The organism is Pinirhizobacter soli (genome assembly GCF_015905305.1).
Taxonomy (GTDB): domain Bacteria; phylum Pseudomonadota; class Gammaproteobacteria; order Xanthomonadales; family Rhodanobacteraceae; genus Pinirhizobacter; species Pinirhizobacter soli.
Genome location: NZ_JADZLQ010000001.1, coordinates 1332500 through 1387743, shown reverse-complemented (window position 1 = coordinate 1387743; position 55244 = coordinate 1332500). Strand labels below are relative to the sequence as shown.

59 protein-coding genes and 1 tRNA gene (1 of these 60 cut by a window edge) are annotated in these 55244 nt (G+C 63.3%); 35 read left to right on the top strand and 25 right to left on the bottom strand.

Annotated features, from left to right (window positions below; all coding sequences use genetic code 11):
- Positions 1–1284, top strand: partial view of a glucose-6-phosphate dehydrogenase gene (gene zwf, locus NDK18_RS05975; RefSeq protein WP_250627656.1) — the 3' portion only. Its footprint begins 453 nt before the window's first position; 1284 of the gene's 1737 nt are visible here — the last part of the coding sequence; the start codon falls outside the window, past its left edge; it ends in the stop codon at positions 1282–1284.
- A gap of 65 nt (positions 1285–1349) precedes the next feature.
- On the opposite strand, the gene NDK18_RS05970 is transcribed toward zwf, so the two are convergent.
- The 7 genes from NDK18_RS05970 to NDK18_RS05940 form a co-directional block, all read right to left on the bottom strand.
- Positions 1350–2048, bottom strand: coding sequence for a TetR/AcrR family transcriptional regulator (locus NDK18_RS05970; protein WP_250627314.1), 699 nt, complete (start codon positions 2046–2048; stop codon positions 1350–1352).
- A 517-nt stretch (positions 2049–2565) separates the two neighbouring features.
- The gene (locus tag NDK18_RS05965) at positions 2566–3942 is read right to left on the bottom strand and encodes an acetate kinase (RefSeq protein ID WP_250625226.1); all 1377 of its coding nucleotides are present in this window, start codon (positions 3940–3942) and stop codon (positions 2566–2568) included.
- 40 nt (positions 3943–3982) lie between these two features.
- The gene (locus NDK18_RS05960; protein ID WP_250627313.1) at positions 3983–4690 is read right to left on the bottom strand and encodes a hypothetical protein; all 708 of its coding nucleotides are present in this window, start codon (positions 4688–4690) and stop codon (positions 3983–3985) included.
- A gap of 10 nt (positions 4691–4700) precedes the next feature.
- Positions 4701–5378: a C39 family peptidase gene (locus tag NDK18_RS05955; RefSeq protein ID WP_250625228.1), complete on the bottom strand. Its 678-nt coding sequence runs from the start codon at positions 5376–5378 to the stop codon at positions 4701–4703.
- Complete coding sequence (locus tag NDK18_RS05950; protein ID WP_250625229.1) at positions 5375–5707, bottom strand: hypothetical protein; 333 nt, start codon at positions 5705–5707, stop codon at positions 5375–5377. Before NDK18_RS05950 ends, NDK18_RS05955 begins: the two co-directional genes overlap by 4 nt.
- Before the next feature lie 68 nt (positions 5708–5775).
- Positions 5776–6783, bottom strand: coding sequence for a hypothetical protein (locus NDK18_RS05945; protein ID WP_250625230.1), 1008 nt, complete (start codon positions 6781–6783; stop codon positions 5776–5778).
- A gap of 344 nt (positions 6784–7127) precedes the next feature.
- A complete protein-coding gene (locus NDK18_RS05940) occupies positions 7128–7742 on the bottom strand; it encodes a hypothetical protein (RefSeq protein ID WP_250627312.1) in 615 nt (204 codons plus the stop codon).
- Positions 7743–7829: 87 nt separating this feature from the next.
- Between NDK18_RS05940 and NDK18_RS05935 the strand changes: the two genes are divergently transcribed.
- The 4 genes from NDK18_RS05935 (at position 7830) to NDK18_RS05920 (ending at position 11645) form a co-directional block, all read left to right on the top strand.
- The gene (locus NDK18_RS05935) at positions 7830–8303 is read left to right on the top strand and encodes a hypothetical protein (protein WP_250627311.1); all 474 of its coding nucleotides are present in this window, start codon (positions 7830–7832) and stop codon (positions 8301–8303) included.
- Between the two features lie 48 nt (positions 8304–8351).
- The gene (locus NDK18_RS05930; protein WP_250625233.1) at positions 8352–8729 is read left to right on the top strand and encodes a tautomerase family protein; all 378 of its coding nucleotides are present in this window, start codon (positions 8352–8354) and stop codon (positions 8727–8729) included.
- Between the two features lie 101 nt (positions 8730–8830).
- The gene (locus tag NDK18_RS05925) at positions 8831–10453 is read left to right on the top strand and encodes an RNA polymerase sigma factor (protein ID WP_250627310.1); all 1623 of its coding nucleotides are present in this window, start codon (positions 8831–8833) and stop codon (positions 10451–10453) included.
- A gap of 1 nt (position 10454) precedes the next feature.
- Positions 10455–11645, top strand: coding sequence for an acyltransferase family protein (locus tag NDK18_RS05920; protein WP_250627309.1), 1191 nt, complete (start codon positions 10455–10457; stop codon positions 11643–11645).
- Positions 11646–11658: 13 nt separating this feature from the next.
- Here NDK18_RS05920 and NDK18_RS05915 read toward each other — a convergent pair whose 3' ends face one another.
- Complete coding sequence (locus NDK18_RS05915) at positions 11659–12744, bottom strand: PA0069 family radical SAM protein (protein ID WP_250627308.1); 1086 nt, start codon at positions 12742–12744, stop codon at positions 11659–11661.
- A gap of 127 nt (positions 12745–12871) precedes the next feature.
- Here NDK18_RS05915 and NDK18_RS05910 point away from each other — a divergent pair, with 127 nt between their 5' ends.
- Positions 12872–13588: a FadR/GntR family transcriptional regulator gene (locus NDK18_RS05910; protein ID WP_250625236.1), complete on the top strand. Its 717-nt coding sequence runs from the start codon at positions 12872–12874 to the stop codon at positions 13586–13588.
- A gap of 16 nt (positions 13589–13604) precedes the next feature.
- Here NDK18_RS05910 and NDK18_RS05905 read toward each other — a convergent pair whose 3' ends face one another.
- Entirely contained in the window at positions 13605–15842 is a 2238-nt protein-coding gene (locus NDK18_RS05905; RefSeq protein WP_250627307.1) for an alpha-galactosidase, read from the bottom strand.
- 101 nt (positions 15843–15943) lie between these two features.
- On the opposite strand from NDK18_RS05905, the gene NDK18_RS05900 reads away from it, so the two are divergent.
- Complete coding sequence (locus NDK18_RS05900; protein ID WP_250627306.1) at positions 15944–17356, top strand: sugar porter family MFS transporter; 1413 nt, start codon at positions 15944–15946, stop codon at positions 17354–17356.
- A 49-nt stretch (positions 17357–17405) separates the two neighbouring features.
- Here NDK18_RS05900 and NDK18_RS05895 read toward each other — a convergent pair whose 3' ends face one another.
- Together NDK18_RS05895 and NDK18_RS05890 are read right to left on the bottom strand one after the other, a co-directional pair.
- Positions 17406–18185 carry an SDR family oxidoreductase gene (locus NDK18_RS05895; protein WP_250627305.1) on the bottom strand — a complete coding sequence of 260 codons (780 nt, stop codon included), beginning with the start codon at positions 18183–18185 and terminating at the stop codon, positions 17406–17408.
- Positions 18182–19114: an aldose 1-epimerase gene (locus NDK18_RS05890; RefSeq protein ID WP_250627304.1), complete on the bottom strand. Its 933-nt coding sequence runs from the start codon at positions 19112–19114 to the stop codon at positions 18182–18184. The genes NDK18_RS05895 and NDK18_RS05890 overlap by 4 nt, the downstream gene beginning before the upstream one ends.
- Positions 19115–19369: 255 nt before the next feature.
- On the opposite strand from NDK18_RS05890, the gene NDK18_RS05885 reads away from it, so the two are divergent.
- The 8 genes from NDK18_RS05885 (at position 19370) to NDK18_RS05855 (ending at position 27909) form a co-directional block, all read left to right on the top strand.
- Positions 19370–20596: a hypothetical protein gene (locus tag NDK18_RS05885; protein WP_250627303.1), complete on the top strand. Its 1227-nt coding sequence runs from the start codon at positions 19370–19372 to the stop codon at positions 20594–20596.
- A 55-nt stretch (positions 20597–20651) separates the two neighbouring features.
- Complete coding sequence (locus tag NDK18_RS05880) at positions 20652–21737, top strand: RHS repeat domain-containing protein (protein WP_250627302.1); 1086 nt, start codon at positions 20652–20654, stop codon at positions 21735–21737.
- Between the two features lie 90 nt (positions 21738–21827).
- A complete protein-coding gene (locus NDK18_RS05875; RefSeq protein ID WP_250627301.1) occupies positions 21828–24683 on the top strand; it encodes a hypothetical protein in 2856 nt (951 codons plus the stop codon).
- A 51-nt stretch (positions 24684–24734) separates the two neighbouring features.
- Complete coding sequence (locus NDK18_RS05870; RefSeq protein WP_250627300.1) at positions 24735–25661, top strand: RHS repeat domain-containing protein; 927 nt, start codon at positions 24735–24737, stop codon at positions 25659–25661.
- Between the two features lie 250 nt (positions 25662–25911).
- A complete protein-coding gene (locus NDK18_RS05865; protein ID WP_250627299.1) occupies positions 25912–26451 on the top strand; it encodes a hypothetical protein in 540 nt (179 codons plus the stop codon).
- 343 nt (positions 26452–26794) lie between these two features.
- Positions 26795–27097, top strand: a complete 303-nt coding sequence (locus NDK18_RS19470; protein WP_425502733.1) for an NTF2 fold immunity protein — start codon at positions 26795–26797, stop codon at positions 27095–27097.
- 45 nt (positions 27098–27142) lie between these two features.
- Positions 27143–27484, top strand: a complete 342-nt coding sequence (locus tag NDK18_RS05860; RefSeq protein ID WP_250627298.1) for a hypothetical protein — start codon at positions 27143–27145, stop codon at positions 27482–27484.
- Positions 27485–27495: 11 nt separating this feature from the next.
- Positions 27496–27909: a hypothetical protein gene (locus NDK18_RS05855; protein WP_250627297.1), complete on the top strand. Its 414-nt coding sequence runs from the start codon at positions 27496–27498 to the stop codon at positions 27907–27909.
- Between the two features lie 60 nt (positions 27910–27969).
- Here NDK18_RS05855 and NDK18_RS05850 read toward each other — a convergent pair whose 3' ends face one another.
- Positions 27970–29088: an alpha/beta hydrolase gene (locus tag NDK18_RS05850; RefSeq protein ID WP_250627296.1), complete on the bottom strand. Its 1119-nt coding sequence runs from the start codon at positions 29086–29088 to the stop codon at positions 27970–27972.
- Between the two features lie 693 nt (positions 29089–29781).
- On the opposite strand from NDK18_RS05850, the gene NDK18_RS05845 reads away from it, so the two are divergent.
- Together NDK18_RS05845 and NDK18_RS05840 are read left to right on the top strand one after the other, a co-directional pair.
- Complete coding sequence (locus tag NDK18_RS05845; RefSeq protein WP_250627295.1) at positions 29782–31167, top strand: Hsp70 family protein; 1386 nt, start codon at positions 29782–29784, stop codon at positions 31165–31167.
- A 63-nt stretch (positions 31168–31230) separates the two neighbouring features.
- Positions 31231–31680: a GFA family protein gene (locus NDK18_RS05840; protein WP_250627294.1), complete on the top strand. Its 450-nt coding sequence runs from the start codon at positions 31231–31233 to the stop codon at positions 31678–31680.
- On the opposite strand, the gene NDK18_RS05835 is transcribed toward NDK18_RS05840, so the two are convergent.
- From NDK18_RS05835 to NDK18_RS05825, 3 genes are read right to left on the bottom strand one after another with little or no spacing between them, the layout of a single operon-like run.
- A complete protein-coding gene (locus NDK18_RS05835; protein WP_250627293.1) occupies positions 31677–32054 on the bottom strand; it encodes a nuclear transport factor 2 family protein in 378 nt (125 codons plus the stop codon). The two genes, NDK18_RS05840 and NDK18_RS05835, sit on opposite strands and share 4 nt — an antisense overlap.
- Complete coding sequence (locus NDK18_RS05830; RefSeq protein WP_250627292.1) at positions 32051–32488, bottom strand: hypothetical protein; 438 nt, start codon at positions 32486–32488, stop codon at positions 32051–32053. Before NDK18_RS05830 ends, NDK18_RS05835 begins: the two co-directional genes overlap by 4 nt.
- A complete protein-coding gene (locus NDK18_RS05825; RefSeq protein ID WP_250627291.1) occupies positions 32485–33078 on the bottom strand; it encodes an RNA polymerase sigma factor in 594 nt (197 codons plus the stop codon). The genes NDK18_RS05830 and NDK18_RS05825 overlap by 4 nt, the downstream gene beginning before the upstream one ends.
- A gap of 114 nt (positions 33079–33192) precedes the next feature.
- Here NDK18_RS05825 and NDK18_RS05820 point away from each other — a divergent pair, with 114 nt between their 5' ends.
- Positions 33193–33519 (top strand): DUF6249 domain-containing protein, encoded by a 327-nt coding sequence (locus tag NDK18_RS05820; protein ID WP_250627290.1) that lies wholly within the window; start codon positions 33193–33195, stop codon positions 33517–33519.
- Between the two features lie 202 nt (positions 33520–33721).
- On the opposite strand, the gene NDK18_RS05815 is transcribed toward NDK18_RS05820, so the two are convergent.
- From NDK18_RS05815 to ftsY, 5 genes are all read right to left on the bottom strand, one after another.
- Positions 33722–33797: transfer RNA gene (locus NDK18_RS05815), tRNA-Phe, on the bottom strand.
- Between the two features lie 69 nt (positions 33798–33866).
- Positions 33867–34139, bottom strand: a complete 273-nt coding sequence (locus tag NDK18_RS05810; RefSeq protein ID WP_250625252.1) for an oxidative damage protection protein — start codon at positions 34137–34139, stop codon at positions 33867–33869.
- The gene (gene mutY / locus NDK18_RS05805) at positions 34136–35182 is read right to left on the bottom strand and encodes an A/G-specific adenine glycosylase (protein WP_250625253.1); all 1047 of its coding nucleotides are present in this window, start codon (positions 35180–35182) and stop codon (positions 34136–34138) included. The genes NDK18_RS05810 and mutY overlap by 4 nt, the downstream gene beginning before the upstream one ends.
- On the bottom strand, positions 35179–36219 hold the full coding sequence (locus NDK18_RS05800) for an AsmA family protein (protein WP_250625254.1): 1041 nt from the start codon (positions 36217–36219) through the stop codon (positions 35179–35181). The genes mutY and NDK18_RS05800 overlap by 4 nt, the downstream gene beginning before the upstream one ends.
- Positions 36216–37307 (bottom strand): signal recognition particle-docking protein FtsY, encoded by a 1092-nt coding sequence (ftsY, locus tag NDK18_RS05795; protein WP_250627289.1) that lies wholly within the window; start codon positions 37305–37307, stop codon positions 36216–36218. The genes NDK18_RS05800 and ftsY overlap by 4 nt, the downstream gene beginning before the upstream one ends.
- A gap of 76 nt (positions 37308–37383) precedes the next feature.
- On the opposite strand from ftsY, the gene rsmD reads away from it, so the two are divergent.
- The 7 genes from rsmD to NDK18_RS05760 all read left to right on the top strand — a co-directional run bounded on the left by rsmD (position 37384) and on the right by NDK18_RS05760 (position 42664).
- Positions 37384–37962 carry a 16S rRNA (guanine(966)-N(2))-methyltransferase RsmD gene (gene rsmD, locus NDK18_RS05790; RefSeq protein WP_250625256.1) on the top strand — a complete coding sequence of 193 codons (579 nt, stop codon included), beginning with the start codon at positions 37384–37386 and terminating at the stop codon, positions 37960–37962.
- Positions 37963–37986: 24 nt separating this feature from the next.
- Complete coding sequence (gene coaD, locus NDK18_RS05785; protein WP_250625257.1) at positions 37987–38499, top strand: pantetheine-phosphate adenylyltransferase; 513 nt, start codon at positions 37987–37989, stop codon at positions 38497–38499.
- A gap of 24 nt (positions 38500–38523) precedes the next feature.
- Positions 38524–39030: a hypothetical protein gene (locus tag NDK18_RS05780; RefSeq protein WP_250625258.1), complete on the top strand. Its 507-nt coding sequence runs from the start codon at positions 38524–38526 to the stop codon at positions 39028–39030.
- A 36-nt stretch (positions 39031–39066) separates the two neighbouring features.
- Complete coding sequence (locus tag NDK18_RS05775; protein WP_250627288.1) at positions 39067–39321, top strand: YfhL family 4Fe-4S dicluster ferredoxin; 255 nt, start codon at positions 39067–39069, stop codon at positions 39319–39321.
- Between the two features lie 55 nt (positions 39322–39376).
- Positions 39377–41068, top strand: a complete 1692-nt coding sequence (ggt, locus tag NDK18_RS05770; protein WP_250627287.1) for a gamma-glutamyltransferase — start codon at positions 39377–39379, stop codon at positions 41066–41068.
- A 129-nt stretch (positions 41069–41197) separates the two neighbouring features.
- Positions 41198–42247: a TMEM43 family protein gene (locus NDK18_RS05765; RefSeq protein WP_250625261.1), complete on the top strand. Its 1050-nt coding sequence runs from the start codon at positions 41198–41200 to the stop codon at positions 42245–42247.
- 15 nt (positions 42248–42262) lie between these two features.
- Positions 42263–42664 carry an MAPEG family protein gene (locus NDK18_RS05760; RefSeq protein WP_250627286.1) on the top strand — a complete coding sequence of 134 codons (402 nt, stop codon included), beginning with the start codon at positions 42263–42265 and terminating at the stop codon, positions 42662–42664.
- Positions 42665–42679: 15 nt separating this feature from the next.
- On the opposite strand, the gene NDK18_RS05755 is transcribed toward NDK18_RS05760, so the two are convergent.
- From NDK18_RS05755 to NDK18_RS05735, 5 genes are all read right to left on the bottom strand, one after another.
- Complete coding sequence (locus NDK18_RS05755) at positions 42680–43918, bottom strand: EAL and HDOD domain-containing protein (protein WP_250627285.1); 1239 nt, start codon at positions 43916–43918, stop codon at positions 42680–42682.
- A gap of 89 nt (positions 43919–44007) precedes the next feature.
- Entirely contained in the window at positions 44008–44451 is a 444-nt protein-coding gene (locus NDK18_RS05750; protein WP_250627284.1) for a flagella synthesis protein FlgN, read from the bottom strand.
- Positions 44448–44753 (bottom strand): flagellar biosynthesis anti-sigma factor FlgM, encoded by a 306-nt coding sequence (gene flgM, locus NDK18_RS05745; RefSeq protein WP_250625265.1) that lies wholly within the window; start codon positions 44751–44753, stop codon positions 44448–44450. Before flgM ends, NDK18_RS05750 begins: the two co-directional genes overlap by 4 nt.
- 122 nt (positions 44754–44875) lie before the next feature.
- Entirely contained in the window at positions 44876–45568 is a 693-nt protein-coding gene (gene flgA / locus NDK18_RS05740) for a flagellar basal body P-ring formation chaperone FlgA (RefSeq protein WP_250627283.1), read from the bottom strand.
- On the bottom strand, positions 45565–46872 hold the full coding sequence (locus tag NDK18_RS05735; protein ID WP_284691503.1) for a methyl-accepting chemotaxis protein: 1308 nt from the start codon (positions 46870–46872) through the stop codon (positions 45565–45567). The genes flgA and NDK18_RS05735 overlap by 4 nt, the downstream gene beginning before the upstream one ends.
- Positions 46873–47021: 149 nt before the next feature.
- Between NDK18_RS05735 and NDK18_RS05730 the strand changes: the two genes are divergently transcribed.
- From NDK18_RS05730 to flgJ, 10 genes are all read left to right on the top strand, one after another.
- Positions 47022–47966, top strand: coding sequence for a chemotaxis protein (locus tag NDK18_RS05730; protein WP_250625267.1), 945 nt, complete (start codon positions 47022–47024; stop codon positions 47964–47966).
- 144 nt (positions 47967–48110) lie between these two features.
- Complete coding sequence (flgB, locus tag NDK18_RS05725) at positions 48111–48524, top strand: flagellar basal body rod protein FlgB (protein ID WP_250627282.1); 414 nt, start codon at positions 48111–48113, stop codon at positions 48522–48524.
- The gene (gene flgC, locus NDK18_RS05720; protein WP_250625269.1) at positions 48521–48958 is read left to right on the top strand and encodes a flagellar basal body rod protein FlgC; all 438 of its coding nucleotides are present in this window, start codon (positions 48521–48523) and stop codon (positions 48956–48958) included. Before flgB ends, flgC begins: the two co-directional genes overlap by 4 nt.
- Positions 48959–48966: 8 nt before the next feature.
- Complete coding sequence (locus NDK18_RS05715) at positions 48967–49638, top strand: flagellar hook assembly protein FlgD (protein WP_250627281.1); 672 nt, start codon at positions 48967–48969, stop codon at positions 49636–49638.
- Between the two features lie 35 nt (positions 49639–49673).
- Positions 49674–50897, top strand: coding sequence for a flagellar hook protein FlgE (gene flgE, locus NDK18_RS05710; RefSeq protein WP_250625271.1), 1224 nt, complete (start codon positions 49674–49676; stop codon positions 50895–50897).
- 27 nt (positions 50898–50924) lie between these two features.
- Positions 50925–51662 carry a flagellar basal-body rod protein FlgF gene (gene flgF, locus NDK18_RS05705; RefSeq protein WP_250625272.1) on the top strand — a complete coding sequence of 246 codons (738 nt, stop codon included), beginning with the start codon at positions 50925–50927 and terminating at the stop codon, positions 51660–51662.
- Between the two features lie 31 nt (positions 51663–51693).
- On the top strand, positions 51694–52479 hold the full coding sequence (gene flgG / locus NDK18_RS05700; RefSeq protein WP_250625273.1) for a flagellar basal-body rod protein FlgG: 786 nt from the start codon (positions 51694–51696) through the stop codon (positions 52477–52479).
- A 9-nt stretch (positions 52480–52488) separates the two neighbouring features.
- Complete coding sequence (gene flgH, locus NDK18_RS05695) at positions 52489–53178, top strand: flagellar basal body L-ring protein FlgH (protein WP_250625274.1); 690 nt, start codon at positions 52489–52491, stop codon at positions 53176–53178.
- Positions 53179–53190: 12 nt separating this feature from the next.
- Positions 53191–54291, top strand: coding sequence for a flagellar basal body P-ring protein FlgI (locus tag NDK18_RS05690; protein WP_250625275.1), 1101 nt, complete (start codon positions 53191–53193; stop codon positions 54289–54291).
- Positions 54292–54295: 4 nt separating this feature from the next.
- Positions 54296–55237, top strand: a complete 942-nt coding sequence (flgJ, locus tag NDK18_RS05685) for a flagellar assembly peptidoglycan hydrolase FlgJ (RefSeq protein ID WP_250625276.1) — start codon at positions 54296–54298, stop codon at positions 55235–55237.
- Positions 55238–55244 lie beyond the last annotated feature (7 nt).

Below are 55244 nucleotides of genomic sequence, written 5' to 3'. Positions count from 1 at the left end.
GTGGTGATCGAGAAGCCCTTCGGGCACGACCTGCCGTCGGCACAGGCCCTGAACGCGCGGATTCTAAAGTCCCTGAACGAGGAACAGGTCTATCGCATCGATCATTTCCTTGGCAAGGAAACGGTCCAGAACATCCTGGCCTTCCGTTTCGCCAACGGGCTTTTCGAACCCATCTGGCATCGCGACCGCATCGACCATGTGCAGATCACCGTGGCCGAAACCGTGGGCGCGGAAGCCCGGGGTTCCTTCTACGAACAAACAGGTTGCCTGCGAGACATGGTGCCCAACCACCTGTTCCAGTTGGTGGCGATGGTGGCCATGGAACCGCCGTCGTCGTTCGCCGCCGAGGCGGTGCGTACACGCAAGGCCGAGGCCATCGAGGCTATCCGGCCGGTGAGCGTGGAGGACGCTGTCCGCGGCCAGTACGGCCCCGGTGCCGTCAATGGTGACCTGGCCCGTCCCTACCGGGACGAGCCCGACGTAGCGCCGGATTCGCCGACGGAAACCTATGTGGCGATGAAACTCTCCGTCGACACCTGGCGCTGGGCTGGCGTGCCGTTCTACCTGCGAACGGGCAAGCACCTGGCACGCCGCACCACCGAGATCGCGATCCGCTTCAAGTCCGCCCCGTTCGCGCCGTTCCGCGGCACCAACATGGACGCCTTCGGGCCGGACTGGCTGGTGCTGCAGATCCAGCCGAACGAGGGCATCTCGCTGCAATTCGACGTCAAGCGACCGGGGCCGAAGATGGAACTGGCCCCGGTGCGCATGGACTTCAACTATGCCGACTGGTTTCCCCGCCAGGCCAACGTGGGTTACGAAACGCTGCTGTACGACGTCATGACGGGCGACGCCACGCTGTTCCAGCGCGCCGACATGGTGGAAGCCTCCTGGCGCGCGGTGCAGCCGCTCCTGGAGGCCTGGGCCAGCCGCACACCGTCGGAATTCCCCAACTATGCGTCGGGCAGTGCGGGCCCCGCGGCAGCCGACACCCTGCTGGCCTTGAGCGGCGGCCATACCTGGCGCCCGGTGGCGGCGCAGAAGACCCGTGCCCCTAAGCCACCAGTGCTCAAACCCAAGCCGAAGGTCGATAAATCCGCCCAGCGGCGCGCCGCGGCGAAGAAAAAGCCGTCAGGCCCCTCGTCGGCGCCGTTGCCCGCACTCAAGCAGGCCACCACCCGTTCGGCGAAGGCGAAGAAATCGGCGCAGAAGAAAGCCGTCCGGAAGGTTGCCAGCAGCAAGTCGGCGAAGAAAGCGGCCACGCCGCGCGGCCGCGGTAGGTAGTTGCATCTGCAACGGATGTTCCGGCCGCCTGGGTACGTGCCCCGGCGGCCGGAACGGGTGGGTGTTCAACCGGCGCGTAGGCCGCCGATCAGCAGGTCGCCGACGTAGTTGCGATAACGCCGCGCTGCGGTGGCCTGGTCGAGCTTCCCTTGCGTTGCCATGTTCAGCACGGTACCTCCCGTGGCCGCGAATTCGGCCAGGCCCAGCATCGAGGCGAACAGGAAGGGCAGGTTGGTGGCCTTCAGTTCGCCGGCGCGAACGCCCTCGTTGACCACCTGGCGAAGGTCTCCGATGGCCTCGAGCACCAGCTTGCGCAGCAGCTTGTCGCCCGCATGCGAGGGGCTATCGGAGAGTTCCTCGACGAACAATCGCTGGAAGAAGGGATACTCCCCGATCAGATCGAAGATGGCGTTGATTCTTGCCCGTACCCGCGCGTCGGCCGTCGTGCCCCGGCTGGTGGCGGCCTTGGCCAGGCTGCGACTGAATGCCGCAGTGATGCGTTCGGTGGCGGCCTCAAGCAACGAGGATCGATCGTTGAAGTAATAGCGGATCAGCGACGGATCGACGTTGGCGCGGCGCGCCACTTCGGCCCGGGTGATGAGGTTGGGGGGCAGCTCGCGCAGAAGCTGACAGGTGGTTTCGATCAGGCCCTCACGGCCGATGGATTCGGCGTCGGCAGCGGGACGGCCAATGCTGCGGCGGCGTGTCGGTTTGGCCTGGATGGTGGCCTGGCGTCGCGTCGACGCCTTGAAGTTGCTTGCCATGGAACATCTCCTTGTTCATGTTTTCCTGCGACGGGAATCTCGTCGCACGTTTACGAATTCCGTTCCTTCGACCTCCGTTGCTTTCGGATCGCCTGTAAGGATTATGCCGCGAGTCCGGCCTCCGGGATTTCCCAATCATGCAGGGATATTCCCCCTCGTTGTGTAGTCCTTCGCCGATGCCAGTGTCCTCCTAGTCCTTCATCCTTGCTTACTAAAATCGCAGGCAAAAAAAACCCCGCGAGCCAGGGGAGGGGCTGGCGGGGCTTTGTTAGCCGGCGACCTTAGGGGAAAGGTGGGCCGACCCCTGGCAGGGCCCCGTAGGGTTACCTGCCGCTTACCGCCATCACGACGGTCTGAGAACTTTGATCCTCGAAAAGGGAAATGGTTCCCCATCGAGATATTTCAAGTCCGCTTCGTTTGCTCACCATTCATCGGAGAGCCAACGATCACAATCATACGACCTGGATCGTGAATTCACTGCAACGCCAGGCGTTAACAGGTCGTTTGGACGGCCCTATCAATAGGCGAAAGGCACCCTCACCGTGAGGTTGGCGTCGGGGGTGTCGCGGGTCACGCCCACGCCCAGGGTGACGTTGAGGGTGCGCTTGTCGTTGAAACGGTAGGACCCGCCGATCAGCAGCGTGCCGAGCACCGTGCGTACCGAACCGGGCAGGCGCTTGCCATTCTGCGTGGTGGCGGCCACCAGCGCCTGGTCGTAGCCAATGCTCATCGACATTTTCTCGTTCAGGGCCAGGCCCATCCCCAGGCTTACGTCGACGATGTTGCCGGCATGGATATCGCCCAGCTCCTGCTTGCCGGCGGCGAGCACCGTGCGGCTGACATTGTTGCGGGTGAAGTTATAGAGATAGCTGATATTGCCGAACAGCACGATCGGGTCGGAGGGGAACAGCCAGGTCACACCCGGTTGCACCGACCAGAAGCCCGAGCCTCGCGGCAGTTCCAGTGGCAGGCCGGTACCGGTGGCATTCTCCACACAGCGGGTGACACAGTCGGTGACCACCTCGAAGGGATCCTTGCCCGTGCGCGACTTCACCCGCAGCCAGCCGACGTAGTAGGCCTTGTCCGCCCCGCCATCATTGAGCTGGTAGCGGGCGGTGGCCTCGATATCGCCGATGCCCTTGCCGTTGGCGCCGAAGGCATTGTCCTGCGCGGTGCCGGTGAAGATCTCGCGGCTGATGGTGTCGGTATGCGAATCGACGTACGGCACCCGCAATTCCAGTTCCAGCCGGTTGGTAAGGCCGTAGCGCACGGCTAGCCCCGCTGTCTGCGTGGTGGTCTTGACCTGGCGTACGTCGATCAGGCCGATCAGGATCGCCGGGATGATGGTGTAGCCCACCAGCGCCACGCGGTCGGCCGACGAATAGCCGAACTGATAGGACGGCTCCAGGATGAACCGGCCCTTGGGCGTGAGCACGCCGGGCTGGTCGAAGATGGGTGCCACTTCAGGCGGACGTTCCTGGGTTTCCGGCGCACGCCCAACCTGGCGCGTGTTTTGTACCACTGGAGCCCCGGCCGATGCCGCGGCCTGCTCGTCGGCCGCCGAGACCTGGCGGTTGCGCGGGGCGGTGACGGTGACGGTGGTCGTGGGTAAACCGACCGCTGCCCGCAGGGCTTGCAAGTCGGCCTCTTGCTTGGCCAATTGCCTGCGCATGTCGTCCAGCTGCTCGGCTTGCGCTGCGATGCGCTGGCGCGTGGCTTCGATCTCTTCGCCCTGCGCCACGACCTTCTGGCGCACGACTTCACTCACCGGCGCTGCCGGCGAGCTGGGGGCGGCGTTACCGGCGGGTGCTTGCTGCGCGCCCGCCCCGCCGCCGGCCACGGCAAGCCCCAGGCTTGCCGCGAACACGGTTTTCCTTGTCCTGGAAAGCGCCATCTCCCCCTCCCGGTGGTGGTCGTTTCATCGTTCGCTGCCTTCAGCGCGACCGGATCAGCGCGTCTTGCAGCCCTGCCTGGAAATTGATGCTGTGGAACGTGCTCAGCGAGTTGACGGTGGTGGTCAGCGTGGTCGAGCCCTGGATGGTCTGGTTGTCGAGCGAGTTCTGGATCACGGTGGCGCTGTTGCCGATGGCCTGGGTGGCCGCGGCGACGGCTGGCGCGGCTATCGCGGCGGTCGCCACGCTGTCGGGCGTGGTCGCCTTGGCCGGCGCCTGGCCCTTGGATGGAGCGGTCGTGGACGACAGCGTGCTTTCCGGTGCCTCACCACTGCTCGGCGATGCACTGACGGTGGAGGAAGCCTGCCCCTGCGTGGTCGTGGTGGTGCTGCCGGACGGCGGAGCCACGATGGGTGCCGTTAGCGCGTTGCCCGGGCCGTTCTGCACGAACTGGGCGCGAGTGGCGGCTTCAAGCGCCTGGGCCTGGTCTTTCGTCATCTTGGCGATGTCCGGGATCTGCACATTGGCGATCGTGGTGGTGACGCCGTTGATGGTCACCGTGCGATCGAAACCAAACGAGGCCATCAGGCCGTTGCCGATGTCGAAGCCTCCGCGCGCCTGGGCCAGCCTTGCATCGCTCACCGGGGTCCAGCGATCGATGCCGCCCCAGCGGTCGGCGGCGCGGACTTGCGTGGGAACCGCTGCAATGGCGAGCGGGATGGCGAGAGCGAGGCAAAGGCGTGTGTTCATGATCGGATACTCAGATGTCACCCGGCCCGCGCTTGGGCAGGGTGATGGTGTCCAGGCCGCGGCGGTCGATGCCGCTGGCCAGCGGCGCCATGGGCGATGTACGCCAGTCGACGGGATTGTTGAAGACGGCGAGGTCCCGGCGGTTGTGGATGACGAAGAGCAACCGGCTCTTCCACATATCCTCGAAGCGTGCGCGCGACATGGAATGCGTACCCGTTGCCGGATCGCCCACCAGCACGCGGCCGTCGGACACGCCCTTGATCACCACGAAGTGGTGGTAGCCGCGGTTGTCGATCAGCGCGATGGCCGGAAGGCCTTCGGAAACGAGCTTGTCCAGCGGTACCTCGAAGCCGTCGGCCTCGAAGCCGAGTTGCCTGAGGAACAGCTTGATGTCCAGCAGCGAGAACCCTTCGCGGTTGATCTTCGCGCGGTCACCGTTGTTGTACATCTCGGCGAAAGCGGTTTTTTCGTCCACCGGGTAGCCGTACTGGTAGGTCAGCAAGGTGGCCACCGCGGCAGAGCCGCAGGAGAAGTCGTACTGCTGGCGGATGGTCTGGCGGAAGCGGGCTTCCTTCAGGCTGGTCACGGCCAGCCGGTAGGTAATGCCTTGGGCACCGGGCACATCGATAGCCTGGGCGGATCCCGCCAGGGCCAGCGCGACGAGACACCAGGCCGCGTGTTTCTTCATGGTTGGAATTGCACGTTGACGATGGTGGCGTTCTGGATCAGCACGTTGTTGCCGCTGTTCTGGATCACCATCGGGATGCCGGCGGTGCTTTCGAAGGCGCTGCCGGAAATCGAGTTGCTGCCGGTGATGGCTCGGTCGACGCTGTTGTCGCCCACGGTGCCCGATAGTTGCTGCCGGCTGATGATGTCGGCGCCGCCACTGGCGGCGGCAAGCTTGCTGTCGTCCACGCTCTTTCCCAGGTCGACGTTGGCCGTCGGCGGTGGACTGCCCGCGTGGCACAGCCCGCACATCGCAAGTGCGGCGATGGCAAGGGTGGATTTGACTGGCATGGAGTTCTCCTTAACGCAGACGGGAAACCACGGGGCGTCCGGGGGCGCCCCGTGGCAAGCTTCTTGGCTTACTGCCCGCCAACGTTGAGGTTGGCTTGCACGTTCACGCTCTGCTGGATCAGCGACGCCATGCCGCTGTTCTGCGCGATCACGGTGACACCAGCTGCTGCCGATGCCGCACCGGTCATGGTGTTGGAGGCGTTGAAGGTACCTGCCGACACCGAGTTCGTGCCGCCAGCGCCGCCGTTGCCAGCCGCACCGCCTGAGCCCGCACCACCGGTGTTCGAGCCGCCGGCACCGCCGGCACCGCCCGCACCGCCGCTGGCCAGCGAATCGCCGGACGTACCGCCCGTGCTGGTCGCTGAGCCGCTGGTGCCCGTGCCGTCACCGGATGTACCACCGGTGGCCGACCAGGTGCCCGTTCCGCCCGTGGGCGAACCGGAGTTATCGCCAGCACCGCGTTCACGCGTCCTGATGTGTGTTGCGTTCGAGCCGTTGCTCTCGCTGCCACCGGCAAGGCTGGCACCGCCCGCATCGCCACTGTCCGCACCCGAACCACCGGCATGACTACCGTTGGCACGTGCCCGACCACCGTTGCCGCCGTCACCACCGCGTGCGCCGGCCGCTATGCCGCCCAGCCCCGCGCCGCCGTCACCACCTTTGCCACCGTTCGCGTTGCCCCAGTTGCTGGCGACATTGCCGATGTCATGGATGCGGATGTCGGTGACTTCGCCACTCAAGCTGCTGGTGGCGATCGCGTTTGACGTATTGAATGCGTCCGAAGCATTCGAGGTGGCGGTACCACCGTTGTTGGCCGAGGCTGCGCCAAGGCCGCTGGCCGATGCGTGGCCGTCGTTGTTGCGGTTATCGCCCGTCGACGAATTGGAGTCGTCGCGCAGATGCGTGCTGGAGTTGTTGTTGTGGTTGCTCGAGCTGTCGTTGCCCGAGTCCTGTATCGCCAACGAATGGCGCTGCGCACTGGCACCGGCGCCGCCCGTCAGGGTGTCGTCGGCCAGGGCCGGCAGGGTGAAGCCGATGCCAACGACGATAGCCGTGGCGAGGAGAGTCTTGCGCATGATGAAACCTCCGGAGAATGTAGCGGATGCGAACCCCCTGTTCTCGACGGTCACCGAACGCAAGGCAACCGCTGACGGAAGCAAAAGGAGCAACAACCGTGCCCGTGCCCGGAGATCGCCCGGATGATTTAAAAAATAATTTATAAGTCAATGACATACGTGATGGCGTCAGGCGTCATGAAGGCCACCGATGCGACGTTCGGATCATCGAACCGACTCATCGCTGTTACAGATCTTGAGAATGCGGCTCAAGCATCCACGAGAATTTCACGCACTGGAAACCCATCGGCAAGCCAGGCGCGGCACTTTGTGTGAAAACGCCAGCGATGGGTGTATCAGTTGCGTTACAGCAGCAGGCCGTCGCGACCAAGCACGCGTTGCGCGCACCAGTCCACCAACACCAGGCCCCACGCCTGCGGCAACAGGTTGAGTGCGCTGAACAAGGCTGCATCGTCAGCCGAGTCGCCAGGTAGCAGTCCCAGCACCGGCACATGATGCGCCGTGACGTAGCCATATAGCGTGGCCTGTGGATGCACGGGGAAACTGAAGCCGCCTCTTAGCCGTCCGGCTACGCCTTGCCTGGCGAACAGGGTGGGCGCGACACCGGCGGGTAGTTTCAGCGTCCTTTCCAGCAAACGCAGTGGTTCAGGGCCCGCCAGCACCACGCCTCGCTGCAACCGCCTCGGATGCGGCGTGGACCATCCACCTTCCACCGCGTTCACGCCCGCCGCGACGCGCACGGCAGCCAGCTGCCGGCGGATCTCGGGCAGCCGGGTGGCGGGAAGCAGTTCGAACTGGGCCCACTCGTGCTCGTGCATCAGCACGTCGTTGTCGGAGGGCGGATGCGAGACGGCTTCGAGGGGAAGTTCGTCGGCTGCGATGGTCGGCACGCGGAAGGCTGCGTTGGCGTCGCCGCCGATGCCACGCCGTGCGACGAAGGATGCCAGGAATCGTTTCATCGCCAAGCGGTTACCTCCTGCCAGCGTTTGCGCGGCAGGTCGAATGCTAGCCCAATCGGCAGGGCTTCGGTGGTAATCTTCCAGGTCATGAAAACGATGCTGCTGGCTGCTGCAACGGCGTTGGCCCTGGCTGTCCTGCCGGTGTCGGCCGTGCGCGGAAACGAGGCTTCCATGCATCCCGATGCAGCTACCGTATCCAGGCTCATCGACGACACCACGAAGGATTCCAAAGCCCAGGCGCATGCCGTCGAGGCCCTGGTCGGCATGGGCAAGGCCGCCGTGCCGGCCCTCGTGCCGCACCTGGGTGACGGCCGGCCGCTGGCCGAACGATCGATCATCCTGCCCAACCGGCCAGGACACATCCACGATCGCCAGTTCCAGCCCTGGACGGTCCACGACGCGGTAGTCGTGCTGCTGCGCGAGATCGCTCCCCAGGGGCCTGCCATCGGCAGCCACAACCTGCACACGGTGGATCCGGGCCAGCGCGCCCAGGTGAAGCGCAAGTGGGCGAACTGGTGCGTCGGGCAGTTCCCGGCGCAGGCCGACACCTGCCGCTCGTAAGCTTCGCGCCCGATTAAAATATCCCCACCCCACACTGGAGTTCCTTCCATGCCCCTCGCCCGTATCGAACTTGCCCGTGGCAAGTCCCCCGAACACGTCAAGGCCATCGGCCAGGCCGTCTACGACGCCATGCTTGCCATCGGCGTACCGCAGAACGACCGCTTCCAGGTGATCACCGAACATGACCCGGCCCACCTGGTGTTCGATCGTACTTACCTGGGTATCGAGCGCACGGACGACTTCATCCTTGTGCAGATCACCATGAACGAAGGACGCACGCTGGAATTGAAGAAAAAGCTATACCAGGGCATTGCCGACGGCATCCACGCGTCGACCGGCGTGCGCAAGCAGGATGTCATGATCAATCTGGTGGAAGTGAAGAAGGAAAACTGGTCGTTCGGCAACGGCGAAGCGCAGTACGCCTGACCATCGGCAAAAGGGGAGGGGGCGGGGACATCCTGGGTACGGGAATTTAGTGGCGGTTGTCACCTTTTCCGCCCGGCAGCCACTTATGTCTTGCCATGACCATGATCCTGCCATCCCCAATCGCCACCGACGACGCCAACCTGGTGGCCCAGAGCGTCGCCGGTAGCCACGCGGCCTTTGCCCGTATCGTCTCCCGGTATCAGTCGCTGGTGTGTTCCATCGGCTACAGCGCCACCGGGAATATCAGCCAGAGCGAAGACCTCGCCCAGGAGACCTTCCTGGCGGCGTGGCGGAGCCTGCGCGAACTGCGCGAACCCGAACGTCTTCGCGCGTGGCTGTGCGGCATTGCGCGGAACCTGGCACACGGCAGCCTGCGGCAGGCCGGCCGTGAACCGGCGCATGCAGCCTCGGCACTGGACGATGCCGCCCAGGCCATCGACACCGGTCCCTTGCCGGTGGACAGTGCGATCAGCGACGAAGAACAGACCTTGCTCTGGCGCGCCATCGGCGAAATTCCGCCGATCTATCGCGAGCCCCTGGTGCTGTATTACCGGGAGCACCAATCCGTCGAAGCCGTGGCTGATGCGCTGGACATCAGCCTTGACGCCGCCAGGCAGCGCTTGTCGCGCGGCCGCAAATTGCTGCATGAACATATCGCCGGCTTCGTTGAAGGTGCGCTGGCCCGCAGCGTGCCAAGGGCGGACTTCACCCGCGCGGTGATCGCCGCACTGCCGATCGGCCCGGCGGCCATGGCGACCGCGACGTCCACCGCCACGGCAAAGGCTGGCGCCATGGTCAAGTCCATGAGCCTGGTGTCGACGTTGCAGTGGTTCGCGGGGCCGGCCATCGGTGCCGTGGGCGCTTACTTTGGCGTGAGGGCAAGCCTGGATGCCGCCGTGACGCCACGCGAGCGATCAAGGGTGTGGAGTCAGCTGCGCGTGATCGTGGCGGGCCTGCTGGTATTTATCCCATTGCTGCTGGCCTTTACGTTTGCCGGCGGCTTCTGGCTGCAGCACCCGGTGCTGTTCGCGCTGGCTGGCATAGGCCTGCCGTTGCTGTTCGCAGTGTGGCTTTGCCTGGTCGTGTTGCGCTTTACCCGGGAATTGCGCGTGCTTCGCGCCGCCGAACAACGTGCGCATCCGCAAAGCTTCCTGCCCGAAGCCGGCAAGCCTGCTGCCTTCGCTGAATATCGCAGCGCCTGGACGTTGCTCGGGCTGCCGCTGGTGCATATCCAGTTCGGCACGCCGCCCGTCGATGGTGGTTGGGCCCGCGGCTGGATCGCCGCGGGCGACCGCGCCTTCGGTGTGTTGTTCGCATTCGGTGCGGTGTCGGTAGGCGGCATCAGTGTGGGCGCCGTATCAGTGGGATTGGTGTCGGTGGGCTCGGTAGCCGTGGGCGCGGTTGCGGCTGGCACGCTCGGCGTCGGTGTGCTTGGATTTGGCGCGATGGCCATCGGCAAGTTCGCCATGGGCGCTTACGCCGTGGGCTGGACTGCCGCAGCCGGGGCCATCGCCGTGGCCCACGACTACGCCTGGGGCGAACACGCAGTCGCCTGGCATGCCAACGATCTGCAGGCCGGCGCTTTCATGCTTCGACATCACGCGCAGGAGGCCTTCACCGGCCTGCTTGCGTTGACGGCAGCCCTCGTCGTGCTGCCTTCGCTGGCCTATGCAGCCTTGCTGCGGCGTCGCCGGCGCATTTCAAAACCACCTACGGGGAACTGACATGTCCGTTACTGGCAACACCGCGCCGCGTTTCACGGCGCTAGGGTACCTGCGCGCCTTCATCACACTACTGGTGGTGGCCCACCATGCAGTATTGGCCTATCACCCCTACGCACCGCCGCCCACGGCGATGGATGCTCCGAGTTGGTTGTGGACGGCCTTTCCCGTGGTCGACGCGCATCGCTTCGCTGGCGTGGATCTTTTCGTGGGCTTCAACGATGCCTTCTTCATGGCGTTGATGTTCCTGTTGTCGGGCTTGTTTGCCTGGCCTTCGCTGCGACGGAAGGCAGCGGTGCCTTACGTGCGAGGCCGCTTGTTGCGCCTGGGTGCGCCTTTCCTCTGGGCGGCCGCGCTGGTTGCACCGCTGGCGTACTACCCGACTTACCTGCAAGGCGGTGGGGAAGGTGTAGCGGGATTTGTCCATGCATGGCTAAGCCTGGGAGCATGGCCGGCGGGGCCGGCATGGTTCCTTTGGGTACTGCTTGTTTTTGATGCGATTGCAGCGCTGGTGTATCGCCTTGCGCCCAATGCTCCGGACGTGATCGGCCAATGGTTGTCATCGCGTGCGCCGCTGGCCTGCTTTGGTGTGTTCGCGCTGGTAGCCTCGATCGCCTACGTGGCCCTGGCCTTGGCGGTCGATCCGTTCCAGTGGGCGCACGCTGGCCCGTTCTTCGTACAGACCTCGCGCGTGTTGTTGTATGCCTGCTACTTCGCCGTGGGCGTAGTGCTGGGCGCCTCCGGCGTGGCGAATGGATTGCTCGCAGAAGGCGGCCGATTGGCGCGGCGCTGGATCGGGTGGACGGTGGCGACGCCGGTGGCATACCTGGTGCTGGTGGTGGCGTTCGTGATGGTGGTGTCCAACCCGCATCCTTCACGGGCGCTGGTGGTGTTCACCGATGTGGCCTTCGTGGTGTCAGGCCTGGTTTCGTCGTTCGCGGCATTGGCGATCTTCCTGCGCTTCGCCACGCGTCCGGTCCGGATGTTCGACTCGCTCAGCCGCGATGCGTTCGGCATTTACCTACTGCACTATCCATTCGTTACATGGCTGCAGTTCGCCTTGCTCGGGTTGGCGTGGCCGGGTGCGGTGAAGGGCATGCTGGTATTTGTAGGCGCGGTGATGCTTAGTTGGGGAACCGTGGCTGTGTACCGGCGTGTGCGAACTGCGCATGTTCGGATAGCGGCCTACAGCTAGTTCAGCCCGTGGGTCAGAACAATTCTCCCTGCGGAGAATGAATCCTCGGTGGCACGAACTTCGACGTATCCAACACCGTGTCCCACGCGCGGTGCAGGCCCGCCTTCCGCGAAGCAACCTGCACCCGCTTGCGAATGATGTCCGCGAATACCCCTTGCCCGCGCATGCGCGTCGCAAAGTTGGAGTCGTAGTCCTTTCCGCCATTCATCTGCTGGATGAGACTGATGATATGTGAGGCGCGGTCTGGGTAATGCTGCTCGAGCCACTCCCGGAACAGCTGCTTCAACTCATGCGGTAGACGCACGCACGTGTATCCGGCTGACCTCGCGCCAGCAACGCCTGCCTGCTCGATGATTGCCTCCAGATCGCGTTCGTTGAGGGCCGGGATGATCGGCGCGACGAGCACGCCGACCGGGACGCCTGCGCTTGCCAGCGTCTGCACCGCCTTCATGCGCCGGTGTGGCGCGCTCGCGCGTGGTTCCAGTTTCGACGCCAGCTTGTTGTCCAGCGAGTTGATCGAGATGAACACCTGCACCAGGTTGCGTTCGGCCATCGGTACGAGAATGTCCAGATCGCGTTCTACAAGGGAGTTCTTCGTCACGATCGTGCACGGATGGTTGCATTCATTGAGCAAGGCCAGGGCGGCGCGCGTGAGGCGCCACTTCTTCTCGATGGGCTGATACGGGTCCGTGTTGCTGCCAATGTTGATCGGCTTGCAAATGTAGTTACGTTTGGCTAGCTCCCCGCGGAGAATTTCTTCCAGGTTGGTCTTGGCGGAGAGCTTGGTTTCGAAGTCCAGGCCAGGCGACAGGTTCAGATAGGCGTGGGAGGGGCGGGCATAGCAATAGATGCAGCCGTGCTCGCAACCGCGGTAGGGATTGATCGCCTGGTCGAAGCCGACGTCCGGGGAGTCGTTGCGGCTGATGACGCTACGGGCGCGTTCCTCGCGTACCTCGGTGATAGGCCGCGGGACCTCTTCGACGTCGCGCAGCCAGCCATCGTCCTCGGCCTGGTGCCGCGTATGCTCGAAGCGCCCTTCCGGATTGGAGGCAGCGCCGCGCCCCTTATGGACATGTATGGTGGGCAAGGGGTCGGACATGGCTTTATCGTAGACGGCGCATGTCTCAGCGCATGCGACATGCAGGCGTGCGCGGTAAAACAGCGGATGACGTCCCGGTGCCAACCTGCTATACGTAATTTGTAGTACAAATAGGGAAGAATAGCGAATGGTGAAACCCATAGTCGTGCGCAGCCTGCACAATCAGGTGATCCAGGAGTTGGGGCAACAGATCGTCAGCGGCGAACTCGAGGCGGGCCAGAGCCTGCCACGGGAGGAACTGCTGGCCGAAAGCATGAGCGTAAGCCGGACGGCACTGCGCGAGGCGATGAAGGTGCTTTCGGCGAAGGGCCTGATCGAGTCGCGCCAGAAAACGGGCACCCGGGTGCGCGCGGCGATTCACTGGAACCAGCTCGATGCCGATGTGCTGGCCTGGCGCTGCGCGGCGATGCCGACGGATACCTTCGTCGAGGAGCTGGTGGAGATGCGCGAGATCGTCGAGCCGGCCGCCGCGGCCGCGGCAGCACGCCGGCATACGCCCGAACAGCTGACCGTGATCAAGAACGCCTACGAAGCCATGGCTGCCGCCGAAGACCTCGATGCCTGGGCGACCGCCGACCTGGCCTTCCACGAAGCCTTGCTACGGGCCACCAACAACGGGTTGCTGACGTCGCTGTTCTCGGTGATCGAGACCGCGCTGGGCACCTATTTCGTGATGTCGGCGCGGAACTCCGCCAATTTCAAGCTGGCACTACCGCAACACTTCAAGGTGTACGACGCGGTCCGCCGACGCCAGCCGGAGGTCGCGCGCCAGGGGATGCTGAAGCTGGTGGCCGACTCGCGCAGCAATGTCCATCACCGGCCCGGGAAATCCGGGACCTCGTGACGGTGAAAGCGGCCGGTCAGCGGCCGCCGTTCACGCGATCGAACACCACGGCGGCGGCATCGAAGTCGCTATGCAGGCCCAGATCGATACCGTGGCTCATCCAGTACGCACCGCTGGCGACAGCGGGTGTGCCGGGCGCGACGGTGCCATGGATCGCCCGGTAGCGATAGCGCGACGAGGCGTCGAGGCCCTGCAGGTGGATCGTGGGATAGGCCTGCGCCTCCTGGCCCTGGCGCAGAAAGGCGAACAACACGGCTTGGCTGCCGTCGGCCGCCACCGATTCGGTCGCCGAGTACGGCGCCCGCTCCTGCGGTGACAGCAGGCGATATAGAAGCCCTTGCTGCACCGTGGCACGGATGCCCTTGTACGCCTCGACATAGCTACGCGCCGTAGCGTCCTCGGCGGGCGTCCATTCCAGGATGTTGGCGCCAATGCCCAGACCGCCCTGCATGGAGGAGAGGAAGCGGAAGTCCAGGGAGCTATTGCGTTTGTTGACCCAGTTCGGCGAACCGGTCACCCACGCCATCATCACCGCCGGCGTATAGGCGTAGGAGAAGCCGTCCTGGATCGAGAGGCGGTCGGAAGGGTCGGTATTGTCCGAAGGCCAGACCTCGTCGGTCAGGCCCATGATGCCCAGGTCCACCCGGCCGCCGCCGCCCGAGCACGACTCTATTTCCACACCCGGATGGCGTTCGCGCAGCCGGCGCATGATGTCGTAGAGGTTTTGCACATAGGTCACGTAAACCTTCTGCTGCTCTTCCGGCGCGACCTGCGGCCAGCCCGGCTCCGACCAGTTGCGGTTGTAGTCCCATTTCAGGAACTGGATGTCGTTCTCGGTGAGCACTTTGTCCAGCGCATTGAAGACATAGTCGCGGACATCCTGGCGGGCAAGGTTCAGCACCAGCTGGTGACGGCCGAGACTGCGCTGGCGGTCCGGGAAGTTCAGTACCCAATCCGGATGCTGGCGATAAAGATCGCTGTCCGGGTTGACCATCTCAGGCTCCACCCACAGGCCGAAGCTCATCTTCAGTCCATGGACCTTGTCGATCAGCGGCTTCAGTCCGTTGGGGAATTTTTCCCGATTGACCACCCAATCGCCCAGCCCTGCCTTGTCGCTATTGCGGGCGCCGAACCAGCCGTCATCGATGACGAAGCGTTCCACGCCGAGCGAGGCGGCCTTTTCGGCCAGGCGTTCCTGTTCGGGCTCGTTGACCTTGAACTCGGTAGCTTCCCATGAGTTGTAGAGCACCGGGCGCAGCTTCGGCTTGGGGCCTTCGGGCAGGATGCGGGTGATTTCGAACCGGTGCATCAGGCGCGAAGCCTCGCCGATGCCGTCATCGGTATAACCGGCGTAGAACACCGGCGTATCCAGGCCCTCGCCCGGCTGCAGCCGGTAGCTGAAATCGAAGGGATTGAAGCCGCCGGTGATACGCACCTGGTTAAGCACGTCCTGGTCGATGTGGATATTCCACGAACCGCTCCAGCCCAGCGCGCCAAACCACACATGGCCCTGCGACTCGTTCCAGTGGCCACCGCGCTCGATGGCGAACCAGGGGTTGTTCTCGTCGCCCGTGGAGCCACGACGGCTTTCAAGGTCCGTGGCGCCTGGCGTGAGCGGCCGTGTGCGCACATGCCATTCGGCGGCCCAGGTACCGGTGAGGTAGCGCAGCGAATAGTCGGTTGCCGCCGGCAGGTTCCAGCTGGCCGCGGCTACGCGGTCAAGCGTCATCACCTGGGTGGCGTGGTTCTCGATGCGGGCCGAACGACCGATGATGCCAGTGGCGGGGTCCGCCACGTAGCGCAGGATCACGGTGACCTTGGCGGCCTTGTCGCCCAGGGTGACCTGCAGGCCACCGTCGTCGATCTTGTAATTCTCGTAGCGAAGGATCAGGTCGCGGTTGCCGTCGGCGAAATGCGCTTTAAGGTCGGGCATGACGGTGATCGGACCGCCCCAGCCGGCATACTCCTGCGGCGTGTTGGCGCCGATGGCGTCGAAGGCGGATCGCGACTTCGGAGGCGTGGCGTTACCGACCGCATCGTCCGGCGCGAGCCGCGAGCCCCAGTAGAGCGTCTGCAGGATGCCGTCGTCGTTCACGCCGAAGGCATAGGTAATCTTGCCCGCGTCGATGCGGAAGGTTTTATGGTCCGCGTCGTAATGGATCGGGGCGGTGGGTGTCGCCGGCTTCGCGGCAAGGCCAGAGGTGCCCAGCAGCGCCAGAATGGCCGCGGCCATGGAGGTCTTGGTTTGATTCACTTGATTCCCCGGTCCCTTGATCGCCAGCTCAGATCATATAATATTATTTTTTAGTAAGTCTCACGCTGCGATGCAACACGCCCCGAAGGAGTACCGAGTCGATGCAGGTGCAAACCCAAGCCGTTGAACCCTCGGTGGCGAACCCACTCTACCTCTGGTTGATCTGCCTGGTCGCCGCGTTGGGCGGGCTACTGTTCGGTTACGACTGGGTGGTGATCGGCGGGGCCAAGCTCTTTTACGAAGCGTACTTCGCCGTGCACGATCCGGCCATGTCCGGCTGGCTGATGAGTTCGGCCCTGGTCGGCTGCGTCGGTGGCGCGGTAGTGGCCGGCATGCTCGCCGACCGCTTTGGCCGCCGGCCGGCGCTGGTGATCGCGGCCATCCTCTTCGTGGCCTGTGCGATCGGTACGGCCATGGCGAACGATGTCACGGTCTTTGCCATCTTCCGCATCGTCGGTGGTATCGGCATTGGCCTGGCCTCCGGACTTTCGCCGCTGTATATCGCCGAGGTCAGCCCGGCGAAGAACCGCGGCCTGTTCGTGGCGATCAACCAGCTGACCATCGTGATCGGCGTGCTGCTCGCCCAGCTGGTGAATATGTGGATCGCGCGGCCGGTGCCGCCCGGGCTGGATGCGGTGGCGCTGCTGCAGAGCTGGAATGTGCAGAGCGGGTGGCGTTGGATGTTCTTCGGCGAGGGCGTGCCCGCGATCCTGTTCCTGCTGCTGGTTCTCTTCATCCCCGAATCCCCGCGCTGGCTAAGCAAGGCTGGGCGTGACAGCGATGCGCGACGGGTACTCGAGCGGATCGGCGGCGTCGCCTACGCGAGCGAAGTGCTCACTGCCATGCATGACAACCGCACCGAGCACGAGGCGACGCCGATGCGCGCGCTATTGGCGAAGAAGGTGCGCCCAGTGCTGGTGATCGGCATCGTGCTGGCGGTATTCCAGCAATGGTGCGGCATCAATGTGATCTTCAATTACGCGCAGGACATCTTTGCTTCCGCGGGTTTCGATATCAACGACACGCTGAAGTCGATCGTTGCCACGGGCTCGGTCAACCTGGTGTTTACACTGCTCGCGCTACGCCTGGTCGATAGCTGGGGCCGGCGTAAGCTGATGTTGCTGGGCGCCGGTGCGCTGACGGTGATCTATGCGCTGATCGGTGCAGCTTATGCGATGCATATCCTCGGCTTGCCGGTGCTGGTGCTGGTGCTTGCGGCCATCGCGGTGTACGCGACCACGCTGGCGCCGGTGACCTGGGTGTTGCTGTCGGAGATTTTCCCCGAGCACATCCGTGCGCAGGCGGTGGCGCTTGGCGTGTTCGCGCTATGGATCGCGTGCTTCGTGCTTACGTACACCTTTCCGTGGCTCAACGCGCACCTCGGGCCGGCCGGGAGTTTCTGGTTCTACGGAGCGATCTGCGCGATGGGGTTTGTGTTTATCTGGCGGCGTGTGCCAGAGACTTCCGGAGTGTCGCTGGAGGAGATCGAGCGGCGGCTGGGAAACCACGGCTAGCCGCCAACGGGGTCAGAGTTATAACTCTGACCTCCAATCGGCAGGCGTCTTAAGCGTGATAGAGCTGACTGCGGCCACCGTCGATGAGGATGTCGGTGGCGTTGATGAAGCGCGCTTCATCGCTGGCCAGGAACAGCGCGGTGTAGGCAACCTCGGAAGGTTCACCGATGCGTTTGCCAGGCAGCAGGTCGGCCTGGCGTTGGCGCTCGGCTTCCGGATCGGGGCAGGAGGCCAGCCAGCGTTCCGCGGCTGGCGTCATGATCAAGCCGGGCGAAATCGAGTTCACGCGGATACCGCGGCTGGCGTATTCGATGCCCAGTGAGCGGGTCAGGCCGATCAGGCCGTGTTTGGCCACCGGATACGGGAAGCTGCCCGGGATGATCTTGTGGCCGTGCACCGAGGCGATGTTCACGACGTGGCCATAGCCGTTGGCCAGCATCGACGGCAGGGCCGCGCTGATGCAATGCCAGGCGCCACGCAGGTTGACGTCGAAGCAACGGTCCCATTCGGCGGCTTCGAGGGTCAGTGGATCACGGAAGACGTTCACGCCCGCGCAGTTGATCAGGATGTCGATGCGACCGAGCGTGTCGACAGTCTCGGCGAAGCACGCGTTGATCCGCGCCGCATCAGTGACATCCGCATGCAAGGGCAGGCAGCGACGGCCGGTCTGGGCATGGAGGTCCTGGCTAAGCCGGACCACCGCTTCGGCGTCCATGTCGAGCAGGGCAAGGTCGGCGCCTTCGCGTGCGAAGAGTTCCGCGATGGCGCCGCCGATGCCGCTGCCCGCGCCGGTGATCAGCGCTTTCTTGCCTTCGAGTCGTTGGGTCATGCCATGGTGTCCTGATCAGGCCCTGCACTTGAGGCAAGGGTATCGTCCACCACGCGGAAGACGAAATGGCGGGCGAAGCCGGTTTGCGGCGCAAGCATGGTCATGCCGTTGGCGACCGGGCCGCCTGGCAGATGGACGGCGTTGATCGCATGGTCGACGGGTTCGAAACAGAAGAAGTCCTCGCCGGCCGGCGTGTACATCACGAAGGCGTCGACATCGGTCTCCACGTGCAGGTGCAAGCCAAGGCGCGGCCATGAAATGACCGCGTTGCCGTTCCATGCGCGAAAGCCGTGATTCACGCCTTCGGGCAATGCCTTGTCCTGGCGGAAATCCCAGGCGGGCGGCACCTCGACGAAAGCCACGGGCAGGGGAGAATCGCCTTCGGTGATACCTACCTCGGATGCTGGCGCAAACAGGGTCGCGCCGCCGTGGCTCGGAAAGAACGGATGCAGGCCGAGGCCGAAGGGCAGGGTCGTCTTGCCGGTATTGGTGACCTGTAATTCCACATGCAGCGCGTCGTCGCGCAGCAGATAGCGCAGGCTTGCGTGGTAGGCCCAGCCGTCCGGCGTTGTTTCGTCGAGGACGAGCAGGGCTTCATGCTCACTGACGGTCTGTGGTTGCCAGTGGCGCTGCCAGCCGCTGCCGTGGATGGGGAAGGGTTCGTCGTGCCGATTTGCCGACAAGGCGATGCGGTGGCCGTCGACGGTAAAGCCGCCTTCGGCGATGCGGTTGCTCCACGGTACCAGCGGGTAGCAGGCGAGCTGGTTCGGGTCCTGGCCGCCGCCGGGTACTTTCAGCGCGAGATTGCCGGTACGCATCAGGGCCAGGGGATCGCCGCGGCCATGCCATGCGAAGCGGGCCAATCCCCCACCCACCCCGGGCAGGATCTCGACGCCGAGGCGGGAATTTTTCAGGCGTAACACGTCCATCCACTCACCTTATTACGAAGCGGGAATGCCATGAGGTAAGGGGCATCGAGACATTTCGAAGTTAAATAATAGTATTTTACTATAATAGAAATTCGTCCTAGTGCTATAGCTGCAGCGCAGCATCCCCGCCTGAATGCTATTTGCCGAAATTGTCTAGGAAGAAGTCCTATAGACGCTGCAACCGGCCGTGCGCAAAGAATTACGACATCGTAAGAATTTGCATAGCCCGCGGGCTAACACACTCAGGGGAAATCAATGCGCAAGGAAGGGCTGCTCGCCTATATGGCGATCGCTGTGGCTGTGTGTTCGGTTGGAAAGGCGTTCGCCGACGTCACCCCGGAAGACGAATACAAGAAGAAGATTCGCGTCTCCGAGGAAATCTCGCCTCTGGGCGAGCACCCCTTTGGCGAACAAATCAGCACGTATAACGGCGGCCTCTCGTTCCTGCAGGCGGATGTAACGGTTGCCGGCACTGGCCCCACGATTTCGCTGGCCCGCAGTTTTCGCATCCCGGATCTCACTCCATCTTACGAGTACCAGCAGTTCATCACCAACGCGATGGTGGACTGGGAGCTGGAGACGCCCCGCATCGAGACATACGCCGCGCCGCTCACCAGCACCACGTGGACGTTCCTGGATGCGACTCAGCGGTGCAGTTCCTTCTCGGGAATGCCGGACATTACGATTAATGGGCCGCACCAGACCTATATTACGTACGAGAGCAGCGAATGGTGGCATGGCTATCAACTGCACATCGACGGAAACTCGCAGGATCTTCTCTTCAGAGACGCGTCGAATACGAACTCGCCGCAGTCGGTACCGGCAGGGATGCCCACCAGCTATCCGATTGTCACCAAGGACAACTGGGTCGTCGGCTGCACCACGCAGACGGCAAACGGTGCACCGGGCCAGGGTTTTGTGGCGCTTTCGCCGGACGGGACTCGTTACTGGCTGGACTGGCTGGCCTATAAGAACGCGCCGACTATGAATCGCGAAGGCGGCGGTGCGTTGCATCGCAGGATCGCGATGATGCTGGCGTCGAAGATTGAAGACCGCTTTGGCAATTCGATTTCATTCACGTATGACAGCAATGGCAATCCGACGTCGGTGGCGGGTACTGACGGTCGCGCCGTGTCGCTGGCCTACGACACATGGCAACGCCCAGAGAAGGATATCTTTGGTAACTACATCAGCCCCCCGTCAACCCGTCTTCGTTCGATCACGGTGCAGCCAGCACTGGGCGCTACACGCAAATGGTCGTACGACTACAGTGGTGATCCCAGCATTCCGCGACTCACCAGCGTCACTCAGCCCGATGGGTCGAAATGGATGTTCGACATGGGCGGCCTGCAATCGCCCGTGATCGGCGCCCAGGAGGACTACCCTGGTTGTGAGTATTCCTGGCCCGATCACGCCGTCGCAGATATCAACCGCCACCATCACGCATCCGTCTGGGCTTGTCGGTACGTTCAACGTCCGTAACCGCACGCGCGGTTTTTCCAACGTAACGAAGATCTGTGACGCCAGTAGCGGGCAGATGATCATCAAGGTGCCGCACGCCTATCGTCAGGCGTCGATCGATAGCGAGGTCCTTTCCGGAGCGGGAATCGCCACCCCGAGAACGTGGTCGTACGCGTATTCCGCGCCCAATCAGAGCTGGGCTGAAGATTGCACCGCCGGCTGCGCAAACAGAGTGTGGACGGAAGTCACTGATCCCGAAGGGCACGCTACCCGCTATACCTTCAGTAATGCCTATGACGCCTCGAGCAGCCTGCTTTATCGTGTCGACGCTTACTCGGGAGCCTCGGGTTCCGCAGTCATCCGTTCGGAGGTAATGAACTATAGCGCTGCGGGCGCTGGCCCCTGGCCGGCCAGATACGGTAGTACCCAACTGCAGAGGGTTAACAAAGAGCAGATGGAGCGCGTCATGCCGATGGCCTCCAAGGTCATTTCGGTGAGCGGTGATACGTATACCTGGCAGGCAAATGCCTTCAATACATTCGTCCAACCAACGTCCACCACTCGTTCTTCGTCAGCGAACAGCAGCCAATCACTGGTCGAACAAGCCAGCTACCTCAACGACCTGCCGCACTGGGTGCTTGGCCTGCCCACGACAATGGTGGCGACCGGTAGTGGTTTGGCCGCACCAGTGACGGCCAGCCAGATGGATTACGACCTGGCCTCGGTGACGCCGCTGCGCCGTTACCACTTCGGCCAGCTCCTGATGACCTATGCGTTCAATGCCGCGGGCCAATTGGCCAGCTTCACTGACGGCAACATTAAGACCACGACGCTTTCCAGCTATAAGCGTGGTATTCCGCAGGCAATTGGCTTCCCCGACAGTACCTCGGTGTCGCTGGCGGTTGACGACTACGGGCAGATCAGCTCGATCACCAACCAGGCCGGGAACACCACCAGCTACGGCTACGACAACATAGGCCGGATCCAGGACATCACCTATCCGGCCGGTGACAGCGTGGCTTGGGCGCCCAAGCACTTCGCTTACAGCCTGCAGACGACAGCGGTGCTGGGCGTACCCGCCACTCATTGGGCGCGCACCGTCAACCAGGGCGCCAAGGTCTGGACCACTTACTTCGACGCCATGATGCGGCCGATTCTGTAAGTCGATTACCGTGCCGGTGACGGGGCACTGGCTATCTCCAGCCGTACTGAATACGACTGGCGCGGCAACAAGACCTTCCAGTCCTATCCCGTGGACGGTGCGGTCGCGCTGTCATCCATCACGGACGGCATCACCACCATCTACGACGCCCTGGGCCGGGTGAGTAGCACCGTCCAGCCTTCGGAGCTGGGGAATCTCACCACCACCACCAATTACCTTTCCGGCGCCCGCAAGCAGGTGATCGACCCGAAGGGCAATAGCACCATCACCAGTTTCCAGGTGTTCGACCAGCCTTCGTATGAGGCGGCGACCCAGGTGCAGGCGCCCGAGGGCGTGGTGCAGACCATCGTTCGCGACGTCTTCGGTAACCCACAATCGATCACCCAGGCCGGCGGTGGGGTAACGCCGGTGATCAAGTCCCTGGTCTATGACAGCTACTATCGCCTGTGCCGTACTACCGAGCCGGAATCCGGCTCCGAGGTCATGGCCTACGATGGGGCGAATAACCTGGCGTGGAGTGCATCGGGCCAGACTATCACCGGTACCGGCTGCGGCCAGGAGCAGGTGGCGGCGGCGGCGCGCACGACGCGCGGCTACGACGCCATGAACCGGGTGACTGGCATTACGTATCCGGCAGGGACGGCCGCCTCGTCGATGGCCTACACCGCCACTGGTAAGCCGCTGACGTCGGTCTCCGGCGCGGTCGGTTGGACCTACGGCTACAACAAGCTGGATCTGCCGACCGGCCAGACGTTGTCGGTTGATGGCTACAACTGGTCCATCGGCTACGGATACGACATCAACGGCGCGCTGGCGAGCACGGTGTACCCCGACGGCAAGGCGGTGAACTATTTGCCCGACGCTCATGGCCGGCCGACAGCGGCCGGGAGCTACGCCATCGGTGCCGCCTATTTCCCCGACGGCGACCTGAAGTCCTTCACCTTGGGTAGTGGTGCCAGCTACTTGGCTGACAAGAACAAGACCAGCCGAAATCTGCTGTTGAACTTCGCCTACGGTATAGGCAGCGCGCTCGCAGTTAGCGAGGATCTCGCCTACGACGCCAATGCCAACATCACCCAGATCACCGACCTCACCAACGCCGGTCAGCGGACCAAGGTGCTTGGCTATGACGGCCTGAACCGGCTAACCAATGCCGCGTCAAACCTGTGGGGTGGGACGGAAAGCTACACTTACGACACGCTCAACAACATCCGCACGCTTACCACGGCCGGCGTCACCAATACCTACAACTACGACGGCAGTAACCGCCTGGCCTCGATCACCAGCGGAACCGGCACAGTCTCGAGCTTCGGTTATGACAACCGCGGCAACGTGACCAGCAGGAACGCCATGGCACTGGTCTTCGACCAGGCCAATCGACTGACCCAGATCACCGGGCTGGACAGCTACCTGTACGACGCGGAAGGACGGCGGGTGAAGAAGGCGCCAGCGTCGGGCACGCCTACTTACTACGCCTACAGCCAGTCCGGCCAGCTGCTCTGGCAGTACGACCCGGTCACCGTCACTGGAACCGACTACATCTACCTTGGCAAGAAGATGGTGGCCAGCACGGTCAACGCCACCATTCCAACGGTAGCGCCAAACCTGTCCGGCCCGGCCATTGCCCAGGTCAACGTGGGGTACACACTGACGTGGACGGCGGTGCCCGGAGGCACTACTTACCAACTCCAGGAACAGGTGAACGGCGCGGCTTTCAATCCCGTCTCCAATCTCAACGAACTAAATCACGGCACCGCGCATACCGGCCCGGCGACGTTTGGCTACCGGGTGGCCGCCTGCAATGCCGCGGGGTGTGGTCCGTGGAGCAGCACCGTGAACGTCGTGGTGCAGCCGCCGCCCTCGGCGCCGTCTCCTCCCGCGTCCATCAGCGCAGTACTGGCCGGCGATCTGTCCAGTATCTCCGTTAGCTGGAGCGCAACTAGCGACACCACCAGCTACGTGGCCCAGGTTCAGGTCAATGGAGGAAGTTGGGGCGCGTTCTACAGCGGCACTGCCACCAGTAGCATCTTGAGCGCGCCGGCCGATGGAACTTACAAGTTCCAGGTACACAGCTGCAATGCCAACGGTTGCAGTGCATGGACGGGTCCGACGACTACGATCACCGTGGCGCACATCCCTACGATTCCAGCCGCCATTAGTGTCCCGGCGACCAGTACCGGCCCGATTGCCATCGGCTGGTCAACCACCACGTACCAGACCTATTACTCGCTGGAGCAAAGTTTCAATAGCGGTGCGTACGGGGCCATCTACAACGGCGCCGGCAACTCATATAGCTATACCGCCACCAGCACCGGTACCTATACCTATCGCGTACGTGCCTGCAATGCGAATGGCTGTAGCGGCTATGGGCCTACCTCTAGCTCCACCATCACCATCCCTCCAGCGTCCGCTCCGGGCATCAGTGCGCCCGGCACCAGCCCCAACGGGGCCTACACGGTGAGCTGGACAGGTGTCGGAGGTGCGGCAACGTACAACCTGCAGGAACAGTTTAATGGTGGTGGCTTCGCCACGCTGCAGAACATCGCCGCCACCAGCCGGGCGATTTCGGGCAACGGCAATGGGACGTACGGGTACCGCGTGCAGGCCTGCAATGCAGGCGGGTGTGGGCCATTCAGTGGTACTGCAAACACGTCCGTCACCCTCATGCCTGCCGTACCGGCGAACCTCACAACCACCTATCAATTGCCCACGTCGAAGGGCAAATACACGATCAGTTGGTCGGCATCGAGTGGTGCGACGAGCTACCAGCTGCAGGAGTCGACCGATGGCAGCACGTATACGGTGATCTGGACGGGGCCGGAGACGTCGAAGCTCTACACCAGGGTTGCCACGCAGCAGATGTTTTATTACCAAGTCAGGGCATGCAATGCAAGTGGGTGTTCGGCCTGGAGTGCTCGGACAAGCATCTACATCGATTCCATTTGATGCATCCCGTTTTACTTATGCGGTCCAAAACGTATTCAGGACGATAGCGACATGCGAATGAAAAACCTGTTGTCGGTTTACTTCAGTTTTGCAAGCGCGCTGTGTGCGATATTCGGGTCGCCTTGTATCTCTGCAGCCGAAACCGTCACTTATTACTACACGAACGAGCTGGGGACAGTGCTGGCGGCTACGGATGCGACTGGAAATGTCGTTGTGGAGGCAGATTACCGTCCCTACGGTGGTCAGGCGCTGGGAGCTCCTACGGATGGGCCTGGATATACGGGGCATGTAAATGATGCTGGAGTCGGCTTGGTGTACATGCAAGCTCGCTACTACGATCCATCATCTGGACGTTTCTTGAGCACTGATGCCTATCGCCCTGATGTAGCCGATGTCTTCAACTTCAATCGCTACGAGTATGCACATGCAAGTCCGTTCAGGTTTTATGATCCTGATGGAAAGCAAATGACACTGGCGGCCGCTGAAAAGGAAGCCAAGAAGATGAATGATTCTAGCGGGAAATCGGACTACGTTGTCGTGCCTGTTGAAGGGGGATATTCATACATGTTGCAACAACCAGCTGCATTGCAGTTGGCCATCGGTACTGATCGAGCTGCCGTCGAGTATTCGGCCAAGACGCCAGCCCAGTGTGCGGCGACGTGTACTGCAGCAAGTTTAGCGATCGCTGCGATCGCTGGAGACCAGAGCAAGCAGCCTGGATCAGACACGTTGAATTCGACAATCGAATATGCAGAGAAAGCAGAGAAAGTGGCTAAGATAGGCGAGAACTCGACGAATCAGGCCGTCAGGGAATTTACAAAAGGAGCTGGGGCTCTCTTCTCTTCGAGCAAGTTGGTTCCAGTTCCAGCAGTCCGTGCCGCATTGTTGGTACCGGCCACGGTCAACAATTTCAACGCTTGTATGAAGAAATGCACTTCTGATGAAGCGGCGAGGGTACGAGATGATGCAGATAAATAGGCCACTTCGATATCTTCTTCCAATTTTGTTGGCGGTCACACCTATGTTGGCTAATGCTCTGCCGCTAAAGTGTGCTTCTCCTGTCCCCTGGTTTAGCTATGAGTTCCTCGACCGACTCATGCTTGTAGATGGCCTCTCGGACGCGGTGGTCAACGAGGTTATGAAATCCCCGCCTGAGCGGAGTGCTAGACAGGTCGCGCTCTGGTACATATTCAGAAAGGCGGCTAACCCATCGGATGTCTGGAGGGGCGTGAACCCTACTGATTTCTTCGAGAGTGCGGAAGAGCCTGAAAAGGCCATAATGTATATTCTTATGTTTGGTAAGAAGGATCTATTCGGCTTCATGCCAGAAGCGCCCCGCCTCTCGTTACGGCGAAGTATGTTGGCATGGAAAGCTACCTTGCTGAGGGAGGATGAAACGAGGTCTCTATTGCTCGACGTATTTACAATAGGGTATGCAAGATCTGCGGCACGAAAGCCATTGAAGTTTCAAGAGGACAATAGCTTTTTGTGGGCGAGGGCAAATCTAGAGATAGAAGTTGGTGATATGAAAAGTGCATTCCGTGACTTTTCTATGCTCGCAGAGCGGGGGTCGATGCTTGGGCTCGTAAACTCCGCCTTATACATGCCTCAGGTTTTAGGTGACCAGTGTTTCGCGCGAGCGCGCTTGTTTATGTCTTTGTCGGGATTGAATGCGCCGGTGACATGGACGCGTCTTCCCGGTGCGGCCAAAGATGCGCCGATGTTCCAAAATGCATCGCCGTTGAGAGATTCACAAGGAACTTTCTAGGCATGGCTCCATGGGAGCTATCAAAGGAATTCTTACTTTGTCGAGTGCTGTTCATTCTTGCAGGTTTAGGGACGACTGCTTGTGCTTCTGACGATACTGCCATCAAGGGGGAGGTGCAGTCGGAACAACTTAGCCCAGACGGTAGCGTTAAGGCACTCGTATCCATAGTTGGTACAGGGGCGACGGATGTCGACGTCTCGCATGTCTATTTGCGGAAGAAGGAAGGCGGCGCCGTTCACGAAGTCATGCGGACCAATGGGTCGGGGATGCGCATTAGTTGGGTAAGCAAAGAAGAGCTAAGGATCGTTGTGCCTTGTGGTGCTGTGCTGAACTTCAACAACACATGTGGTCCAACGTGTCATTCGTATCGTTTCTGATCTTGGCGTTAGCGCCAATGTGTAGCAATGCCTCTTCGAGCTGTGCTGACCTCTCCGACACGCAAAGAGTGGTCGCCGAAATAGCGAAGAACTACATCTTTCGCACATATCCCGACTTCAAGGCGGATGACCTCTGCCTGCAGGTGACCGACAGTCAGGGCAAATGGGAAGTCACTTATCGACTACCCGCCAATAGGATTGGAGGAGCGCCCGTAGTGTTGATAGACAAGCAGACCGGGGATGTATTGCGCTCCTACCGGACTCAATGACGGCATGCCCTGCATGCTTGACGATGTAGTGAAGGGATATCGCTTATGGCTTCCGTTAATCTGAACAATTATTGGGGTGTCCAACTTAAAGGGTTGCATTTCGACCACGCGAGTATGGTTATAACCATTGATCTTTTCTGGACTGATGACGGCGCATCCAAAGAGGCCAAGCTTATTTTTCACGCGGTAACCAGTTGCCGATTACAGGCCGAGAAGGTTTTTGAGAGCGAAGTCGTGGAATTGGTTTCGTTAGATGCGAAGAAGACAGGCGGCCGCCTACGGATAACTGGAGAGCTCTCAAATTATGCTTTCGACATTGATTGCGCGGAAGTAGAGGAACTATTGGACGAAGACAAGTGCAGTAACGGAACACGGCGGTCCAGTTAGGAGCGAAATCGATGCCACACGGTTGGGTTAACTGGCGTATCGCCTTCATGGCCATGATTGTCCTGAGTGCTTCATGTGGAGCAGCTACGGCAAAGCCAGCTTTGACTGTGGTCGTTACGGTCGTGAATCGCGACACCGATAAGCCGATGGCTAATGCGGAGTTGTCGCTATACAAGTATCGGTGCTTTTTTGTGTGTCACCGGAATTTTCTCCTTAAGTCGACCACTGATGAATATGGAGTGGGATCCTTTGTCCTGGACAACAAGGCAAGCTATCGCATTTCTGTTACCAGCTGTCCCCGGAAGATAGTTCCGCCTTGGACTGAAATATCAGAGTTCGAGTTCGACCATCTTCAGGGCGGGATTGGCCAGAAAAGCGTAACGATCAAGTTCTCACCGACTTTTTGTTTGCCGAAGGACGGTTGATTTGGTGAAGCGTACGTTCAACTGTGGCGCGTTCTCGACGCTTGGCTTGAGCGACTGACGTCAACGGACAGGGGCATCGGCCGCCAGCGGCCGCACATACGTCACCAACGACACTAGCGTTTTGCCGGGCTCCTCCACCGCCACCTCATGAGCCGAGTTCTCGAACCAAACCAGTCGCTTTGATGGTGCCTGCAACTTCCCGAACCAAGCTGCCGCCAGGCTGGACGAGACATTGTGATCATGTCTGCCCAGGAACAGCACCACGGGGCAATCCAGTTTCTGTATACGGCTCAGGTCTAGCGTTATGACCTTGCCAAGGAGTTTATTCAGCGAGTACTGGCTGGCCTCGCCAACCTTGTCCACGTCGGCGTCGGTGTATTCCGGCGATAGTGACATGGCCGCACCTTCTGCCTGACCGCCTGTTCGTTGGTAGACCATGCCGCCGAATTGATTGAGCCATTTGCGCTGGATCATCAAACTGGCAACGGTGATCGGTTTCGAACCAGTGCCGTAGGGTGCGATCGAATTGAGCTCCGCAATGGCTTGCGCATTGGAGGCCTTCTTCGCCTCGTCCATGTCAAATTGCCAACCCTCGCGTTCGCTCTGCGGCATGTTGGTCATCTGGGCGACGCCGATGTAGGCGTACAGCCAGTCCGGGTGGCGCTGGGCGACTTCGAGGCCGAGGTAGGTGCCCCACGAGTGGCCCAGCAGGAAGATCTTGTCCCGGCCGAATTCCTTGCGCAGCCAGCTCACCATTTCCTCGGTGTCGGCGATCATCCGTTCCGGCGTCATGGTGGGGGCGACGGCATCGGGGTCGTTGGTGGCGTAGGTGCTGCCGGCGCCGCGTTGGTCCCACTGTACGACGGTGAAGTACTCCTCCCAGCCGCGCTGGAAGTACCAGCTGGTGGGCATCGATACCCAGCCAGGGCCGCCGTGCACCATCAGCAGGATGGGGTTGCGCTTGTCGGTGCCGCGGATGCTCACCCATTGGTCGATGCCGCCGATGCGGATCTTCTCGTGCCGCTCGATGCCTTGGGGCGTCACGATGTGGCGAAGGTCGGCGATGATCTGCACTGCCTCGGCGCGGTTGGTGGGTGATGGGGGGTCTTCTGCACGCGCAACGGATGCGCCAACACAAAAGCAGATCGACGCCATGGTCAAAAGTAATGCGAAGCGCACGGATACCCTCCCAACTGCGGGCCGGCGGCCAGCATTTGCCTGGATAGTAAGCAGGGCGGATTACGTTCGCCAATGAACTTCTGGCATGGGTAGCGTGAGTGGTCACGCTTGTCCATCTCGCGCCGGGCACGAAAGTGGTGGCAGGCAGCCAGGGTCAGAGTCCGCAACATAAACGGTCGGGCTTGCGCCCGCCTGGCTGCCCGCCCGAAGACAGATGGCCTCGATCGTCGCGGGGCGTACTTGCAGGGACCGTTGTTGAGCCAGCCGTAGGGATGGTGGCAGGCAGCCAGGATCAGAAACCGTGCACATAAACCGGCCGAGCTTGCGCTCGCCTGGCTGCCTGCCCGAAGGCTGTGGCCCCGACCACCACAGGAGCTACCTGCGGTGGTCGGGTATGTACATCGGGTTCTGATACCCGATCGTCACCGGTTACCCGGCAACCCATAAATCTTCGCAAACGCGACGAGGCAATTCCATCAGAACTGTCTCAAAGTTACGCGGTAATTTTCAATCGAAGGAAGCTCAGGTTTCGCAGGGGTCGGATAGCTCGCCTGGACAAGCCTTCTCCAGACCGTCAAAATTGTTGATTACCCTGGCGATACCGGAGGATCGGCACGCTCCAGGTCGCAAGCGGCGTTGGTGAACTCACTTGAGCGTGCGTAAGCGTTTTGCGCGCCGTTGGATCCAGGCATCATGCATATCGGCATCGACTTCGGCACCAGTTACTCGGCCGCCGCGACTTACCGCAATGGCGAACTGGAAATCATCCGTTTCGGCGATGCGGCGCAATTCCGCACGGCGGTATTTTTCCCCGAGATCGTACCTGATCCCAACGATTTCACGCTCACTCCCGCGCTTGAAACGGAGGTGGAGGCGCAAGTGCGCGACCTGCGCACCCAGTTGCGGCAGTTCGGCGGTGCTGAACGCAGCGAAGACGCGCTGCGTCGTGACGCGATACGCCTGGTGCGCCGGCAGTGGCTGGAAGATCGCGCCCGCAATTCGCCCACGGCCACCTTGGAAAGCTTCCAGCACGCGCTATTTGGTGACGATGCCGTGGATGCCTATCTTGAGTACGGCGACGGCAACCTGATCGAATCGCCCAAGTCGATGCTGGGCTTCCGCATGGACCCGCAAGTGCGCAGGGTGATCGTGCACATCGCAACGCACATCCTTGAGCATATCCGCCTTACAGCCAGCCGCCAGCTGGGCGAAGCGGTTCGAAGCGCGGTGATTGGCCGGCCAGTGCAGTTCCGTTCGTCGATGGGCGAGCGCGGCTCCGAGCAGGCGGTGGAATTGCTCCGCGAAGCCGCGGCCGTGGCAGGCTTCGATGAAGTTTCCTTCCTGGAGGAACCCGCAGCGGCCGCCATGCACTATCACAAGAGCCTGGCCACCCGTCAGCGCGCCCTCATCGTGGACATCGGCGGCGGCACCACCGACGTCGCCTTCGCCGAACTCGGTGGCGGCCAGCACCCGGAGATCACCCGCAGCTGGGGCTTGCCCAAGGGCGGCACGGACCTGGACGTAAACCTCTCCGTCCATGCCTTCATGCCGCTCCTGGGCAACAACATCGCCAACGTGCCCGTGCATCACTTTGTTGAAGCGGCGAGCGTGCATAACCTTCCCAAGCAGCGGGAATTTCGCAAGCAGGATTACCGCATGGTGGACGAGCCCTGGCAGTCGCGCCTGCGCAATCTGCAGAAGCCCGGCGCCACCACGCGGCTGAACCAGGAAGCCGAGCGCACGAAGATCCTCCTATCGGCCGATGCGACGCATCACTCGGACCTCGGCTTCCTTGAAGATGGCCTTGGCGTGGACACCACCCAGCCCGAACTGATCGATGCGATCTCGCCTTTCATCAATCGCTTGAAGCGCACCCTCGACGACGTCCGCGGCGACCTTGCCAACTCCGACGTCGCCGCTAGCGTATTCCTTACCGGCGGTACCTCGCGTTCGCCCGCCGTGCAGGCCGCGGTACGCGAGAGCTTCCCGGAAATCGAACTGGTGAAGGGTGATCCATCGCTGGGTGTGGTGTCAGGGTTGGCCGTGGCCGCGGCGGAGCTTGATGGGATGCCGCCTTAAGGGTTTGATTAGACTGGGCGTCGGCAATACTGCGCTGATCAACATGATGGGTGGGTTCTGACCATGGCTGAGACCCAGGTGCTACGCGGAAGCTGTCATTGCGGCCAGCTTGGCCTTGAGTTTTCAACGGCCAGGGAGATTACGGGGATCAGTCCCCGCGCCTGCGATTGCTCGTTCTGCCAGATGCACGGGGCGGCCTATGTGTCCGATCCGGCGGGGCGGCTTTCGGTGTTCGAGAATGAGGCGGGCGCACTTCGCTTCTACCGGCAGGGGTCCAAGCGTGCGCAATTCCTGTTGTGTGCGAATTGCGGCGTGCTGGTTGCGGTCGTCATGGAAGAGGCGGGGCGTCTTTACGGTGCCGCCAATGCGGCGTGCATTGATGGGCGGCAGGCCTTTGCTGCCCCGGTGCCAGTGTCGCCCCAGCTGCTGGGTCCGGATGAAAAGGTATCCAGGTGGCAGCAGGCGTGGGTTGCCGATGTGCTGGTGGTGAAAGCGGATGCGTCGGTGAACTAAGGCTGGGTGTTTATCGGTGTGCCCTGGTGATAGAGCATCTTCCAGCCGTCGGGCGTAGAGCGCCACAGCGTGGAGCGACGGGTAGGGCGGTCGGGTTGGCGCAGGACATAAGTCACCAGGAACACGCCGGTGCCGACTTCGCGGCACTGGAAATCCTCCAGGGGAATGCTTTCTGGCTCGCCCTTGGCCAGCCGTTCCTGGACAACCTGAAGCACGACGTCGCGCGAGTACGCCGTTCCAGACCCGCCGACTTCCCAGAAGTTTTCATCGACGAAGCATTCGGCGTCCTGTCGCGTCGGGCCATAGGCGGCCGTGTGAAAGATGGGTTCGAGTTCCCTTAGTTCCAGCCAGGCGTCGCGCGTAGGCGCGCTCATCGCAACGACGCCTCGAATCCACCCGCCATGCGTTTGGTCAGAAGCTGGAAGCCTTGTGCGGCCGCGGTGCAGCACAGTGCGGAAAGACCCCATGCCCCCAGGGGCGAGGCCAGTAGCGAACCCAATGCACCGGCGTAGCGGAAACCCACGACAACGCAGCAGGCCACGAGAATGCCCGCCAGGGCGCCGGCGATACGGAGCTCGGGATCTGCCTTGGTACGAAATGGAGGCGCCGATGACGACGCAAGTTTCGCGACGTCCGCGGCGAACTCCCTCGGGAGGCCAATGGACGGCGGCTCACGCAGCGCCTGGGCGATTCGCCGATACGCTACATCCGCGTTCTCGTCACCCGATGACACGGCACCATCACGCACGGCCTTCCTGGCGCGTTCCTGAGCCTGCCATTCGCCGTCGTCGAAGCTCTGGTTGGTCATGTGATCACTCCTGTTCGTAGTTCGAGCCACTGGCGCAGCCGCTTTCGTGATCGAAAAAGGTGGCTTTTCACTGAGCCCTCGGGGACGCCGGTAATGGACGCTATTTCAGAAATCGAGAGTTCGTCCAGGTGATACATCGTCAACAATGATCGTTGCAAGGCCGGCAGCGCATCAATCGCGGCGTGTAAAAGGCGATTGATCTGGTCGTCAGCGTTGGCAGCCTCCAGGTCAAAGCCATCGCTTACCGAATCCAGCAAGGACCCGGCTTCAGGGTCGTCCGGTTCGTCCGCGATCGGGATGCGTTTTCGCTCCAGATGGCGTTTGGCTACCGAATAGGCGACCTGGGCCACCCATGATTTTAGTGGGCTGTCGAAACGATACTGGTGAAGGTATTTGAATATACGAAGGAATGTCTCCTGGCATATATCACGCGCGTCCTCCGGGTTCCTTACCATGCGCAGGACGATGTGCCAGCAAAGTCCCTGGTACCGGGATATGAGTTCTTCGAACGATCGCGGGACGCGCGCCAATACCGCTTCGACCAGCGCGCGGTCGGCGTCGGGAGATTCGGTAGCCTCAGGGCGGTTCACCCCTAACTAGATACAGCGCAGCCGTGATCGGTTGCAACCGACTTCAGATGCAACCGATCGCCGGGTGGACGTATCTACTTTCACATGGGCCCTTTGGGCATAACGGAACGACTCATGGATAAGAACGTCATCATTCCCATTGCTCTTTTTCTTTGCGTGACGTACACGATCAAGATCGTCGTTGACGCTTATTCCCGACGCAAGTTACTGCAGATCCACGGGCCTACGGAGGACTTCGCGCTGATGCTGGAAAACGAAGCCGCCGCCAGCCGGCAGAACTCGCTTCGCTGGGGATTAGTCCTGTTGGCGATCGGCATTGGATTTGGCTTGCTGGAGTTGTTCAACCTACGCGACGTGACAGCGGGTATGTTCGCCATACTCCTGGGCATGACGGGGCTGGGCCACTTGGTCTACTTCTTCCTGGCGCGTCACCTGCGTTAATGCCCGCACGGCGGGCGACGGCTGCTTTTTCGATAGCCCGGGAAAAGCACGGGCCACGCCGACTTCAAGACAGCAGCGATGACGAACAGAGTGACGGCCTAGAGGGCTTTTGTCTGGAATGACGCGATGGATTTATCGAGCGTCGCGACGACCGAAAATCGCGTAGGCAAAAGTCGCTACGAGTTCAGCATGTCTACTGGAATGGTGGCCGGGGACGGAATCGAACCGCCGACACGGGGATTTTCAATCCCCTGCTCTACCAACTGAGCTACCCGGCCATGGGTACGCAACGAATGTTGCTGGGTGAGCCGCGTATTAAATCCGGTGAGCGGCCCGGCGTCAAGCCTTCAGGCCTCCGGCGGCACGTATCCGGCGGGCTGGGCGACATCGCCACCGAAGAAATACTTCTCCATTTCCGCGGCCAGGAAGCTGCGGGTTTTCGGGTCCAGCGGGGACAGGCGCATCTCGTTGATCAGCATGGTCTGGTGGGCGAGCCACTGGCCCCAGGCTTCCTTGCTGACCTGGTGGTAGATGCGCTGGCCCAGCTCACCCGGCCACGGGGCGAAATCCAGGCCATCGGCGTCCTTGTCGAGCTTGATGCAATGCACGGTGCGCGTCATGCGGGTATCTCCCAAAGCGGTGACAGCAAGGTGCGGACGGGTGCCGGCAGGCCAAGGGCCGCGGCATCACCGGGCGCGCACCAGCGAAGGCGGTCATTGTCGGCGATGCCTGGGGTGGCTGTCGCGCGGTCGAACAGCACAGGGTGCACGTTCAGGCGGTAGTGGCTGAAGACGTGGGTAAACGGGGTGAGGGCGCGGGATTCCGCGACGCGGGCAAGCGCGGTGGCGGTGACTGCGGCATGTTCGAGGTCGATGGCTTCGGGCAGGCTCCACAAGCCCGACCACACGCCTGCGGCGCCTCGCTTTTCCAGCAGGATGCGGCCGTGTGCATCGCGCAGCACGATCATGGTGGTGGCGCGGGTGGGTATGGCCTTGGTGGGCTTGGACGCGGGGATTACGGTGGTCAGGTGGTCGCGGTGCGCTACGCAATCGGCCTGCAGGGGGCATGCCGCGCATAGTGGCCGCGTGCGCACGCACACCGTGGCGCCCAGGTCCATGATCGCCTGCGTGTAGTCGGCCAGCCGCGCGTTTGGCGTGTGCGATTCGGCCAGCAGCCACAGCTTCTTTTCCGTGGCGGTGTCGCCAGGAAATTCCTTGATGCCGTGCAAGCGCGTAAGCACGCGCTTGACGTTGCCATCCAGGATCGGAAAGCGCAGGCCGTGCGCCTGGGCCAGGATCGCGCCGGCGGTGGAGCGGCCGATGCCGGGCAGGGCGGCAAGCTCGGTGAAACCGGTGGGCAGGTCGCCGCCGTGGCGCTCCACGCACAGCTTGGCGGCTGCATGCAGGAAGCGCGCGCGACGGTAGTAGCCCAGCCCCGCCCACAGCGCGAGCACCGTGTCTTCGTCGGCGGCGGCGAGGCTGGGTAGGGTGGGCAGGCGATCGAGGAAGCGCTGGAAATAGCCGATGACCGTGCTGACCTGCGTCTGCTGCAGCATCACTTCGGACAACCATACGCGGTACGCCGTGCGCGGGTGCTGCCAGGGAAGGTTCTTGCGGCCATGGGTGTCGTACCAGGCCAGGAGTTGCGCGGCAACGTCGCTCATTTTGCCGGCGCCGTGGAGGCGGGTGCCGGCAACGTGACATCGGGGCCGCTGCGTAGGTGCAAACCCTGGATTTTCACCGGGCCGGCTTCGACGCTGGCCGCGTCCACCTTGCCATCGAACGAGGGCAGCGATAGCGGACCGCTGCCTGCCATCGACGACCACCAGGCAGCCAACTTCAGTGGTGCGATGCGCACGTCGGCGTGGTCGGTGCCGCCGTCGAGCTTTATCGCCAGCGTGAGTGGGTCGCTCATGTTTGCCGGGCTCATCGCCACGCTCGCCTGATAGGCCTCTCCGCCGCGGTTGAGATCGCCGGCCACCGAGCCCGCCACGTTGGCGCCGCCGCGCCAATGCGCGTTGCCCTTGAGGTTTGCCCGGACGTCGTTGCCCACGGTCGCTGCGACAGTGATGTCGTTGAGATCCAGCACGTCAACCAAGAGGCGTGGCGTGGTGCCAAGGTCGAGCGAGAGAGGCCGGCCCGAGGCATCCTTGCAGCGCAGCGCCAGGTTGAACGGACGGCCGCTACGCAGTTCGCCGGTATCAAGGTCGACGTCGTCCAGCCATACGGCATTTCCCCGGATCACCGTGCCGTCCTTGATCGACAAGCCGGTATCGATCGTCGGCAGGAACGGGTGCTCGCCGCTGTTGTCCGGGGGCAGGGCGTCGATGGCGGCGGAGAGGGCATCAAGGTCGACGCGCGGGCTGTCGAATTCGATGCGCGAGATCGCCGTATCGCCTCGCAGCAGCGCCCGCCAGGGCAGGATGATGCGTCCACGCGTGGCCAGCAGGATGCTGCCGCCGCCATCACCCCGGACACTGATGCCTTGCAGTTCGATCGCCGGGCGCGGCCACAGCGAGGGCGATGCGGGCTGGCTGAGCGTGAGTTCCACGCCGAGCGCGCGGGCGCGTGAAGCCAGCAGCGAGGTGAAGCGCTCCGGCTGCAGCATGACGTAGACGGCAATGACCACGCCTGCTACCAGCAGCGCGAGCAACAGGCCCAACCAGGCCAGGCTCCGCCGCCAGCGTCGGGCCGCGGTCACGAGGCGCCGAGCGCGGCCGGCAACAGGCCATCGACGAAGGCTTCGGCATCGAACACGCGAAGGTCGGTGGCCTTCTCGCCCAAACCGACGTAACGGATGGGCAGGCCGAATTCCCGCGCCAGGGCAAATACCACGCCACCCTTGGCGGTGCCGTCGAGCTTGGTCACCACAAGGCCCGTCACGCCGACGATGGCCAGGAACTGTCGCAGCTGATTCATGGCGTTCTGGCCGGTGGTGCCGTCGATCACCATCAACACTTCGTGCGGGGCTTCGGCGTCGATCTTCTTCAACACGCGGGCGATCTTGCCCAGTTCGTCCATCAGGCCGCCCTGCGTATGCAGGCGACCGGCGGTATCGGCGATCAACACATCCGTGCCACGCGAACGCGCAGCCGTCAGTGCGTCGAAGATCACGCTGGCGGCGTCGGCATCCTGGCCCTGTGAAATCACCGGCACGTTGTTGCGCTCGCCCCAGGTCATCAACTGCTGCACGGCGGCGGCGCGGAAGGTGTCGCCGGCGGCCAGTACCACGTCGCGGTGCTCATCGCGGAAGCGGCGCGCCAGCTTGCCGATGGTGGTGGTCTTGCCCACGCCGTTGATGCCGACGGTGAGGATCACGAATGGCTTGTGGGTGGAAACATCCAGGTGTTGCTCTACCGGGCGGAGCATATCCACCAGTGATTGACGCAGCGCCGCCAGCAGCGCGCCGGCATCGGCGAACTCGCGCTTGTGCATGCGGCCGCGGAGGTCTTCCACCAGTTCCGTCGACGCCGACACGCCGACGTCGGAGGTGATCAGCGTGGTTTCCAGTTCGTCCAGGAGGTCGTCGTCGAGTTTCGGATGGCGGACAAACAGCGAGCCCAGGCCCTTGGCGAAGCCACTGCCGGCGAGCCGCTCGCGCCAGGAAAGGCGCACGGCCGGTGCGGATTCTTCAATGGCGGCGCTTTCCGGTTCGGCTTGGGCAGGCGCCGGCAATTCGGACAGGGCTTCGGCCAGGGTTTCCGAGGCGGTATCCACCGACGCGGCATCGGCAGCGGGGGCGGAGGCATCCTCGCCCTCGGCGGGTTTTTTCTTCCAGAACTTGAGCATGGACCAGGGGATTGAAAGACAATAGGCAGATGCTAGCACCGTCCTTCCCACCGCCCGCTGAGCGGGCTCCAAGCTGATGGCCTCCCCGCAGCCCGGTCGGGTGCGCATCATTGGCGGCAAGGTGCGCAATTCCCGTCTTGCCGTGCCCGCAGTGGACGGCCTGCGGCCCACGCCTGAGCGGGTCCGCGAAACCCTGTTCAACTGGCTCGCCCCGGTGATCGAGGGCGCCGACTGCCTGGATCTGTTCGCCGGCACCGGGGCCCTGGGGATCGAGGCGCTTTCGCGTGGGGCGGCCAGCGCGGTGCTGGTGGACGCCGACCGCCGTGCGGTGCAGGGGATCGAGGCCAACGTGGCGCGGCTTCAGGGGATCGAGGCCACTGCGATCAACGCCTCATGGGAGACATTCCTGGCCCGGCCGCCGCGGCCTTTCGACCTGGTTTTCCTTGACCCCCCCTTCGCGCTGGACCTGTGGCAGCGGGTGGGTGATCGACTGGAGGCTGGCGGGTGGTTGCGGGCGCATGCGTGGATCTATGTCGAATCGGCCCGCGGCAGCGCCTTCACTCCGCCACCGGGCTGGCTGCTACATCGCCAGGGCACCGCGGGGGAAGTGGTGTTTGCCCTCTATCGCCGCCATCGGGTTGATCGGCTAAGCTAATCCGATGCTCGCGTCGACCCTGCCATGACCAATCCGCGCCTTGCCGTCTATCCCGGCACGTTCGACCCCATCACGAACGGCCACGCCGACCTCGTGGCCCGCGCCGCGCCGTTGTTTGATCGCGTGGTGGTGGCTGTGGCCGAAAGTCCGAATAAGGGGCCGGGCTTCAGCCTGTCCGAACGGATCTCGCTGGCGCGATTGGCCCTGGCGGATCAGAAAAACGTGGAAGTGCGCGGCTTCGATTCCCTGCTGGCCCATTTCGTTGCCGAGATCGGCGCCGGGGTGATCCTGCGCGGCCTGCGCGCGGTGTCCGACTTCGAATACGAATTCCAGCTGGCGAGCATGAACCGCCACCTGATCCCGCACGCCGAAACGTTGTTCCTGACGCCGGCGGAGCAATACAGCTTCATTTCCTCCTCGCTGGTGCGCGAGATCGGCCGCCTTGGCGGCGACATCTCCGGCTTCGTGCATCCGGCAGTACAACAGGCGATGCGCCAGCGCTGGCGCGTCGCGTCGCCTGCATCAAGCCAAGTCTGAAATATCCAAACTGGGGTGACCACCATGCGTAAACTCATTTTTGCAGCTTCCATCGCCATGACGGTCGTGGCCCTTAGCGCCTGCGGCAATTCCGGTGACGAGGACAAAGCCGCGGCACCGACCACGGCCGTGGCCCCGGTAGCCAAGCCGACCAGTCCGGCCGACACCGCTGCCTGGGGCAAGTACCTGGGCACCATCGTCAAGGCGAACATGCAGGGCATGACGGCTGACCGCCCGTATCCCTACCTGGTGCCAGCCGGTGACGACGACGCAGCCGTGGCCGGTCGCGAACGCCAGCTTGAGAACGTGCAGGGCACCACGGCCCGCGGCGTGCTGCCGGGCAACATGCTGGCCTTTGGCGGCCCGGACTCGACCAAGACCGCCGACCTTATCGTCGCGGCCTTCAAGGACACCCAGGCCGGCTCCTTCAAGAAGGTGATCGTGCTGTTCATCGGCGATGCCGCCGACAAGGACCGCGTGGGCGCCGTGGTCACGCCCACGGGCGCCGAGTACCGCTTCGTCCAGATGTAACCCCTTCGAACATGGGGGCCGGGTACAATGGCCCCCATGTCACTGAAGATCCTCGATACCTGCGTCAACTGCGACGTCTGCGAGCCGGTTTGCCCGAACAAGGCCATTTCGCTGGGCGAGGAGTACTACGTCATCGACCCCTCCCTGTGCACCGAGTGCGTGGGGCATTACGACGTACCCCAGTGCATCGAGGTCTGTCCGGTCGAGTGCATCGAGCTGGACCCTGCCCACGTCGAGGGCCAGGACGCACTTAAGCTCAAATACGAACACCTGATGGCACGCGCGGGTTGACGTGCTGCGTCGCATCATGTCGTATTGACCTCTTTGGCCCGTTGGAGATCCGCGCATGACGCTTGCACCCGGCTGGCGCGTCGCCGCCGCTTCGTTCTTCTTCGTGGCGGCAGCTGCCCAGGCGGCGCCGGCGGAAACGGCCAAACGCCCTGGCCACGCGGCCATCGCCAGTGCCAATTTCATGGCCACCAACGCCGGTTTCGAAGTACTGGCCAAGGGTGGCAACGCGTTCGATGCGGCCGTGGCCGTGTCGTCCACACTTGCCGTGGTGGAGCCGCAGAGTTCAGGGATAGGCGGCGGATTCATGGCGCTGCTTTATCGAGCCAGCGATGCGAAGGGCACCTTCATCGACGCCCGTGAGGTGGCTCCCGGCGCAGTCGACTCCAAGGTTTACCTCGACGCACAAGGCAAGCCCAACCGCGATACCGCCGAGAACGGTCCGCTCGCCGCCGGTATCCCCGGTGAGCCGGCAGGGCTGGTGTACATGGCCGAGCATTACGGCAAGTTGCCGTTGAAGGTGTCGCTGGCGCCGGCGATCCGCATTGCCCGCGACGGCTTCCAGCCCGATGAGCGTTTCCTTGGTGCCATTGAAGAACGCAAGGACGTGCTGGCGCGTTACCCGGCATCCGCGGCATTGCTGCTGCCGGGCGGCGCGGTGCCGCAGAAGGGCTGGACGTTCAAGCAGCCGGACCTTGCCGCCACCCTGGAGCGCCTTGCCGACAAGGGAGTAGAGGGCTTTTATGCGGGCGACACCGCGAAGGAACTTGTAGGTTCAGCGAAGGCGGCCGGCGGTAACTGGACGCTCCAGGACCTTGCCTCCTACAAGGTAAAGGAGCGCAAGCCCATCAACCTGGATTACCGCGGCTTCAAGATCGTCACGGCGCCGCCGCCGTCGTCCGGTGGCGTGGCGATCGCGGAGATCCTCAACATCCTGGCCGGGTATGACCTTGCCAGCATGGATATCGTCCATCGCACGCACGTCACCCTGGAAGCCATGCGCCGCGCGTTCCGCGATCACAACGATTACCTGGGCGATCCGGACTTCGTGAAGATGCCGTTGGACATGTTGCTGTCGCCGTTTTACGCCGACGGGCTGCGTGCCACCATCCTTCCCGACAAGGCAACGCCTTCGTCGATGCTGCCCATGGCGCTGGCTGCGGATCCGGGCATGCACACCACGCATTTCTCCATCATCGATGCCGACGGCAACATGGTGGCAAGCACGCTTACGGTGAACCTGGAATTCGGCTCGGCGTTTGTCGCGGGCAAAACGGGCGTGCTGCTGAACAACGAGATGGACGACTTTGCCCTGGTGCCAAACGAACCCAATGCGTTTGGTCTTCGCGGCAGCGTGGCCAATGCGCCCAAGGGTGGCAAGCGCATGCTTTCCTCGATGTCGCCCAGCTTTGTCATCGGTGCCGACCGCGTCGCGGTGATCGGCTCGCCGGGCGGCTCCACCATCATCACCCAGGTGCTGGAGGGCATCCTCGCTTTCATCGACGGCAAGGACGCCCAGGGCATCGTGGCGCAGAAGCGCTTCCACCATCAGTACCTGCCTGACACCGTGGCGGTGGAAGACGGTACGTTCGATGCGGCCACCACCAAGGCGCTCAACGACATGGGCCACAACCTCAAGGTGCGCTCGTCGTGGGGCTTCATGAACGTGGTGACCTGGGACCGCAAGGCGAACAAACTCGACGCCGCCAGCGACCCGCGCCGGCCCTCCGGGCTGGGCAAGGTGCAGTAAGGTCAGGCTCGGGTTAAAGAAATGCGCGCGACCGCCGATCACCTTGCCGATTACCACTCATAGCCACGTGATGAATCCCATCGGGCAAGGCACAACCATGAAACCGGCCCTCGGGGCGGGGATGGACGCATGAAGCCGGCCCTGCGCTGGCTGCAGCGCTTTACCCTCGTGCGCGTGATCGGTGCCTTGCTGGTGCTGGCCGGGCTTGGCATCTCCGCGACGGCCGAGCGGTCGCTGATCGACTACCGCCAGGCGCTGGCCCAGCACACCGCTGGCAGCGTGCTTGACCTTGGCGGCGGAGGGCGTCCTCAGGCGGGCCAGTACGGTGCCACCACGCGCGTGGCGGGCATGCCCAAGGTGGTCGAAACGCCCCGCGACGATGCTTTCGGTCAGCACGCTGAATCTCCCGTACTGGTTCGCCACGTGGAAATGTTCCAGTGGCGCGAAATACGCGTGGGCTCGATTGCCAGCTATGAGCTCGACTGGGTCGACCACCCGGTCAATGCCTCGAGCTTCGACCAGCCGCGCGGACACGCCAACCCCGGCGCCTTCCCCGTGGAAGGAAAACAGTTCGACGCAGGCCAGGTGTTGCTGGGCAATTTCGTGCTGTCGCCGGCCATCCTCCATGCGCTGCCGGGTTCGAACGCGCTTGCGCCGGACATGAAATCCCTGCCGGCGAATTTCGCGGCCACCTTCCAGCTGTACGACGGCGCGCTGGTCACCAGCGCTCGCCCCGGCAGCCCGCGCCTGGGCGATCTGCGGGTGTCATGGAGCACCATACCCCTGCAGGAAATCACCGTGCTGGCGCGCATCGATGGCGACACCCTGGCGCCCTCCACGCGCCCGGATGCGCCAAGTCCCGGCTTCGAAGTACAAGTGGGTGACCGCTCCCTGGTGGATGTGATCCCGGGTATGCCCGAGGAACCGGGCATGATTGTCGCCTGGCGCATGCTCGCCTTCGTGCTGGTGGCCCTGGGCGTTTTCCTGCTGTCCCAGCGCCAGCGCATGCAGCACGACGTGTTGTTCGCCCTGGGCACGGCCGCCATTACCATCGGCGCGATCACCTGCGTGCTGTGGCTGGCAGTGAGCATCGGCCAGTCGGCCGCATGGTTGCTGTTATGCGCCGCGGGCGTTGCACTGGCCAGCTGGCGGGTACACTGTCGGTCCGAAGGGGACTGACAGGAAACCAAACCGATGCGGATTACCGGCTTGTACGCGGCCTTGCTCGCGTTATGGGTAGTGGGTCTTCTCCTGCGCGTAAGCTTGTTGCGCAACCGGCACAAGATCGGCCTGGGCGATGGCGGCGTGCCGGCCATGGCCAGGGCGGTCCGCGCCCATGCCAACGCGGTGGAAACCATCCCGCTTGCCCTGATCCTGTTGCTGGTGCTGGAACTGGACCAGACCCAGCCGTGGCTGTTGCATGCCTTCGGCATCGTGCTGGTGGTGGGGCGCGTGCTGCATGGCCTTGGGCTGTCGGGCGCCAGCGGCTATTCGTTCGGCCGCTCGGTGGGCATAGCGCTTACCTTGATATCCATCATCGGCATGGCCGTGCTGCTGTTGTGGCAATTCCTGCTGCTGCACCTGCTCGTGGGCTAGACGCAGCCGGACACTTCAGCTGGCCGCAGCATCGGCGAAGGCGTAGACGTGGTCGGCCCATTGGGCGGCTTCGAAGTAGATCGCGGCAAGCTTGTGGATATCTTCCTCGCTCGTCACGTCACCGGACTCCCACTGGCGGACCTGGTCGAGGATCGGCGCGAAGGGGCCGGTGTTCTCCAGCAGCACCTGGTTGATCTCGGTGGCCAGCGGCAGGTGTTCGAGCACGTAGGACATCGGTGCATTCATCAGCGTGTCGAGCAGCGAGAACAGGCCGGCGGTGAAGGCCATTTCCTTCAATGCCGGTTTGCCCGAGGCCAGGCGCTCGCACATCTGCGCACGCACCAGCGCCAGGCGCAGGAGTTCGGGCGGACGCTCGTCCATGCCACCAAGCGCCATGGTGCTGATCCAGTTGCGCATGCGGTTGACGCCGAAGAATACCGCCGCCTGTTCCACCGATTTCAATTGGCGGGGCAGGGCGAAATAGGCTGAATTCACGCAGCCGAGCAACTTGTAGCTGAGGATGGCGTCGTCGCGGATGATCTTGCCCAGTTCGATCGGGCCGTTGTTCGGTTCATTCATGGCGCCGATCAGGCGCAGCAGGCCCAGCTTGCTCGGCGACATGCGCGGCACGTCCACACGCTCCGGCTTGAGCAGGTACTTGCCCTGGAAGCCATCGACCGGTGCATCGATGAAGCGGGCGTAATCCTCGGGCGTGTCCACGCCCGTGGCGATCGCCTTGACGTTGAAGCTCTTGATGTACTCGATGCGCGCGTTGGCGGCCTCGACATCGCGATGATCCACGGCGACCATCGCGTATTGCACGATGAACAGCAGCACTTCGAACGCGGCGCGCTGTTCTTCACCCAGGTCGTCGGGGAAGTCTTCGAGCATCAACAGGCAACCACTGGCCTTGAGCCAGCGCAGCGTGGTGAGGGCTTCTTCGTCGCCGGCCAGGGCCGGACCCACGCACACGCCAAGCCGCGCGTTCTGGCGAAGCGTTTCGGCATGGGAAACCAACAGCTCGCGCGATACGTGCAGGAAGGCGCGGTTGTCGCGCACGAGCTGCTTCAGGCTGCCGTCGGCGATGGCGGCGAGGGTTTGCCCGGTAAGGGCCTCGCTGCCGTCGGTGTTGCTGCCACGCGGGAAGGCCAGTTCGTAGGCGAACAGGGCTTGCTGGCGGTCCAGGATGGGCTGTCTCACGACGGGCAGCACCTGTGCCTGGCTCATCGACGGGGAATTGGCAAAAACTGACATGGGGACGGCCGGTCGATGGTGGGTTTCGTGTCACCCACGGCACCCGCCCCTTTCCAAGCCGCGCACCGTGGTCCTTTTCTGCTTGTTGCCTATGCCTGGGCTAGCATCCCCGGGCGCGCGGGACCGCGGGCATAACCGCCCGGGCCGTACAGTTCACTGGTTTCCGGACGGCCGGTGAGCAGCGACAATGCCTTGCGCACGTGGCGCAGACGCTGGTTCACGATGCCGCCGTTGATCTGGTTCATGTCCTTGCAGCGCGCCAGGCCGTCGACGATGGAAGGCCAGGCCGGGTGCAGGGCAGTGTCGATGTTGCCGGCGCGGCCCAGGTGCTTGCGCTCGACATCGAGCGCTTCGAGGCGGCGCAGCAGGCTTTGCTTGAAGCTGGTGGCTTCGTCCAGGGCATCGGCCGAGCCCGCGTCGAGTGCGCGGCGTTCGTCGGTCAGTGCCTGCTGGAGGGTGGTCACGGCCTGATGCATCTGGCCGATCACCGCCTCGACGGCGACAGCGATCTCTGCATTCAGGCCGGCGTTCACGACTGGCCGCCCAGCTGGCCTTCCAGCTTCAGCAGGTTCGTGGCGATGGCGCCTGGGTTGATCTGGTACGTGCCGCTGGCAAGCTGCTGGCGGATGGCTTCGACCTTGTGCGTGTCCATGACATCGCCCGCCTTGCTGGCTTGGCCCAGTGCCTGGGCGGAACTGGTGAGGCTGATACTGTCGTCGCTGGTCTTCACGGTGGAAGCAACCTGGTCGGCGGACGCAGGCTGGCCCGCCGCGGCGCTGGGCGCCTTGGGCTGGGTTTGCTGCGGCGTAATGCCGGTCTTGATCGTGGTGTTCATTCTTGGTTCCTTGGCGGCCCTTCGCGTCCCTTAACGGCCTGGGGCGCCAGAACTTTAGCCCCTGGCGGAATTCGGCCGCTACGATTGTGAATCGATTCAGCCCATGATTTTCGTGCAGCCGGTCACTGGATTACCTCGACGCTGCCCTGGCTGCGCACGATGGCGTTAAGGACCTTGCCGGAATTGGCATTGCGCACCATCACCCGGGCGCCGTTGTCACCGCTGCCCAGGGCCACGCCCTCGGCGCGCACGCTGATGCCGTCGATGGAAGCCAGGATCATCACCGAGTCGCCGCTGTGCACGGCCTGGCGGCCGGCAAGCATCCCCGGGGCCAGCACGGTGCCTGCGCGGAGCGGGCGAGCCAGGGCACGACCTTCGACCTGGGCGAGGTTCGCGATATAGCCATATCCCATGCTGGCGACGTCGCGTTCCTCGGCGTGGACATCGTCGGCGGCCAGGCCATCGCCCCGCGTCAGCGGCCGGGTGGTCACCAGCACCGACACGAACTGCTTGACCCGCAATGGGATGCGAACCGTCCACCCGCCGTCGTCAGGGCAGGTGATGGCCACGGTGATTCGTGGGCCAGCTGCCCGCCCACCAGGGATGGCCGCCGTCGGTGTGCCGGCGCATGGACGCAGCGCAAGGCGCGTATCCATCGGTTCGGAGGTTACCTCCATGCGGGCCCCGGGCACGGGCGGATTGTCCTTCAGGTACTGCGTGGCGATGGCCGACAGGCGCGCCGCCGACGGCGCTTCACCCGCCGCGACGGGCAAGGCGAGGGCCAGGGCAAGCGCAAGGGCGGCCGCGCGGATCATGCGATCTGGCTGGTCAGCACGTTGGAAAGGTTCTGCACGATGGCGTCGAGCTCGCGATGCAGCTGGGGCGCGGCCTGGCCGGCTTCGGCATGCTTGCCTTCGCCAAGCAGGCTGACGAAAACCTGGCTGTGCGTGGTGAAACGTTCACCCGCCTCGGCCAGGGCGAGCCCCGCCGTGGCATCGCGCTGGCTGCGCAGGCGTTCGATCATGCGCTGCAGGTGGGTGGTATCAAGCCAGCGGCGATCCATGCCGGAAGGATCACGCGTGGCCAGGTCCACGGCATGGTGCATGCCCTGGCTGGCTTCGCGGATCATCTGGCTCAGGCTTGCGGCATCGAGCTCGCCGTCGCCGTCAATTCGTGTCATCACCAGTCGGTGGGCCAGCACCGCGGCGCGGGAAAGGCCATCGCCCTGGCGACGGATTTCGCCGGCCACGCGACCGAGCGACGCCTGGGTGGCCTGCACCGCGGCAACGCGGGCGTGCAAGCCGCCCAAGCCCTCGCGGGCGCCATCGATCTGGCTTCGGGTGCTGTTCACGGCGTCGGCCACCTTGGCCAGTGCTCCCTGCATGCCCTCAACGCCCGTATTGCTCTGGTCCAGGCGGCGCAGGCTCTGCTGTACGGATTCTTCCAGCTGGCCGGAGAATTCGCCCACAGCGTGGGTCACCAGCTCGATCTCGCCGGTGGCCTGGGCGGTTTTCTCGGCCAACTGCTTGACCTCGTCGGCTACCACGGCGAAGCCGCGGCCGGCCTCGCCCGCGCGGGCGGCCTCGATGGCGGCGTTGAGCGCCACCAGGTTGGTCTGGTGGGCGATGTCCTGCACGGCGGCGGTGAGCGCGCGGATCTGCTCGACGTAGCCGGCGAACTTGGCGTGGTTGCGGGTCATGCCCGACAGCGCGCTGCGCAGCAGGCGCAGCTGGCCGTCGAGCTCTGCGACATTGTTCGAACCCTGGTCGCGCGCCTGGGCGATGCCGGCGATGCCCGCGTGGCTTGCATCGAGCGCCGTGGAAATCCTGGCGCCGGTATCCGTCAAACGACCGACGCTGTCACGCGCGTCGTCGACGCAGCGGGTCAGCTCCACCAGCTGGGTGCCCATCGCCTGGGCCCCGGACAACACCAGGCCCTGCTGCTCGAGCGCCTGGGTGGCGGCCGAGGGTGCGGTGCGCAGCTTCGGCGCGGCCAGCAGCGGCGCAAGTGCCCGTGCCGCCCGCGGAAATTGCTTGGAAAGCGACTTGGCGCGGGCCGCATCGCCGGCGGCAAGCGCCTGGGCGATCTGCTCGACCTGCTGACTCCAGATAAGGCTCATAGATAACGACGGCTCCGAGGGTGTCCCCATAGATCGACACGAGGACGCGAGACTTGAGGAAGCAAGGCATATGCCAAGCGAGCCGAGCCTTCAGTTTCCCCCGTCCCCGGCCGATAAGCCGCCATCCCAAGCATGGACTTAACCTAAGCATGGCCGGCCCGCTGCTCGAAACCGTCGAACGCTTCACCCGCCTGGCGGGCCACAACCGCGTGGCCATGCTGATGTTCCGTCTCGGCGACGGACAGGACTTCGGCATCAACGTGTTCAAGGTCCGCGAGGTGATCCGCCGCCAGCGGCTCGAGCGCATGCCCAGCATGCATGAGCTTATCGCCGGCAGTTTCGACTACCGCGGCCAGACCATCCCGGTGATCGACCTGGCCCAGGCCATGGGGTATCCGCCGCTGGCCGATCACCCGGAGGCGCATTTCATCGTCACCGAATTCAGCCGCAGCGTGCAGGCCTTCCTGGTATCTGACGTGCAGCGCATCGTTCATTGCGATGGCGCCGGCATGGCGGCGCCACCGCCGTCGTTGGGTTACGGCCCCCGTGTCAATGCCGTGACACGGCTGGACGGCAACCTGCTGGCCATTGTCGATGTCGAGCAGGTGCTCGCCTGCATCGAGCCTGCCAAGGTGGAACTTTCATCGCGCATCGGCAGCGTCCCGGGCGACGCCCGCCGGCGCCCCCGCCGGGTGCTGGTGGCGGATGACTCGATGGTGGCCCGCACGCAGATCGTGGAACTGTTCCGCCAGATGAACCTGGATTGCGTGGTGGCCAACGATGGCCAGGAAGCTTACGAGAAGCTGGTGGCGCTGGCCGAAGGCGACAGCGACGACAACGTGGCCATGGTGATCTCCGATATCGAGATGCCACGCATGGATGGCTACGCGCTTACCCGCGCCATCCGCGAGGACGAGCGCCTGAAGCACTTGAAGGTATTGCTGCACAGCTCGCTCAGCGGCGTATTCAACGAGTCGATGGTGAACCAGGTGGGTGCCGACCGCTTCATCGCCAAATTCCAGCCCGACATACTCGCCGCGGCCGTGGTGGAGCTGTTGCCGGCGGAAGAGCCCGTCCGCTGGGCGTCGTTGTAACTAAAGGCCCCCAAGTGCCTGAATTCCGGCGCCCGGGTCGCGCCGGAAAAATGCCGCCAAGCTATTAAATCAAGTTAAATCATATAGTTAATTGATGGCATAGGTCTTGCTCAACGAACTCCGTCATTCCACGGGGCTCGGCGCATGAGCAACTTCACCGACAACATGTTCGGCATCCATACCCAGGCCCTCGGCCTGTGGCAGAAGCGTGCCGAGGTCATTTCCTCGAACCTGGCGAACGCGGACACGCCCGACTACAAGGCGCGTGATGTGGATTTCCGCCAGGCGCTGGCGGCGGCCTCCGGCTCAGGCGAAAGCGGCGGCCTGCAGATGACGGCGACGTCCGAGAAGGACTTGGGCGGCATGGGGGCCATCCCGGGCCACGAGTCGCTGGCCTACCGCGTGGCCTCCCAGCCGACGATGGACGGCAATACCGTCGATACCCAGGTGGAACAGGCCCAGTTCGCCGGCAACGCCGTGCACTACCAGGCTTCCTTGAGCTTCATCACCGCACAGATCCGCATGATGCGCACCGCCATCAACGGGAGCAGCTCGTGAGTCTTTTCAATATTTTCGACGTGGCCGGTACCGGCATGGCCGCGCAGTCGATGCGCCTGAATACCACGGCCAGCAACCTGGCCAACGCCGACACCGTCGCCGGTAGCCCGGAAGCGGCCTACCGTGCGAAGTCGCCGCTGTTCTCGGCCGCCATGGCCCGCCAGATGGGCGGCGTCGGCGCAGGCGGCGATGCCGACAGCGCCATGGGCGGGGTGAAGATCCTGGGCGTGAGCGAAAGCCAGGCACCGGTGGATTCGCACTACGAACCCGGCAACCCGCTGGCCGATGCCGAAGGCCGCGTCTACTCCAGCAACGTCAACCCGATCGACGAACTGGTCAACATGATTTCCGCCTCGCGTTCGTACCAGAACAACGTCGAGGTCATGAACACAGCCAAGCAGCTGATGTTGAAAACCCTCGACCTCGGCAAGTAGGAATTCCCATGAGCACCGTTGATACCAACAACACCACCAATACGTCGAACTCATCGTCGTCGTCTTCGTCGTCATCCTCGACCGGCGCGATGTCGCAGAGTGACTTCCTGAAGCTGATGGTGGCCCAGTTGCAGGCGCAGGACCCGACCAACCCGGTCGACAACCAGCAGTTCGCCTCGCAGATGGCGCAGTTCTCCACGCTGTCGGCCACGCAGGACCTGAACACCACGGTGACCTCGCTGGCCAGCCAGCTCTCCAGCGCCTCGCAAACGGGCCAGGTGCTCAGTTCAGCAAGCCTGGTCGGTCGCAACGTGATGGTGCCGGCCACCACCACCGCCTATGACGGCAGCACCGCGACCAAGGGCGCGGTCAACGTGGCCACGGCCGGCGCCGTGGTGATCAACATCACCGATGCGTCCGGCAACCCCGTGCGCACGATCAATCTCGGAACCCAGAGCGAGGGCCTCTCGCAGTTCACCTGGGACGGCAAGGACGACAGTGGCAAAGCCGTCGCGGCGGGAACCTACACGCTTGCGGCCACCGACGCCGGTACCTCGGCCAATACCTTCATCTCCGGCACCGTGACCGGCGTGGGGTATGGCGGATCGACCGTCGGAACATACCTGCAAGTGGCTGGCGTGGGCGGCGTGCCGCTCGCCCAGGTCGCGCAAATTCTCTGACGCACTTTCGACTTCGAATCCGAGGAACTTGACTCATGGCACTCAATACCACGCTGACCGGCATCAATGCCGCGCAGTCCGACCTGAACGTGATCTCCAACAACCTGGCCAACGCCAACACCACCGGCTTCAAGGGCTCGCGCGCCGAGTTCGCCGACGTGTTCGCCGTGACCGGCAACAACATCAATGCCACGGCCGTGGGCTCGGGCACGCGCATGACCGACGTGGCCCAGCAGTTCCAGCAGGGTGACATCGAGACCACGTCCAACAGCCTGGACTTCGCCATCTCCGGCAACGGCTTCTTCACCGTCAACACCGGCAGCGGCCTGGCTTATACCCGCGCGGGCAACTTCCACGAGGATGCCTCGGGCAATGTGCTCACGCAGGAAGGCTATAACCTGCAGGTATATCCGCCCAACGCCATCGGCGGCGGCTTCGACACCAGCACGCTGAAGAACCTCAACCTGACCACGGCGCAGAGCGCGGCTACGGCCAGCACGAAGGCTGCGATCAGCGCGAACCTTCCCTCCAGCGCCTCGGTCCCTACCACCACGCCCTTCAGCACGTCCGATTCGGACAGCTACAACAACACCACCACCTTCAACATCTTCGATTCGCAAGGTGGATCGCACGCGGCCACGGTGTACTACGTCAAGACCGGTACCAACAGCTGGGACGCGCACCTGTTCATGGACGGCCAGGACGCCGGCACGCAAGCGATGACGTTTGATGCGGCCGGCAAGCTGACCACGCCCGCCAACGGCAACCTGGCCTTCAACCCGGTGAACTTCGGCAACGGTTCCAACCCGGTCACGATGACCTTGAACATGAGCAACACCACCCAGTTCGGCACGGATTATTCCGCGGGCGCTGTGGACAAGGACGGCAACGAGGCCGGCACGCTTTCCTCGATCGACGTGGATTCGAAGGGCGTGGTCACGGCCAACTACTCGAACAACCAGACCGCGCAGCTGGGGCAGGTGGCGCTTGCCAACTTCGCCAACCTGCAGGGCCTGCGCCAGACCGGAAATACCACCTGGCTTGCCAGTGCCGACGCGGGCACGGCCGTGATGGGCAGCTCCGGTTCCGGCCAGTTCGGCACCGTGCAGTCCGGCGCATTGGAGAGTTCCTCCACCGCCGATACCACCAGCCAGCTGGTGGACATGATCAAGGCCCAGCGCAACTACCAGGCCAATGCCCAGGCATTGACCGTGGACAACACGCTGGCCAGCACGCTGTTCAACGCGATCTCGCGCTAAGCGAAGAAGCGATAAGGGTCTTTAGCCATGGATCATTCCATCTATGTCGCGATGACCGGGGCCTCGCAGATGATGCGGGCCCAGGACGCGGTCAGCCACAATCTTGCCAATGCCAGTACCACCGGCTTCAAGAGCGAGCTGACTTCGTTCACGTCCGTTCCCGTGCTGGGCGATGGCGAAAAGACCCGTATCAACACCGTGGCCTATGGACTGGGCAACGACATGACCCAGGGCGCGCTGCAGTCCACCGGCCGCACGCTCGATGTAGCCGTGCGTGGCCCGGGGTTCATCGCCGTGCAGGCACCGGACGGCAGCGAGGCCTATACCCGGGCCGGCGACCTGCAACTCACCGCCGACGGCACGCTCACCGATGCCAAGGGCAATCCGGTGATCGGCGGCGGCGGCCCGATCACGCTTGCCAATGCGTCAAAACTTCAGGTTGGCGAAGACGGCACGATTTCTGCAGTACCCCAGGGACAGGGTCCGGAAACCGTCTCCACCCTGGATCGCATCAAGCTCGTATCGGGTGATACGGCGATGGTCCAGGGCTCCGACGGCCTGATGCACCCGGCAGATGGGAACACGGCGCAGGCCGATGACACCGTCCGCCTGGCGACCGGGACGCTGGAAGGCAGCAACGTCAATGCATCGGCGGAGCTGGTGAAGATGATTTCCCTGTCCAGGCAATACGAAATGGCGGTGAAGTCGATCAAGACGTCGGAAGACAACGCCGACTCGTCCATCAAGTTGCTGTCGGCAAATTGACGCTTAAGCGGTACGTACACAGGAGTTCACCATGTTTTCCTCACTCTGGATTGCCAAGACCGGCCTCGATGCGCAGCAGACGCGCATGGATGTCATCTCGAACAACCTGGCCAACGCCAACACCACGGGCTTCAAGAGCTCGCGTGCGTCGTTCCAGGACATGATGTACCAGAACAAGGGGCAGCCTGGCGGACAGACCACCGAGCAGACGCAGTCGCCGACGGGCCTGATGATCGGTACCGGCGTGCGCGTGGTGGGCACCCAGAAAAACTTCACCGAGGGTGGCTTCACGCAGACCGGCAACTCCTACGACGTGGCCATCCAGGGCAACGGCTTCCTGCAGGTCTCGATGCCCGACGGCAGCCTGGCCTACACCCGCGACGGTTCGCTGCATCCGGACAACAACGGCCAGCTGGTGACCGACGACGGTTACCCGATCGAGCCTGCGATCACCCTGCCGCCGAACACCACCTCGGTCACCATCGGCACCGACGGCACGGTTTCAGCCGTGTCAGCGGGTAGCAACACCACGACCACCATCGGCACGCTGCAGCTGGCCGACTTCACCAACCCGGCGGGTCTGCAGTCGAAGGGCCAGAACCTTTACCTGGAAACCGCTTCCAGCGGCACGCCGCAGACCGGTCAGCCGGGCCTGAACGGCATGGGCACGCTGCTGCAGGGTTCGCTGGAATCTTCCAACGTCAACGTGGTGGAAGAGATGGTGAACATGATCGAGACCCAGCGCACCTACGAAATGAATTCCAAGTCGATCAGTGCCGTCGACGACATGCTCCAGTTCATCAGCCAGAAAACCTGATAGATCATCATGAACGCTTCCTCCTTCATCCTCCGTTGCAGCCTGCTGGCGTTCGCTGCCGCGCTCGGCGGTTGCGGCATGCAGAACACCCGCGCCCACGACGACGCCGAGTGGGCAGCCACCGCGCCGATGGAGCCGGTGGCCACGCCCGCCAGCAACGGCTCGATCTACCAGGCCGACCAGAACATGGAGTTGTTCAACGATGCCAAGGCGCATCGGGTGGGCGACATCCTTACCGTGAACCTGGTGGAAGCCACCCAGGCCAGCAAGAAATCGGCAACCGCCACCAGCAAGACCGACAAGACTTCCATCGATGCGCCGACGGTGCTCGGCCATACGCTGAAAGTCGGCGGTGTTGCCGCCAACATCGGCACCGATGCCGACCGCAGCTTCGACGGCTCCGGTTCCAGTTCGCAAAGCAACCAGCTCAGCGGCCAGCTCACCGTCACCGTGGCCCAGCGCCTGGGCAATGGCAATTTGCTGGTGCGCGGCCAGAAGTGGCTGACCATCAACCAGGGCCAGGAACTGGTGCGTATCTCAGGCATCGTCCGCGCCCAGGACATCGCCCAGGACAACTCCGTGCTGTCGACCCGAGTGGCCGATGCGCGCATCACCTACGCGGGCAAGGGTGCCTTGGCCGACGCCAACACCCAGGGCTGGCTCTCGCGCTTCTTCAGCTCGAAGTGGATGCCCTTTTAAATGAATACCTTCATGCGCAAGCTCATCGCCGGCCTCGCCCTTGCCGCCACCATCGTGGCGCCGGTGCAGGCCGACAAGATCCGCGACCTCACCTCGGTGGCGGGCGTGCGCAGCAACCAGCTGATCGGCTATGGCCTCGTAGTAGGCCTGGATGGTTCGGGCGACCAGACCACGCAGGCACCGTTCACCACGCAGAGCCTTGAGAACATGCTGCAGCAGTTCGGCATCTCGGTACCGGCCAATGCCCGTCCGCAGCTGAAGAATGCCGCTGCGGTGATGGTGACCGCGGACCTTCCGCCGTTCGCCAAGCCCGGCCAGGTGATCGACGTCACCGTGGCCTCGATCGGCAACGCCAAGAGCATCCGCGGCGGCCAGCTGCTGATGACCCCGATGCGCGGTGCCGACGGCAACGTCTACGGCATGGCCCAGGGCAGCGTGGTGGTCGGTGGCGCAAGCGCCAGCGGCAAGAGCGGATCATCCGTACAGATCAATATTTCCTCGTCGGGCCGTATTCCCAACGGCGCCAGCGTCGAGCGCGCAGTGCCCTCGACCTTCGGCCAGGACGGCCCGATGGTGCTGAACCTCAACACCCCGGATTTCACAACGGCAGCGCGCGTGGCCCAGGCCATCAACGGCACCTATGGCGCCGGCACCGCCCAGCCGATGGACGGTGGTTCGATCGCCGTGCGCGGCCCGGCGGATGCTTCCCAGCGCGTCGCGTGGCTCGGTGCCATCCAGGGCCTGGAAGTCACCCCGGGTGATGCCCCGGCCCGCGTGGTGGTGAATTCGCGCACGGGCACGGTGGTGATCGGTTCGGACGTGCGCGTCAGCGCCGCCGCCGTGGCGCATGGTTCGATCCAGGTAACGATCAGCGAGAACCCGCAGGTGAGCCAGCCTGGCCCGTTCTCCAACGGCACCACCCAGGTGGTGCAGAACTCCTCGGTGAGCATTTCCGAAGACGGCGCGCATATGTTCAAGTTCGGTCCGGGCGTGAGCCTGGACCAGATCGTGCGCGCGGTGAACCAGGTGGGCGCCGGTCCCAGCGATCTGATTTCCATCCTGCAGGCGCTCAAGCAGTCCGGTGCCCTGCATGCCGAGCTGGTGGTGATCTAACGCCATGGCCGCCGGCAACGTCACCGCGAACAACGTCGGAACCTGGACAGACCTGTCCGGGTTCGGCGCGTTGCGCGCCAGTGCAAAGGCGGATGAGAAATCCGCGCTGCCGGTGGTTGCCAAGCAGTTCGAAGCCATCTTCACCCAGATGATGCTCAAATCCATGCGCGCTGCCACGCCGTCGGATGGCCTGATGGACAGCCAGGGCCAGGACCAGTGGACGGATCTCTACGACCACCAGTTGTCGGTGAGTTTGTCCAAAGGCAAGGGCTTGGGGATTGCCGACATGCTGGTCAAGCAGCTGGGCGGTTCCTCCGCCGAGCAGCAACTGGCCGCCCAGGGCGCCAATGCTTCTTCCACCGGCAGCGACTGGCAGGACAAGGTTGCAGCGTTGGCTGGTTCCGTCGGCGCCGTGGGCACGGCGGTGAAGAAGTGGGTGCCGCAGGACATCCAGCAGTTCGTCAAGGACCTGGCCCCGCACGCGATCGAGGCCGCCAAGAAGCTTGGCGTGTCCGTTCGCGTGGTGCTGGCCCAGGCCGCGCTTGAAACCCAGTACGGCAAGCACATGCCCAAGGCCGGCAACGGCGACTCCAGCTTCAACCTGTTCGGCATCAAGGCAGGTTCCAGCTGGGATGGCGGCAAGGTGAACGTGCCAACCGTGGAATATCAAGGCGGCGTGGCGGTGCGCACCCGCGCGGCGTTCCGCGCCTATGACTCACCGTCAGGTTCGTTCTCCGACTATGCGGACCTGATCGCCAACAGCCCGCGTTATGCCCAGGCGGTGGGCAAGGGCGACGACGCCTACGGCTATGCCAAGGCACTGGTCGCCGGCGGCTACGCCACCGATCCCTCGTATGCCAGCAAGGTCGCCGCCATCGCCAACAGCGATGGCATGCGCCAGGCACTGGAAGCACTCAAGCAGTCCGTTTCGGCGGCCATCCCGTGAACGGCGA

What these genes read in the sequence shown, in the direction of transcription:
- NDK18_RS05970 (WP_250627314.1), bottom strand. Translation starts at nt 2,048, where the DNA reads ATGGCAAGCAACTTCAAGGCGTCGACGCGACGCCAGGCCACCATCCAG.
- NDK18_RS05965 (WP_250625226.1), bottom strand. Translation starts at nt 3,942, where the DNA reads ATGGCGCTTTCCAGGACAAGGAAAACCGTGTTCGCGGCAAGCCTGGGG.
- NDK18_RS05960 (WP_250627313.1), bottom strand. Translation starts at nt 4,690, where the DNA reads ATGAACACACGCCTTTGCCTCGCTCTCGCCATCCCGCTCGCCATTGCA.
- NDK18_RS05955 (WP_250625228.1), bottom strand. Translation starts at nt 5,378, where the DNA reads ATGAAGAAACACGCGGCCTGGTGTCTCGTCGCGCTGGCCCTGGCGGGA.
- NDK18_RS05950 (WP_250625229.1), bottom strand. Translation starts at nt 5,707, where the DNA reads ATGCCAGTCAAATCCACCCTTGCCATCGCCGCACTTGCGATGTGCGGG.
- NDK18_RS05945 (WP_250625230.1), bottom strand. Translation starts at nt 6,783, where the DNA reads ATGCGCAAGACTCTCCTCGCCACGGCTATCGTCGTTGGCATCGGCTTC.
- NDK18_RS05940 (WP_250627312.1), bottom strand. Translation starts at nt 7,742, where the DNA reads ATGAAACGATTCCTGGCATCCTTCGTCGCACGGCGTGGCATCGGCGGC.
- NDK18_RS05935 (WP_250627311.1), top strand. Translation starts at nt 7,830, where the DNA reads ATGAAAACGATGCTGCTGGCTGCTGCAACGGCGTTGGCCCTGGCTGTC.
- NDK18_RS05930 (WP_250625233.1), top strand. Translation starts at nt 8,352, where the DNA reads ATGCCCCTCGCCCGTATCGAACTTGCCCGTGGCAAGTCCCCCGAACAC.
- NDK18_RS05925 (WP_250627310.1), top strand. Translation starts at nt 8,831, where the DNA reads ATGATCCTGCCATCCCCAATCGCCACCGACGACGCCAACCTGGTGGCC.
- NDK18_RS05920 (WP_250627309.1), top strand. Translation starts at nt 10,455, where the DNA reads ATGTCCGTTACTGGCAACACCGCGCCGCGTTTCACGGCGCTAGGGTAC.
- NDK18_RS05915 (WP_250627308.1), bottom strand. Translation starts at nt 12,744, where the DNA reads ATGTCCGACCCCTTGCCCACCATACATGTCCATAAGGGGCGCGGCGCT.
- NDK18_RS05910 (WP_250625236.1), top strand. Translation starts at nt 12,872, where the DNA reads ATGGTGAAACCCATAGTCGTGCGCAGCCTGCACAATCAGGTGATCCAG.
- NDK18_RS05900 (WP_250627306.1), top strand. Translation starts at nt 15,944, where the DNA reads ATGCAGGTGCAAACCCAAGCCGTTGAACCCTCGGTGGCGAACCCACTC.
- NDK18_RS05895 (WP_250627305.1), bottom strand. Translation starts at nt 18,185, where the DNA reads ATGACCCAACGACTCGAAGGCAAGAAAGCGCTGATCACCGGCGCGGGC.
- NDK18_RS05890 (WP_250627304.1), bottom strand. Translation starts at nt 19,114, where the DNA reads ATGGACGTGTTACGCCTGAAAAATTCCCGCCTCGGCGTCGAGATCCTG.
- NDK18_RS05885 (WP_250627303.1), top strand. Translation starts at nt 19,370, where the DNA reads ATGCGCAAGGAAGGGCTGCTCGCCTATATGGCGATCGCTGTGGCTGTG.
- NDK18_RS05880 (WP_250627302.1), top strand. Translation starts at nt 20,652, where the DNA reads ATGATCATCAAGGTGCCGCACGCCTATCGTCAGGCGTCGATCGATAGC.
- NDK18_RS05870 (WP_250627300.1), top strand. Translation starts at nt 24,735, where the DNA reads ATGCGAATGAAAAACCTGTTGTCGGTTTACTTCAGTTTTGCAAGCGCG.
- NDK18_RS19470 (WP_425502733.1), top strand. Translation starts at nt 26,795, where the DNA reads ATGTGGTCCAACGTGTCATTCGTATCGTTTCTGATCTTGGCGTTAGCG.
- NDK18_RS05860 (WP_250627298.1), top strand. Translation starts at nt 27,143, where the DNA reads ATGGCTTCCGTTAATCTGAACAATTATTGGGGTGTCCAACTTAAAGGG.
- NDK18_RS05855 (WP_250627297.1), top strand. Translation starts at nt 27,496, where the DNA reads ATGCCACACGGTTGGGTTAACTGGCGTATCGCCTTCATGGCCATGATT.
- NDK18_RS05845 (WP_250627295.1), top strand. Translation starts at nt 29,782, where the DNA reads ATGCATATCGGCATCGACTTCGGCACCAGTTACTCGGCCGCCGCGACT.
- NDK18_RS05840 (WP_250627294.1), top strand. Translation starts at nt 31,231, where the DNA reads ATGGCTGAGACCCAGGTGCTACGCGGAAGCTGTCATTGCGGCCAGCTT.
- NDK18_RS05835 (WP_250627293.1), bottom strand. Translation starts at nt 32,054, where the DNA reads ATGAGCGCGCCTACGCGCGACGCCTGGCTGGAACTAAGGGAACTCGAA.
- NDK18_RS05830 (WP_250627292.1), bottom strand. Translation starts at nt 32,488, where the DNA reads ATGACCAACCAGAGCTTCGACGACGGCGAATGGCAGGCTCAGGAACGC.
- NDK18_RS05820 (WP_250627290.1), top strand. Translation starts at nt 33,193, where the DNA reads ATGGATAAGAACGTCATCATTCCCATTGCTCTTTTTCTTTGCGTGACG.
- NDK18_RS05810 (WP_250625252.1), bottom strand. Translation starts at nt 34,139, where the DNA reads ATGACGCGCACCGTGCATTGCATCAAGCTCGACAAGGACGCCGATGGC.
- mutY (WP_250625253.1), bottom strand. Translation starts at nt 35,182, where the DNA reads ATGAGCGACGTTGCCGCGCAACTCCTGGCCTGGTACGACACCCATGGC.
- ftsY (WP_250627289.1), bottom strand. Translation starts at nt 37,307, where the DNA reads ATGCTCAAGTTCTGGAAGAAAAAACCCGCCGAGGGCGAGGATGCCTCC.
- rsmD (WP_250625256.1), top strand. Translation starts at nt 37,384, where the DNA reads ATGGCCTCCCCGCAGCCCGGTCGGGTGCGCATCATTGGCGGCAAGGTG.
- coaD (WP_250625257.1), top strand. Translation starts at nt 37,987, where the DNA reads ATGACCAATCCGCGCCTTGCCGTCTATCCCGGCACGTTCGACCCCATC.
- NDK18_RS05780 (WP_250625258.1), top strand. Translation starts at nt 38,524, where the DNA reads ATGCGTAAACTCATTTTTGCAGCTTCCATCGCCATGACGGTCGTGGCC.
- NDK18_RS05775 (WP_250627288.1), top strand. Translation starts at nt 39,067, where the DNA reads ATGTCACTGAAGATCCTCGATACCTGCGTCAACTGCGACGTCTGCGAG.
- ggt (WP_250627287.1), top strand. Translation starts at nt 39,377, where the DNA reads ATGACGCTTGCACCCGGCTGGCGCGTCGCCGCCGCTTCGTTCTTCTTC.
- NDK18_RS05765 (WP_250625261.1), top strand. Translation starts at nt 41,198, where the DNA reads ATGAAGCCGGCCCTGCGCTGGCTGCAGCGCTTTACCCTCGTGCGCGTG.
- NDK18_RS05760 (WP_250627286.1), top strand. Translation starts at nt 42,263, where the DNA reads ATGCGGATTACCGGCTTGTACGCGGCCTTGCTCGCGTTATGGGTAGTG.
- NDK18_RS05755 (WP_250627285.1), bottom strand. Translation starts at nt 43,918, where the DNA reads ATGTCAGTTTTTGCCAATTCCCCGTCGATGAGCCAGGCACAGGTGCTG.
- flgM (WP_250625265.1), bottom strand. Translation starts at nt 44,753, where the DNA reads ATGAACACCACGATCAAGACCGGCATTACGCCGCAGCAAACCCAGCCC.
- flgA (WP_250627283.1), bottom strand. Translation starts at nt 45,568, where the DNA reads ATGATCCGCGCGGCCGCCCTTGCGCTTGCCCTGGCCCTCGCCTTGCCC.
- NDK18_RS05735 (WP_284691503.1), bottom strand. Translation starts at nt 46,872, where the DNA reads ATGAGCCTTATCTGGAGTCAGCAGGTCGAGCAGATCGCCCAGGCGCTT.
- NDK18_RS05730 (WP_250625267.1), top strand. Translation starts at nt 47,022, where the DNA reads ATGGCCGGCCCGCTGCTCGAAACCGTCGAACGCTTCACCCGCCTGGCG.
- flgB (WP_250627282.1), top strand. Translation starts at nt 48,111, where the DNA reads ATGAGCAACTTCACCGACAACATGTTCGGCATCCATACCCAGGCCCTC.
- NDK18_RS05715 (WP_250627281.1), top strand. Translation starts at nt 48,967, where the DNA reads ATGAGCACCGTTGATACCAACAACACCACCAATACGTCGAACTCATCG.
- flgE (WP_250625271.1), top strand. Translation starts at nt 49,674, where the DNA reads ATGGCACTCAATACCACGCTGACCGGCATCAATGCCGCGCAGTCCGAC.
- flgF (WP_250625272.1), top strand. Translation starts at nt 50,925, where the DNA reads ATGGATCATTCCATCTATGTCGCGATGACCGGGGCCTCGCAGATGATG.
- flgG (WP_250625273.1), top strand. Translation starts at nt 51,694, where the DNA reads ATGTTTTCCTCACTCTGGATTGCCAAGACCGGCCTCGATGCGCAGCAG.
- flgH (WP_250625274.1), top strand. Translation starts at nt 52,489, where the DNA reads ATGAACGCTTCCTCCTTCATCCTCCGTTGCAGCCTGCTGGCGTTCGCT.
- NDK18_RS05690 (WP_250625275.1), top strand. Translation starts at nt 53,191, where the DNA reads ATGCGCAAGCTCATCGCCGGCCTCGCCCTTGCCGCCACCATCGTGGCG.
- flgJ (WP_250625276.1), top strand. Translation starts at nt 54,296, where the DNA reads ATGGCCGCCGGCAACGTCACCGCGAACAACGTCGGAACCTGGACAGAC.